This window comes from Rhodococcus sp. Leaf233 (assembly GCF_001426165.1).
GTDB classification, from domain to species: Bacteria; Actinomycetota; Actinomycetes; order Mycobacteriales; family Mycobacteriaceae; genus Rhodococcoides; species Rhodococcoides fascians.
Genome location: NZ_LMRO01000009.1, coordinates 1 through 57,671 on the forward strand (window position 1 = coordinate 1; position 57,671 = coordinate 57,671).

General features: G+C 64.0%; 44 protein-coding genes and 1 pseudogene (1 of these 45 running past the window's edge). 18 read left to right on the top strand and 27 right to left on the bottom strand.

The window, feature by feature from the left end; all coding sequences use genetic code 11:
• Nucleotides 1-19: 19 nt before the first annotated feature.
• From rfbA to ASH04_RS10775, 4 genes and pseudogenes are all read left to right on the top strand, one after another.
• Nucleotides 20-892 (top strand): glucose-1-phosphate thymidylyltransferase RfbA, encoded by an 873-nt coding sequence (rfbA, locus tag ASH04_RS10765; protein WP_057473904.1) that lies wholly within the window; start codon nucleotides 20-22, stop codon nucleotides 890-892.
• Nucleotides 889-1,470 (top strand): dTDP-4-dehydrorhamnose 3,5-epimerase family protein, encoded by a 582-nt coding sequence (locus ASH04_RS10770; protein WP_057473494.1) that lies wholly within the window; start codon nucleotides 889-891, stop codon nucleotides 1,468-1,470. Before rfbA ends, ASH04_RS10770 begins: the two co-directional genes overlap by 4 nt.
• A gap of 38 nt (nucleotides 1,471-1,508) precedes the next feature.
• Nucleotides 1,509-1,634 (top strand): annotated as a pseudogene (locus ASH04_RS27160) (dTDP-4-dehydrorhamnose 3,5-epimerase); the annotation flags it as partial.
• 1,081 nt (nucleotides 1,635-2,715) lie between these two features.
• A complete protein-coding gene (locus tag ASH04_RS10775) occupies nucleotides 2,716-4,332 on the top strand; it encodes a polysaccharide biosynthesis tyrosine autokinase (protein ID WP_057473495.1) in 1,617 nt (538 codons plus the stop codon).
• Nucleotides 4,333-4,679: 347 nt separating this feature from the next.
• Here the strand turns inward: ASH04_RS10775 and ASH04_RS10780 are convergent, their stop codons facing one another.
• From ASH04_RS10780 to ASH04_RS10795, 3 genes are all read right to left on the bottom strand, one after another.
• The gene (locus ASH04_RS10780) at nucleotides 4,680-5,957 is read right to left on the bottom strand and encodes a hypothetical protein (protein ID WP_057473496.1); all 1,278 of its coding nucleotides are present in this window, start codon (nucleotides 5,955-5,957) and stop codon (nucleotides 4,680-4,682) included.
• 331 nt (nucleotides 5,958-6,288) lie between these two features.
• Entirely contained in the window at nucleotides 6,289-6,783 is a 495-nt protein-coding gene (locus tag ASH04_RS26510; protein WP_057473497.1) for a DapH/DapD/GlmU-related protein, read from the bottom strand.
• Between the two features lie 967 nt (nucleotides 6,784-7,750).
• On the bottom strand, nucleotides 7,751-9,547 hold the full coding sequence (locus ASH04_RS10795; protein WP_235579990.1) for a DUF4012 domain-containing protein: 1,797 nt from the start codon (nucleotides 9,545-9,547) through the stop codon (nucleotides 7,751-7,753).
• A 186-nt stretch (nucleotides 9,548-9,733) separates the two neighbouring features.
• Between ASH04_RS10795 and ASH04_RS10800 the strand changes: the two genes are divergently transcribed.
• The gene (locus tag ASH04_RS10800; RefSeq protein WP_082519224.1) at nucleotides 9,734-19,594 is read left to right on the top strand and encodes a non-ribosomal peptide synthetase; all 9,861 of its coding nucleotides are present in this window, start codon (nucleotides 9,734-9,736) and stop codon (nucleotides 19,592-19,594) included.
• Nucleotides 19,594-20,469, top strand: a complete 876-nt coding sequence (locus ASH04_RS10805; RefSeq protein ID WP_057473501.1) for a cyclopropane mycolic acid synthase family methyltransferase — start codon at nucleotides 19,594-19,596, stop codon at nucleotides 20,467-20,469. Before ASH04_RS10800 ends, ASH04_RS10805 begins: the two co-directional genes overlap by 1 nt.
• 27 nt (nucleotides 20,470-20,496) lie before the next feature.
• On the opposite strand, the gene ASH04_RS10810 is transcribed toward ASH04_RS10805, so the two are convergent.
• Complete coding sequence (locus ASH04_RS10810; protein WP_057473502.1) at nucleotides 20,497-21,291, bottom strand: endonuclease/exonuclease/phosphatase family protein; 795 nt, start codon at nucleotides 21,289-21,291, stop codon at nucleotides 20,497-20,499.
• 162 nt (nucleotides 21,292-21,453) lie between these two features.
• Here ASH04_RS10810 and ASH04_RS10815 point away from each other — a divergent pair, with 162 nt between their 5' ends.
• Both ASH04_RS10815 and ASH04_RS10820 read left to right on the top strand, forming a co-directional pair.
• Complete coding sequence (locus tag ASH04_RS10815) at nucleotides 21,454-21,630, top strand: hypothetical protein (RefSeq protein WP_156394523.1); 177 nt, start codon at nucleotides 21,454-21,456, stop codon at nucleotides 21,628-21,630.
• 691 nt (nucleotides 21,631-22,321) lie between these two features.
• Complete coding sequence (locus ASH04_RS10820; RefSeq protein WP_057473905.1) at nucleotides 22,322-22,990, top strand: hypothetical protein; 669 nt, start codon at nucleotides 22,322-22,324, stop codon at nucleotides 22,988-22,990.
• Here the strand turns inward: ASH04_RS10820 and ASH04_RS10825 are convergent.
• The 4 genes from ASH04_RS10825 to ASH04_RS10840 are packed head-to-tail and all read right to left on the bottom strand — an operon-like array spanning nucleotide 22,987 to nucleotide 28,515.
• Entirely contained in the window at nucleotides 22,987-24,369 is a 1,383-nt protein-coding gene (locus ASH04_RS10825) for a glycosyltransferase (RefSeq protein ID WP_057473906.1), read from the bottom strand. The two genes, ASH04_RS10820 and ASH04_RS10825, sit on opposite strands and share 4 nt — an antisense overlap.
• Before the next feature lie 20 nt (nucleotides 24,370-24,389).
• Nucleotides 24,390-25,817 (bottom strand): hypothetical protein, encoded by a 1,428-nt coding sequence (locus tag ASH04_RS10830; protein WP_235579992.1) that lies wholly within the window; start codon nucleotides 25,815-25,817, stop codon nucleotides 24,390-24,392.
• An 8-nt stretch (nucleotides 25,818-25,825) separates the two neighbouring features.
• Nucleotides 25,826-27,214, bottom strand: coding sequence for a hypothetical protein (locus ASH04_RS10835; RefSeq protein WP_235579993.1), 1,389 nt, complete (start codon nucleotides 27,212-27,214; stop codon nucleotides 25,826-25,828).
• Nucleotides 27,211-28,515: a glycosyltransferase gene (locus ASH04_RS10840; RefSeq protein ID WP_057473505.1), complete on the bottom strand. Its 1,305-nt coding sequence runs from the start codon at nucleotides 28,513-28,515 to the stop codon at nucleotides 27,211-27,213. Before ASH04_RS10840 ends, ASH04_RS10835 begins: the two co-directional genes overlap by 4 nt.
• A gap of 135 nt (nucleotides 28,516-28,650) precedes the next feature.
• Between ASH04_RS10840 and ASH04_RS10845 the strand changes: the two genes are divergently transcribed.
• Complete coding sequence (locus ASH04_RS10845) at nucleotides 28,651-29,931, top strand: glycosyltransferase (protein ID WP_057473908.1); 1,281 nt, start codon at nucleotides 28,651-28,653, stop codon at nucleotides 29,929-29,931.
• Here ASH04_RS10845 and ASH04_RS10850 read toward each other — a convergent pair.
• From ASH04_RS10850 to ASH04_RS10860, 3 genes are all read right to left on the bottom strand, one after another.
• The gene (locus ASH04_RS10850) at nucleotides 29,923-30,864 is read right to left on the bottom strand and encodes a glycosyltransferase family 2 protein (protein ID WP_057473909.1); all 942 of its coding nucleotides are present in this window, start codon (nucleotides 30,862-30,864) and stop codon (nucleotides 29,923-29,925) included. The two genes, ASH04_RS10845 and ASH04_RS10850, sit on opposite strands and share 9 nt — an antisense overlap.
• A 76-nt stretch (nucleotides 30,865-30,940) precedes the next feature.
• Nucleotides 30,941-31,747, bottom strand: a complete 807-nt coding sequence (locus ASH04_RS10855; RefSeq protein ID WP_235580017.1) for an ABC transporter permease — start codon at nucleotides 31,745-31,747, stop codon at nucleotides 30,941-30,943.
• A 44-nt stretch (nucleotides 31,748-31,791) separates the two neighbouring features.
• Nucleotides 31,792-32,799: an ATP-binding cassette domain-containing protein gene (locus tag ASH04_RS10860; RefSeq protein WP_082519226.1), complete on the bottom strand. Its 1,008-nt coding sequence runs from the start codon at nucleotides 32,797-32,799 to the stop codon at nucleotides 31,792-31,794.
• A gap of 680 nt (nucleotides 32,800-33,479) precedes the next feature.
• Between ASH04_RS10860 and ASH04_RS10865 the strand changes: the two genes are divergently transcribed.
• The 4 genes from ASH04_RS10865 to ASH04_RS10880 all read left to right on the top strand — a co-directional run bounded on the left by ASH04_RS10865 (nucleotide 33,480) and on the right by ASH04_RS10880 (nucleotide 38,785).
• A complete protein-coding gene (locus ASH04_RS10865; protein WP_082519227.1) occupies nucleotides 33,480-34,949 on the top strand; it encodes a condensation domain-containing protein in 1,470 nt (489 codons plus the stop codon).
• 13 nt (nucleotides 34,950-34,962) lie between these two features.
• Nucleotides 34,963-36,450, top strand: coding sequence for a condensation domain-containing protein (locus ASH04_RS10870; RefSeq protein WP_156394524.1), 1,488 nt, complete (start codon nucleotides 34,963-34,965; stop codon nucleotides 36,448-36,450).
• Between the two features lie 18 nt (nucleotides 36,451-36,468).
• Complete coding sequence (locus ASH04_RS10875; RefSeq protein WP_032383068.1) at nucleotides 36,469-37,176, top strand: GAF domain-containing protein; 708 nt, start codon at nucleotides 36,469-36,471, stop codon at nucleotides 37,174-37,176.
• Nucleotides 37,177-37,342: 166 nt separating this feature from the next.
• Complete coding sequence (locus ASH04_RS10880) at nucleotides 37,343-38,785, top strand: sugar transferase (protein ID WP_057473910.1); 1,443 nt, start codon at nucleotides 37,343-37,345, stop codon at nucleotides 38,783-38,785.
• A gap of 12 nt (nucleotides 38,786-38,797) precedes the next feature.
• Here the strand turns inward: ASH04_RS10880 and ASH04_RS10885 are convergent, their stop codons facing one another.
• From ASH04_RS10885 to ASH04_RS10905, 5 genes are read right to left on the bottom strand one after another with little or no spacing between them, the layout of a single operon-like run.
• Nucleotides 38,798-39,862, bottom strand: coding sequence for an isopenicillin N synthase family dioxygenase (locus tag ASH04_RS10885; RefSeq protein ID WP_057473508.1), 1,065 nt, complete (start codon nucleotides 39,860-39,862; stop codon nucleotides 38,798-38,800).
• Between the two features lie 50 nt (nucleotides 39,863-39,912).
• Entirely contained in the window at nucleotides 39,913-40,362 is a 450-nt protein-coding gene (locus tag ASH04_RS10890) for a Sec-independent protein translocase subunit TatA/TatB (RefSeq protein ID WP_057473509.1), read from the bottom strand.
• On the bottom strand, nucleotides 40,350-41,129 hold the full coding sequence (tatC, locus tag ASH04_RS10895) for a twin-arginine translocase subunit TatC (RefSeq protein ID WP_057473510.1): 780 nt from the start codon (nucleotides 41,127-41,129) through the stop codon (nucleotides 40,350-40,352). The genes ASH04_RS10890 and tatC overlap by 13 nt, the downstream gene beginning before the upstream one ends.
• Complete coding sequence (tatA, locus tag ASH04_RS10900; RefSeq protein WP_032366957.1) at nucleotides 41,126-41,332, bottom strand: twin-arginine translocase TatA/TatE family subunit; 207 nt, start codon at nucleotides 41,330-41,332, stop codon at nucleotides 41,126-41,128. The genes tatC and tatA overlap by 4 nt, the downstream gene beginning before the upstream one ends.
• Before the next feature lie 33 nt (nucleotides 41,333-41,365).
• The gene (locus ASH04_RS10905; RefSeq protein WP_057473511.1) at nucleotides 41,366-42,370 is read right to left on the bottom strand and encodes a dioxygenase family protein; all 1,005 of its coding nucleotides are present in this window, start codon (nucleotides 42,368-42,370) and stop codon (nucleotides 41,366-41,368) included.
• A gap of 170 nt (nucleotides 42,371-42,540) precedes the next feature.
• Between ASH04_RS10905 and ASH04_RS10910 the strand changes: the two genes are divergently transcribed.
• Nucleotides 42,541-43,563, top strand: a complete 1,023-nt coding sequence (locus ASH04_RS10910) for an ABC transporter substrate-binding protein (protein WP_057473512.1) — start codon at nucleotides 42,541-42,543, stop codon at nucleotides 43,561-43,563.
• Nucleotides 43,564-43,628: 65 nt separating this feature from the next.
• On the opposite strand, the gene ASH04_RS10915 is transcribed toward ASH04_RS10910, so the two are convergent.
• Nucleotides 43,629-44,603 (bottom strand): GGDEF domain-containing protein, encoded by a 975-nt coding sequence (locus ASH04_RS10915; RefSeq protein ID WP_057473513.1) that lies wholly within the window; start codon nucleotides 44,601-44,603, stop codon nucleotides 43,629-43,631.
• Between the two features lie 252 nt (nucleotides 44,604-44,855).
• On the opposite strand from ASH04_RS10915, the gene ASH04_RS10920 reads away from it, so the two are divergent.
• Nucleotides 44,856-45,779, top strand: a complete 924-nt coding sequence (locus ASH04_RS10920; protein ID WP_057473514.1) for a GGDEF domain-containing protein — start codon at nucleotides 44,856-44,858, stop codon at nucleotides 45,777-45,779.
• 10 nt (nucleotides 45,780-45,789) lie between these two features.
• Here ASH04_RS10920 and ASH04_RS10925 read toward each other — a convergent pair whose 3' ends face one another.
• Nucleotides 45,790-46,584: an SDR family NAD(P)-dependent oxidoreductase gene (locus ASH04_RS10925; RefSeq protein ID WP_032366954.1), complete on the bottom strand. Its 795-nt coding sequence runs from the start codon at nucleotides 46,582-46,584 to the stop codon at nucleotides 45,790-45,792.
• 155 nt (nucleotides 46,585-46,739) lie between these two features.
• Between ASH04_RS10925 and ASH04_RS10930 the strand changes: the two genes are divergently transcribed.
• Complete coding sequence (locus ASH04_RS10930; protein WP_141215110.1) at nucleotides 46,740-47,063, top strand: hypothetical protein; 324 nt, start codon at nucleotides 46,740-46,742, stop codon at nucleotides 47,061-47,063.
• A 163-nt stretch (nucleotides 47,064-47,226) separates the two neighbouring features.
• Entirely contained in the window at nucleotides 47,227-48,195 is a 969-nt protein-coding gene (locus ASH04_RS10935) for an AurF N-oxygenase family protein (protein WP_032366953.1), read from the top strand.
• Here ASH04_RS10935 and ASH04_RS10940 read toward each other — a convergent pair.
• From ASH04_RS10940 to ASH04_RS10950, 3 genes are read right to left on the bottom strand one after another with little or no spacing between them, the layout of a single operon-like run.
• The gene (locus tag ASH04_RS10940) at nucleotides 48,168-48,905 is read right to left on the bottom strand and encodes a TetR/AcrR family transcriptional regulator (protein WP_052057102.1); all 738 of its coding nucleotides are present in this window, start codon (nucleotides 48,903-48,905) and stop codon (nucleotides 48,168-48,170) included. The genes ASH04_RS10935 and ASH04_RS10940 overlap by 28 nt on opposite strands.
• A 53-nt stretch (nucleotides 48,906-48,958) precedes the next feature.
• Nucleotides 48,959-49,315, bottom strand: a complete 357-nt coding sequence (locus ASH04_RS26515; RefSeq protein ID WP_032366952.1) for an ArsR/SmtB family transcription factor — start codon at nucleotides 49,313-49,315, stop codon at nucleotides 48,959-48,961.
• A gap of 30 nt (nucleotides 49,316-49,345) precedes the next feature.
• Complete coding sequence (locus ASH04_RS10950) at nucleotides 49,346-50,551, bottom strand: MFS transporter (RefSeq protein ID WP_057473911.1); 1,206 nt, start codon at nucleotides 50,549-50,551, stop codon at nucleotides 49,346-49,348.
• A gap of 135 nt (nucleotides 50,552-50,686) precedes the next feature.
• Here ASH04_RS10950 and ASH04_RS10955 point away from each other — a divergent pair, with 135 nt between their 5' ends.
• Nucleotides 50,687-51,913 (top strand): sensor domain-containing protein, encoded by a 1,227-nt coding sequence (locus ASH04_RS10955; RefSeq protein ID WP_057473515.1) that lies wholly within the window; start codon nucleotides 50,687-50,689, stop codon nucleotides 51,911-51,913.
• A gap of 6 nt (nucleotides 51,914-51,919) precedes the next feature.
• Here the strand turns inward: ASH04_RS10955 and ASH04_RS10960 are convergent, their stop codons facing one another.
• The 6 genes from ASH04_RS10960 to pdxA form a co-directional block, all read right to left on the bottom strand.
• On the bottom strand, nucleotides 51,920-52,903 hold the full coding sequence (locus tag ASH04_RS10960; protein ID WP_057473516.1) for an ornithine cyclodeaminase family protein: 984 nt from the start codon (nucleotides 52,901-52,903) through the stop codon (nucleotides 51,920-51,922).
• A gap of 2 nt (nucleotides 52,904-52,905) precedes the next feature.
• Nucleotides 52,906-53,826, bottom strand: a complete 921-nt coding sequence (locus ASH04_RS10965; protein ID WP_057473517.1) for an ABC transporter substrate-binding protein — start codon at nucleotides 53,824-53,826, stop codon at nucleotides 52,906-52,908.
• 33 nt (nucleotides 53,827-53,859) lie between these two features.
• Nucleotides 53,860-55,335: an MFS transporter gene (locus ASH04_RS10970; protein ID WP_200937312.1), complete on the bottom strand. Its 1,476-nt coding sequence runs from the start codon at nucleotides 55,333-55,335 to the stop codon at nucleotides 53,860-53,862.
• A 178-nt stretch (nucleotides 55,336-55,513) separates the two neighbouring features.
• Complete coding sequence (locus ASH04_RS10975; RefSeq protein ID WP_057473518.1) at nucleotides 55,514-56,140, bottom strand: GntR family transcriptional regulator; 627 nt, start codon at nucleotides 56,138-56,140, stop codon at nucleotides 55,514-55,516.
• A 74-nt stretch (nucleotides 56,141-56,214) separates the two neighbouring features.
• A complete protein-coding gene (locus ASH04_RS10980; RefSeq protein WP_057473519.1) occupies nucleotides 56,215-56,976 on the bottom strand; it encodes a DeoR/GlpR family DNA-binding transcription regulator in 762 nt (253 codons plus the stop codon).
• 14 nt (nucleotides 56,977-56,990) lie between these two features.
• Nucleotides 56,991-57,671, bottom strand: partial view of a 4-hydroxythreonine-4-phosphate dehydrogenase PdxA gene (pdxA, locus tag ASH04_RS27165; protein ID WP_032371816.1) — the 3' portion only. Its footprint extends 333 nt past the window's final position; the window shows 681 of its 1,014 coding nt (coding positions 334-1,014); its start codon lies off the right edge, out of view; it ends in the stop codon at nucleotides 56,991-56,993.

Below are 57,671 nucleotides of genomic sequence, written 5' to 3' on the forward strand. Positions count from 1 at the left end.
TCTGGAAGACTTCGGGCTCATGCGGGGAATCATTCTGGCGGGCGGCACGGGCTCACGGCTTCATCCGATCACGATGGGAGTGAGCAAACAGCTGGTCCCGGTCTACGACAAACCGATGATCTACTACCCCCTCTCGACCCTGATCCTCGCCGGCATCCGCGAGATCCTCATCATCACCACACCCCAGGACGCCGACCAGTTCGCACGCCTGCTCGGCGACGGCTCCCAATTCGGCATCTCCTTGACCTACAAGGTCCAACACGAGCCCAACGGCCTCGCCCAAGCCTTCGTCCTCGGAGCCGATCACATCGGCACCGACTCCGCCGCCCTGGTGCTCGGCGACAACATCTTCTACGGCCCCGGCCTGGGCACCCAACTCTCACGCTTCGACACCATCGACGGCGGAGCCGTCTTCGCCTACGARGTCTCCGACCCCACCGCCTACGGCGTCATCGAATTCGATGCGAACCGCAAAGCCATCTCCCTCGAGGAGAAACCGGCCGCCCCGAAATCGAACTACGCCGTCCCCGGCCTGTACTTCTACGACAACGACGTCATCGCCATCGCCCGCGACCTCGCCCCCTCCGCCCGCGGGGAATACGAGATCACCGACGTCAACCGCCACTACCTCGACGCCGGCCGACTGCAGGTCGAAGTCCTGCCCCGCGGCACCGCCTGGCTCGACACCGGCACCTTCGACTCCCTGCTCGACGCCTCCAACTACGTGCGCACCATCGAGCAACGCCAAGGACTCAAGATCGGGTCCCCCGAAGAAGTCGCCTGGCGACGCGGATTCATCACCGACGACGAACTGCGCGCCCGCGCCGAGAGACTCGTCAAATCCGGCTACGGCCGCTACCTGCTCGACCTGATCGACCGAGGAAACAGATGACCTTTCGTGAACTGAMAATATCCGGCGCCTACGAATACACCCCACGCCAGTTCGGTGACGACCGCGGCGTGTTCTTCGAATGGTTCAAAGCGAGCCTGTTCGAGGAAACGACCGGGCGAGCCCTGGATCTGAAGCAGGCGAACTGCTCGGTCTCCGCCGCCGGAGTGCTGCGCGGAATCCACTTCACCACCAACCCACCCGGGCAAGCGAAATACGTCACCTGCGCCCGCGGAGCGTTCCTCGACGTCATCGTCGACCTGCGCGTCGGCTCCCCGACGTTCGGGCAATGGGACAGCGTGCTGATCGACGACATCGACCGCAAAGCAGTGTTCCTCTCCGAAGGCCTCGGGCACGCCATCTTGTCGTTGGAAGACAACTCCACCGTSATGTAYCTGTGCGGCCTCGAATACACCCCGGCACTGGACCGCGACATCAACCCCCTCGACCCCGCCCTGGGCATCGACTGGCCCACCACCGGCCGCGACGGATCGCCTCTGACCTACGAGCTCTCCGCCAAAGACAAAGCCGCCCCCACCCTCACCGAAGCCCTCGAAGCAGGAAACCTGCCCACCTTCTGAGTTCACCGTCGGGCTCTACGACCCGCCGGTCCGCCGCCCTGGGCATCGACTGGCCCACCACCGGCCGCGACGGATCGCCTCTGACCTACGAGCTCTCCGCCAAAGACAAAGCCGCCCCCACCCTCACCGAAGCCCTCGAAGCAGGAAACCTGCCCACCTTCTGAGTTGGGGTCCATGGTCATTGATTCCCACGGGTTATTGACGAGGCACCGAAATCGGTGAATGGGCATTTTCAAAACAATGCGTGTGAGTCATTTTCGCCGATCTACTACTGAATCTAGGTAATCATCTGTCGAGGCAGGTTCCTTTTGGAACTTTCTCGCAAGAACTCGATTTGTCGGATGTCCTAGGTGATGGGTAATAGCTCAGTGATCGGGGAGATCTAGAGAATGCGGCTGCGGCGGTTGGAGACGGCGATCATCGCGGCGTCAGTGTCATTCGGGACGTTTGCTTGTCAATCATATGCATATTTTCGTGTGGAATCGGTCTCTTTTCAGTCTGAGGGGCTTCCCTTCATTGATGCGTCTTGAGTCGACGTTCTCGCACCACAGGGTTGAGGTATAGCAGGTCGGGCAATAAACGACGTCGTCCCGGCTCGGGCTCTCGCACGAAGCTCGTTGGGGCCCTCCGGGCCACGAACTGATAGACAGGGGCACGGCTACCTAGGAACCTAATTTGGTTCTTTCAGCGCTTCGCCAACGCTGGCTCAGAAACATCGGCTCGACCGTGCCGAGAGGGTCACTGCAGAAACCGCAGAGTTGGATGGTTCGGGAAAGTGGGGAAGCACCGGACATGGGGGAGGGGCCTTGCTCGGCCCGAGGTTCCCGCGACTAATGCCAAATTGACGCTTGCGATGCACCTTCTAGTCGGTGCGGAGTGAGGCAGGGTTCGGGTGTGCGTCGATTGTGGTGCTGTCGCAGTCCGAACCAGTTAAGGGAACGAGCGGGGTGTCGGAGATCACCGGTGCTGAGGCGAGGTGGGAGGGTCTTAGTGGCTCCCAGTCTAGCTGGGCGGAACACTTGAGAATTTTACGGGCGATCGCGATTCAAGCTGAAATTGGGGATGCGGATTGTAGTGACACACCACAACAAGGAATTAGCCGAGTAAGTCTGGTGAATCGAACGAATAAGTGACCGGCTCTCGGTTCGGTACGCATCCGGTGCACGGGGATCGAATACTTATGTAACGATTGAGCCACACGGTAGCCCGTTGCGGGGTTGTACGAACGGACGAGGAGCTCGAAGCATGGAGATACAGGATTATCTGAAAATCCTGAAGGCGAGATGGATCATCATCGCCGTAACCGTGGTCGTAGTGATCCTTGGTGCCCTGGGTGCGTCCCTGCTGACTACGCCGCTGTACGAGTCGAGCGCCAGGATGTTCGTCTCCACCTCTGGTGGCGCGTCGGTGAGTGAGACCTATCAGGGGAACTTGACCTCGCAGCAGCTCGTGGCTTCGTACTCGGAGTTGGCCACCAGCGATGCGCTGGCGGCCAGGGTCCTGAATGTGCTTCCGCTAGAGGGTATGAGCGCGTCACAGCTGGCGGCGAAGGTGAAGGCGTCGTCGACTCCCGACACGGTCCTGTTCAATCTGACAGTGACCGACCCGTCGCCCGAGCAGGCTCGCGACATCGCCAATGCGATGGCAACCGAACTAAGTGAGCAGGTCCGCGAACTAGAGACACCGGCGAACGGCGGGGACCCTGCGGCCGGGGTCAAGACGTTCCAACAGGCCGAGGCGTCGTCTACGCCCGTCAGCCCTAACACCAAACGCAATCTCGCCCTCGGTGCTGCCGTCGGCCTGCTGCTCGGAATTGCCCTCGCGGTTCTGCGTGACCGCCTCGACAACACCATCAAGGGTCGTCGCGAGATCGAAGCAATATCCGGCAAGGCGCTTGTCGGCACGATCCCCTTCGACAAAGAACGTAAGGCGCATCCCGCCGTCGACTTTCAGGACCTCACTCAGTCGGCTAGTGCCGAGGCGTTCCGTGAGCTTCGCACCAACTTGCAGTTCCTCGAGGTCGACCACCCACCAAGAGTCATCGTCGTCACGAGTGCGATTCCCAGTGAAGGCAAGACGACTACCGCAGTGAATCTCGCTGTGGCGCTGGCCGAAGCTGGTCACCACGTGGCTCTCGTGGAGGGCGATCTGCGTCGGCCGCGCGTCTCGAAGTACATGGGTCTCATTGGCTCGGTCGGAATGAGCACCGTTCTCGCCGGCCAAGCAACGGTAGAAGAGGTTCTGCAGCCCACCAAGTACGAGGGACTGCAGGCCATGGCATCTGGACCCATCCCACCGAACCCGTCCGAGCTGTTGGGCTCGGAAGCCTCCCGTGCTCTGTTGGTCGAACTGCGTTCGAGGTTCGACTACGTGATCGTCGACGGTGCCCCGTTGCTGCCCGTCACCGACTCGGCCGTCCTCACCACCCATGCCGATGGTGCTCTGCTCGTCACCCGCTATGGACACACGAAGTCCAACGAACTTGCGCGAGCGATCGGCAATCTTGAAACCATCGGTGCCCGCGTCCTCGGCGTGGTGCTGGCGTTGACCCCGTCAAAGAAGGGGGACATGTACAGCTACTCGTACAACTACGCCGCTGATTCCAACCTGCCGCGTCAGGTTGTGCCCCCTGTACCTGCACCGGCACCCCAAGGCCCGGTCGAGCATCCGATGCCGGCTGCTGCACCCACCCCGCCGCCGCGCGCGTCGACATACCCCGGATCGGCACAGTCTGCGCCTTCGACTCCGGCCAAGACCGCACGAACGGCCGCTAGCGCGGCTCCGTACTCGCGGGCGCGCCGTCCCGAGGTATCAACCGATCCGTCGACGAATGGGGCCGAGGACTCACGTTTCCGAAAGTAGCCATACAGCTGCAACGTTTTCATGGCGTCCGCTATTTACGGCGTGGGGTTTGCACCTGAACTCCAACCGGCGCGTCAGTTTGGTTGGGACAGATCCGATCCAGCGGTAGTACGAAATAGCTTTCGTGCGACCTGACTTAGATCACTGCTTAGTAAGTACTTGATCCCTCGTTGTCCGTTAACCGCAACTGGGTGGCTCTAAAGAGTCGCGACAAATATAGATCAACCACAATGACGACCTGGGTGTCGCGAGAGCTACCGTCGTGAGCAGCAATATCCACCAAGTATTAAACCGCGGGGAGAGCCAGGCGAGAGAATTACCTGGCGCGAACGTGCAAGACCGGGATGTCAGTACCGCCCACTGGGCGTGGCGACGATTGAGATGTCCACGTCTGACTCGTCATCGCCATGTTGCGCCTGGCGGCGGTAGGCGACAGCAAGACCCGCGAAGAACCATACGGCAGCGCCGTACTGCGTGATCAGGGCAACTGTTGCGAGCGTTGGGATCTGGGCGACAAGAGCGATTTCCGCGACCGAACCCTTTCGGCTCATGACACGCCAACTCGCGATTACGATGCAAGCAGTAAACAGGCCAACGATGATCCAGCCAAAGTCGAGTCCGATCAGCAGTGGTGTGGAATCGACCGAGCCGAGGTTCCTCCACAGCGACCTGCCCGCTGGGTCGATACCGACGTTTCTAGCTTGCCCAATCCAGTTCAGGTCACCAGGAATATCTGTCCACAGGTTCTCCCGGTAGGCCGTGCTCGGGTCGAGTTCGTTGCTGATCTCGCCGAACTTTTGCAGGAGTGGCGGCACCGCAAAAAGTGCGATCAGCGTTCCTGCAACGACGGTCCAAAAGCGCACTGCCGTTCTGATGCCTTTAGATAGGAACACCACCGCCAGGACCACGGCCACGATTGCAGAAAGCATCGGACCGCGGCTTAATGTCGTCACTGTTCCGATGACAACAATCGCTGTCATCGGCAGTCGTAGCTGGAAGCTGCTAGACATCACAAATGGCACTGTGGCCGCCAGAAATCCACCGAGTGCGATCGCATGACCGAACCCCGCCTCGCTCCGGGCCAGCCCGCCTCGGATTTGAATCTCGGCCCAGAAGCCGAGTTCTAGTTGCGTGCCCACACTTTCGTACACGTGCAGTTTTAGAGCGAACTCGATAATTGCCCACGCGGCCACGAGGACGCCGGCCATCGCGACGACGTCAGTCACGTACTTGCGACCTAGCGAATACCCGAGCCGACGCGCAACCAAGAACGCAGATGCCCACTGGATAACCAGCGCAGATGCGGCGTATCGGGGACTCAGTCCGAGACCGGCGGCTAGTAGAGCCAGAACCGATGTCACAACAAGCATCCAGTCGACCCCGGACATCGTGTCCTGCGGCCTGGCCCTGACCACCGCGGGAAGCACAATCAGTGTTGCAATGGTGCTCGGGGGGATAGCAATTAAGCCCGGAATCTGCAGCCAGAATGGTGCGACACATAGTGCGCAGAGCCAGAAGGCCAGAGCGGCTTTCGGCCTACTGGCGAAGTAGAATGCCCCACCTCCCGCGACGATTAGCCCGGCGATTCCCAGCAGAACCCCGCTGACGGTGTCAAATGCACTCATCGGGCTAGTCCTCCTCGTAGCCAAAGTTTGGAACACAAGCCCCGCGCGAATAAGTCCGCGAACGGAATCGCTGTGGACACGACGAAGATTGCGACACCCACGTGAGAGACCCTCCTTCGAAAATCTGTTCCTGGTGTCGACCAACCGAGCGTATGTTCAACGCTCACGTGTCCGACCCCGACCCTGAGCAAGCGTGTCCCCCATAGGTGAACCTTGTTCATATCGGGCATCATGCCGTACCGCATCGTGTCATGGCCCGTCGAGCGCTCCAGGTGTCTTCTCCTACTAGCCACTTTTCGGGGCCGGCGCGGAAAATCTGTGGTATCGCAGTTCACAGTCTGCGGACGAATTGGGCCGGGCTTCCGACGTACAAGCTGTCCGGTTCGCAGTCTTTCAGCACCAGCGAGCCAGCGCCGATTACGACCCCGTCGCCGATGGTGACACCAGGACAGATGGTGCTGCCCGCACCGATCCAGACGCCTCTGCCGACACACACGGCACTGGACAGTCCCTTGCCTGCGCGTCTCGCTGATGGACCGATCTCATGTGACGTTGTGATGATGGAGACGTTCATTCCAAAAGCAGTTTGTGTGCCGATGCTGACAGGTGCGATAGCGTCTATGAACGCTCCATGGTTGATGAAAACCGCTCGTTCCACGCGCAACTTGGTGCCGCCAATGAAGCAATGTGACTGTATTCCGCACCGTTGGATCTTGAGTCCAGCGAGACGGTAGAAGAACCAGCGAATCTCAGACGGAATCAAGGTCGACGAGATTATGCCGTTAAATACGATGTTGCGGAGGGTGGTTCGCAGGCGGGTAATCACGAAGTGATTCTCCCATCAAAGTAGGGCAGATGCGCTATGCGACGCAGTCCCCGGGCCGCGTAGGGGACCTCAAACGGTGGAGTCGACTGATCGCAGCTTAAGTGTCGTTTCACGGATATTTCCCCAGCGAGCAATATCTTGTGGAGTTTGGACCAGCGTACTATGGCTCGCGACGCCAAATCGAAGTCTGGACGATCCCGCCTCCGCCGGGCTTCGCGCCGCGATAGTCCGAGCGGGGCCAGCCCGCGAGTAGTTCGGCTGCTCGGGCGTATTGCGCCCTGTCGGAATCGTCTAGAAGTAGCATTCCGCCTGGTGCGACCTTGCTGAAAGCTGCTGAGATGCATTCAACTCGCGCGCGGCCATCGACGATTACAAGGTCCAAACTTTGGTCCTGAGTCGCGTCGATCGTGTGGACGTAGCTGTCGTAATACAGGCCTGGGGTGGACTCCGAGTTGATCGTTCCGATCACAGTCGCGGGTTGGTAAGTAACGGTACAGGAAGGCGGCAAGGTCTCCCGCAGGACTGCATACCAGTCATAGTCGTGCTCAACCGATGCTAGCTTCGCGCCGCGGTCGTGCAGCCATAGGGTGGAACCGCCACCGCCGTACTCGAAAACTCTGGCGCTTGTTGAGAGCCCCGCCCTTACAGCCTCGATAGCGGCATAGTTCCACCACGGCAGTCGCAGCTCAATCGTGCTCTTGTGCCGGTGCTGCGCCCACTGCGCGACTTCGCGAAGCCGATTTGGGTGACGTAGGTAGAAGGTCCCAAGACTCTTCAAGCTTCGTATCTGGTTTGCCGGCAGTCCCATCGGATGAATCATGCCGCACCGCCCTGTATGCCGTCGGATTTTCGTTATTGCTGCGGTTGCAGCAATAACGCTTGCTCGGCCCCTTGGCACCTACTGTGACGATGAAGTGCGGGCTGGGATTGTCCGGGGTGTCTGCGCTGGGCAATCAACGCTGGACAATCAGCACTGCGGAACGTCGATGCTCACGGTTGGCTGATCGACCAAAGGCTGCACGGGCACCGTCGCCTCACCCGGAGCCGAGGGCTCCTCGAGCTCCCAGGTCACCGTCTGCGACTTTCCCGGCGGGATGGTCAGATACGCGGCCTGCACAGGACGACCCAATTCGGTGCCGGCCTGGATGGAGAATCCTGTGATGCCGTTGACCTTCATGGACGTGATTTTCGCGCCCTGAGTGCCGTACAGATAGACGATCGACTCGTTGGTGCCGTACGGGACGTTGGGCTGGAACGTGCTCGCCACGTACGACGTCAGGCCGTTCGGGTCCACATTGTTGGTCAGCGTCGCCGTCACTGTCGACTTGCGCGTCCCGGCGGTGCAGGATTCGGCCGAATATTTGATATCGCGCGCTAGGTAGTAATCCAGCTTGTTGCCACCGGCATTGTTGACCACCACATTGGCGTAGGGAGCCGGGCTGTCCGGCAACACGTGACCCACCTTGGTGCCGGCCAGAATTGCCTGCTCGGCCGGATCTGCGCTCCACACCGAAATGCGGCCCTCACTGCCGGCGCGGCCCACCGCGTCGAGCAAAGATCTGGTGGGGGCAGCGCCCGTCGTCATCTTCTGCACCACTGCGGACGCAATCTGCTGTAGATACGCCTTGCGTGCCAACTGGTCGTCGCCGAACCTCGAATAGGCTGTGCTGAGGGTGATTTCGACGACGTTGTCTGCGGTGATCTGCTCACCGTCGGCCAACGTGACCGGGCCGGTGGCTCCGAGGATGTAGCTCAACGCAATCGGATCGGTGGCGATGGCACCGTTGAGCACCTCACCGGTCTGCTCGGTCCACATGGACGACCAGATCTGGCCCGCATACGGAAAGTGTGGGCTCGCATTCGAGTTACGGAAGTCGGTCGTGGTGTTACGCGGCGCCCACAGTGCGTTGTACTCGGGGCCCAGGTCGATGGGCTGCTCCGCGAATTCGAGTTCGTTGTTGCTGCCGAGGGTGTCGACACGGGCGGTGCCGTTCTCGGCGCGAATGATGCCGTAGCCGCCGAGCAGACCGCCGGTACCGCGGGCCTCGGCGTTGGTCTGGAACGCGAGAAAGTAACTGCGCGGGCCGTTGTCGCCGAGCATCGACGGCAACAGCTGACTGGCGATGCGCGTGTTGGTGAGCAGGCCTGCGAGGTCGTGTGTTTGGTCGATCAACGACGTACGTGCGTCGCTCACGACGCCGAGGAATGCGGGCTTGTCCACCTGCTGGGCTTGGAGGCTCAATTCCTCGGCTGCGGCGGCGGTCTGCTCCAGCACGGGTTGTGCGCCCCGAAGAGCGGCGGTATCGACCTTGCCGCCACCTTCGACGAGGCTGCTCGGGTTCAGGCTTTCGCCCGCCGTCGATGCGGGAGTGAGGACGTCCACGGCCAAACCGTGCACCACGTCGGTGATCTGAGCTACCGATTTCAGCGGACTACCAAGGTAAGGAACGGCTTTCGCTATCGAAAACGGGATGGACGTCGTTGCCGACACCGCGTCGTCCGCCGATTCCGAGGCCCGAGCGGCCGCAGCCTCGGCACCGGCCGCATCACCGTCGAGCAGAGCATTTTTCGCCTGCGTGGCGGAGTCGCGCGTCGCGTTCAGGCTGGACTGAGCGGTGTAGGCCTCGTACCCCAGCCACACCAGAAATGCGACGAGGACGACCAGCAACACCCCTACCGTCAGGAGAATCGGCCGCTTCTTGCCGGATCGAGAACCACGAACATCGGTGGAACTGGTCGCCATTGTCGGTGGCCTCTCGGTCATAGGAAGTCGGTCGAGTGCATAGCCTAAAGGGGAGTGGCGGTTCCGGCGTACCTGTCGTCCGATCCGGGTAGAGCATTCACAATGGGTCGACTAGGTTTGTCACGGGCGATGTAGATCGACGTTGCTGGGCGGCACGTCAGCCGAAAATTCACGCCGTCGAAGCATATGCGTTGAGGAGGTCATCGAGTGTCGCCAGAGGTTGGTGAGCTGTTCGAGGATGGCCGCTTCCCTTTGTCCGCTGCGCAGATGAATATCTATCTCGCCCAGCAGCTCGCACCGGACGTACCGTTCACCATCGCCCAATACGTCGAAATTCGCGGCGATATCGACCCGGCCGTACTGATCCGAGCCACGGACATCGCGTGCAGGCAACTCGAATCGCCCGCAGTGCGAATCGGGCTGCACGACGGGCATCCGTATCAGTGGCGAGACCTCCGGGTGCCGTACGCGATGATCTATCGCGATTTCCGAGACCGCGAGAATCCCGTCGAGGATGCTCAGCGCTACATGAACGAGCAGTACCGCCGCCCCGTCGATCTGGTTCGCGATCAGTTGATCGCCTCCGAGATCATTCAGGTGAACGATGCGCACTACTACTGGTACAGCCGCGCCCACCACATCGTCATGGACGGTCTCGGCGCGATCTCCGTTCAGGAACGCACCGCGGCGGTGTACACCGCGTTGACCGAGGGCACCGAGATTCCCAAGACGCGCGCCATCGGCGTCCGCGAGATCTACGACTACGAGGCCGGGTACCCCAACTCCTCCCGCTACGACACCGACCGCCAGTACTGGCTCGGCCGACTCGACGGCCACCTCGACGCACCCCGACTGGCCGGCAACACGTACACGCGCGCGGCACCGAGTGGCGTGACGGTGAGTGTGGGTGCCGTGCTGGACGCAGACCTCACCGAAGCCGTGGCAGCCGTGGCACATCGGTACAACAGCTCCGATGTTCCCGTCGTGCTCGCCACGTTCGCGCTGTATCTCGCGCGCATGACCGACACCGACGACGTCATGCTCAGCCTCCCGGTATCGGGCCGAGCGACCACCAAACTGCGGGAATCGTCCGGCATGATGTCCAACGTCGTGCCCCTGCGTATCGGCGTCGAACAGGGTGTGACCGTCGAAGAGCTCCTCCGACGCATTCAGGTGGAACTCACCGGCGCGCTGCGCCACCAGCGATTCCGCGTCGAGGACATGCAGCGCGAGACCGGCGACGGCACCGGCAGCGCCGCCGCGGGACGCGGAGTGTTCGGCCCCACGGTCAACATCATGATGTACAACAGCACAATTCGGCTCGGTGACGTCATCGGCGAATACCGTGTGCTTTCCAGTGGACCCATCGACGACATGATGGTCAACGTCTACCCCGGAGTCGCAGGCACCAGCACCCGCGTCGACTTCCTCGGCAATCCGGCTCTCTACTCCACCGATGAGCTCGCAGCCCATCACCGCCGGTTCCTGGCTCTGCTGCGTGCGGTGGTGAATGCCCCTGAGGGCCTTGCGGTATCGGAACTGGACGTGCTCGACGCCGACGACGAATCAGCGTTGCTGACTGCACGTCCAGCGGACACGGTGACGCCGGCGCCGCTGCCGTCGCTGCTGCGACGCGGGACGGTGGTGCGTGCCGCGGGTGTCGATCAGTCCAGTGAGGATTTCACCCGGGTCGCAGATCACATTGCAGCGCAACTGGTTTCGCTGGGAGCAGGCGTCGAGAAGCGCATTACCGTGGCGATGGAACGCTCCTACGAATCCCTGCTTGCCTCGTGGTCGATCTCCACGGCCGGGGCCTCGTTCGTGCCGGTCGACCCCACCGAGCCCGCCGAGCGACTGGCTACGGTGCTGGCCGGCGCAGACATCGAATTCGGTATCACCACCAAGGATGTGCTGGAACAACTTCCGAACACTATCGAATGGTTCGACATCGAGGATCTGCTCGACGCGAACGAGCGCGACCTCGTGCCGCCGGCGCTGCACGTCGACAACGAGGCCTACGTCATCCACACCTCGGGATCGACCGGAAAACCCAAGGCCGTCAGTGTCACTCATCGCGGCCTGGCGCAACTGGCCGACAACGTCGTCGAGCGGTATGCCGTCACCGCCGACTCGCGAGTGCTGCACCTGGCCTCGCCGGTGTTCGACGCGTCCATCCAGGAAATCCTCGCGGCCTTCGCGGCGGGTGCCACCCTGGTGATCGCCCCGGCCGATGTCTACGCCGGGCCTGCCCTCGCCGAGTTCTTGGCCGGCGAGAAGATCACCCACCTGATCACCTCACCGACGGTGCTGGCGACACTCGACCCGGAGGATCTGCACTCCATCGAAGTCTTCGACGTCGGCGGCGAAGAGTGCCCACCCATGTTGCGCGACCGGTTCGCCTCTCCCGAACGAACGATGCTCGACGCTTACGGCCCCACCGAGACAACGGTATTGGCGACACTGTCTGCCCCAATGGTCGCCGGTGAGCGCGTCACCATCGGCTCACCGCTGCCGGGTGTTCGTGCGCTGGTACTGGATTCGCACCTGCGGCCCACGCCCCACGGCGGCGTCGGCGAGCTGTATCTCGGCGGCGACGGACTCGCCCGCGGATACGACGGCCAACCCGGTTCGACGGCGACGCGGTTCGTTGCCGACCCGGGCGTGGCCGGAGCGCGGCTGTACCGCACGGGCGACATCGTCCGGTGGTCGTTCGACGGGTCCTCGCTCGAATACCTGGGCCGCTCCGACCAGCAGGTCCAACTGCACGGGCGTCGGCTCGAACTCGGCGAGATCGAAGCCGCAGCAACCTCATTCGCTGGAGTGATCGCGGCCGCGGCCGTCGTTCGCGACGATCGACTGGCCCTGTACGTCACCGGTGCCGCCGACGGGCTCGACAGCCACCTGCGGAACCGGTTGCCGGCATGGATGATTCCCCGTCACATCGTGGTTCTGGACGCACTGCCGATGACGGCAGGCGGCAAGGTCGACCGCCGCGCACTACCGGCCCCCACCGCGCCGACGGACACCGAGTACGTCGCGCCGCAGACCGCCACCGAACGCGCTGTCGCGGCAGCCTTCGCCGACGTTCTCGGCGTCGAGGAGGTGGGTCGCGAGCACTCCTTCTTCGAGCTCGGTGGTGACTCGCTCAGCGCCACCCGAGTGCTCGCTCGCCTCGGCTCTGGAGTCTCGCTCACCGCGTTGTTCGCCGACCCCACCGTCCGCGCCGTCGCGGCCGCCATCGATTCCTCCGCCGAACGTGAAGCGTCGCTCGACCTGCTCGATACCGTTCTGCCGGAACATGTCCCGCTGTCGTACGCGCAGCAGCGCCTGTGGTTCCTCAACCAGTTCGACCCCGCATCACCTGCCTACAACATGCCCATCGCCATCCGGGTCGCAGCGGGTAGCGATGCGTCGTTGGTCCTGACGGCACTGCGCGACGTCGCCGAACGACACGAAGCGCTGCGCACCTACTACCCGGGCGACGGCGACGGCCCACGGCAGGTGGTGCGGCCCACCGACACCGTCCTGGTCGACGTACCGGCGCGCACTGTGCCCGAGCATCACCTCGACGACGCCGTCACGGCTATTGCCGGGCAGGGATTCGACGTCGCGGCCGACGTGCCCATCCGGGCAGCGCTGCTGAGCGTGGAGGAGTCCGGCGACACCGTGGTCGTCGTGGTGGTGCACCACATCTCGATGGACGGATGGTCCCTCGACCCACTCGTGCGCGACTTCGCGTTTGCCCACGCATCACGCGCGGCCGGTCATGCACCGACGTGGCCGCGCCTACGTGCGCAGTACGGCCAGTACTCGGTGTGGAACCGCGCGACGGTGGATGCGGTTGCCGACGAACAACTCTCGTTCTGGACCTCGGTTCTGGGGGAGCGCGACACCGCGCTGGCGGAATTGCCGTCCGACTTCCCCCGGCCTGCCGTGCAATCGATGACCACCGACGCGGTTCCGTTCGAGATAGGGCCGGACCTACATGCGGGTATCCGTGAGCTGGCGCGGTCGAACAACGCGACCACGTTCATGGTGGTCCACGCCGCCGTGGCTGCGGCCCTGAGTCGATTCGGCACATCGAACCGCGTGGTGGTCGGATCGCCGACGGCCGGGCGAGGCCACGAGGCGCTCGACGAAATGGTCGGAATGTTCGTCGGAACCCTCCCTCTCGCAGTCACAGTGGACCCGGCCGGCAGTTTCGCCGGCCTGCTGGGTGCCGTCCGTTCCGCAGACCTCGACGCCTTCTCGCACTCGGAGGTGCCGTTCGAGCGCATCGTCGATGCGGTGACGACCGATCGATCGCTGGATCGGCACCCGTTGTTCCAGGTGATGCTGGCATTCGACAATGCACCGCACCGGTCGGTCGACGACCTGCCGTTCTCGGTGTTGGAGATACCCACTCGCACCTCGGAGTTCGACCTCAATCTCGTGCTGGAGGAATTCTCCGCCGGACATGCCGAGTCTGCCGGTCTCGTCGGACAGATCGAATATGCGCTGGACCTGTATCAGCGGGCCACCGTCGAACAGTTCGCATCCACGGTGACGGCAATCCTGCACGCGGCGGTGTCGGACTCCGCTTTCGTCGTCGGCAGCCTCGCTCTCGCCGATGCCCCGGCACTACCGGCCGAATCCGAGAGCGGCACGCTCCTCGACGTGTTGGTCCGTGGCACAGCGGATTCGGTGGCGATCGATGGCCTGGAATCGCTGACGTACTTCGAACTCGATCACCGGTCCAACCGGATCGCGCGACTGTTGATCGCCCACGGCGTTGGACCGGAGACCCTCGTCGCGTTGTCGCTCGAGCGCTCGGCCGAGTACATCGTGGCGCTGTGGTCCGTGGTGAAGGCCGGTGGAGCGTTCGTACCGGTGGATCCCCGCTACCCGGCGGCTCGCCGTGAGCAGATGCTGGGGCCCATCGAGATCGGCTTCGGCGGAACAGAACCGGGAGTGCGGTGGGTCGAGGAGAGCCACGCGCAGACGTTCAGCGACGCGCCACTGACCGACGACGACCGCCTGGCCACGCTCGAACCCGCGCACCCGGCGTACGTGATCCATACGTCGGGTTCCACCGGCACACCCAAGCCGGTCGTCGTGACGCATCAGGGTGTGTATTCGCTCGCGCAGCAAGTTGTTTCGCGCTATGGCGTCGAAGCGACATCCAGGGTGCTGCACGGATACTCGGTGAACTTCGATGCCGCCGTGCTCGAGCTCGTGCTCGCGTTCGGAGCCGGAGCGACCATGGTGATCGCGCCACGTGACCTCCTCGGCGGCGAGGAGATGGCCGCCTTCCTCGTCGAGCAGCAGGTAACTCACTACCTGTCCACACCCGCGGTGCTCGCGACGGTACCGCCGGTGGACGGCATCGAGACCGTCGCCGTCGGTGGAGACGTGCTGGGTGCCGGTGTCGTCGACGGGTGGTCGCCCGGACGCTCGATGCTCAACGCCTACGGACCCAGCGAAGCCACGGTGGTGGCCACACTGGCCGAATCACTGCGCCCCGGGGAGCCTGTGACGATCGGTCGGCCGTTGGATCACGTCGGAGCCTTCGTGCTCGACGACCGGTTGCAGCCGGTGCCACTCGGAGGTGTCGGAGAGCTGTATCTCGCGGGGTCCGGAGTAGCTCGCGGCTACCGAGCCGATCCGGCGTCCACCGCCGCGCGCTTCGTCGCAACCGACGGCGGTGCCCGGATGTACCGGACCGGTGATCTTGTCCGACGTGAGCTGTCGGGGTTGCTCGATTACCGCGGTCGGCGTGACGACCAGGTGCAGATCAACGGTGTGCGCATCGAATTGGGCGACATCGAGAGTGCACTGACGGCACATCCCGACGTCAGCGCAGCGACAGCACTGGTGGTCGACAGCAGAATTCACGCCTGGGTGGTGGGAACCAGCGAGTTCGATGCGGCCCAGTGGCTCCTGGACCGGCTGCCGTTGGCGATGCAGCCGGCCGTCATCACGTCGATCGATCGTATTCCGTTGACCGGCAACGGAAAGGTGGACAAGGCGGCCTTGATTCCAGCGATATCGTCGGACTCCGAGTCGGGGGCCGGACGCACGTTGACGCAGGACGTCATCCTCGGAATCTTCGCCGACACGTTGGGAATCGACGTGCCGGCCGTCGACAGCAATTTCTTCGTCCTCGGGGGAGACTCCCTCGCGGCCACCCGCGTCGCCACCCGCATCAGTGCGGTGCTCGGCGTTCGGGTTCCGGTGCGGACGGTATTCGAGGCCCCCACCGCGACGCAGCTCGCGTCGGCGATCGAGTTGCTGTCCGACAACTACACCGCGCTCCCTGCGTTGGTGCACCGCGCGGATGCGCGCTCCTACTCCGGTCTTGCGCCGGCCGAGCGACGCATTTGGCTGCAGAATCGATACGACCCGACATCGGCGGCCTACAACATCGCCTTCGAGGTGACGCTTCCGGAAGGCCTCGACCTCGAGGTGCTGCGCGCTGCGATTGCCGATGTGCTGGAACGGCATACGCCGCTCCGCACGGTGTACCCGTCGACGGGGGATGGGCCCGTCACCGTCGTCCTCGATCCGCAGATCGTGCTGTCGACACTGGACGACGCCCACGCGGGCATCGGCGGGGTGGCGCAGCAGGGCTTCGACCTGACCGTCGAGGCACCGCTGCGACTGATGCTTGCGGAACGTCGCGGTGAGCGCGTGCTGACCGTCGTCGCCCACCACATCGCGGTCGACGGCCTGTCGCTACGTCCATTGAGCCGCGACATCGAGACGGCTCTGCTGGCTCGAACGGCCGGAGCTACACCGCCGTTCACTCCACTCGCCGTCGACTATGCGGACTACCGGGTGTGGCAACGCGACGTCCTCGACGCGGTGGCGTCCGAGCAGCTCGACTTCTGGCGTCGCACGCTGGCCGGCCTGCCGGAATTCCTCGACCTGCCCACCGGCACTCCTGACGCCGAGCAGGAGGCGTCGGGAGTCCAGTTTGCCGTCGATGCAGACACTCTCGCGAGTCTGCGGTCGCTCGCGCATCGACTGGGCGCGACGGTCTTCGTAGTCGTCCATGCGGCGCTGGCGGCCGTACTTGCCGAGGCCAGCGGAACTCGGGACATCGCCATCGGAACCCCGGTGTCGGGTCGAGCAGACCCGGCGCTCGACCACCTCGTCGGCATGTTCGTCGGCACCGTCGTCCTGCGGACCGACGTCGATCCGGCGACGACGTTCGAGGACTTCGTGACCGAGGTACGCAACCGGGATCTCGATGCCTTCGCGAACTCGGACGTGCCGTTCGAGTGGGTAGTGGACGCGGTACAACCCACCCGCGCCGTCGACACGCACCCACTGTTCCAGGTTCTTCTGGCATTCGGTGACATCATTACGCCCACCATCGAATTGGGTCCGAGCGCCGTCAATCCGCGTCGAGTGGACATCACGGCGACGCAATTCGATCTGGAGTTCGTCGTCGAAGAATCCGATGCCGGGCTGCTGGGCACTCTGTCGTATTCCGCCGACCGGTTCTCTCAGGCGGTCGTCACAGGACTGGCAGAACGTCTGATCACGGTGTTGAACACGGTCGCCGCGGCACCGGACCTTCGGCTCGGCAGTGCAGAATTCGGTCAGGGCGGATCGGCGGTCGTGTCCCGCCGAGACGGCACGGCCGATCAGTCCACACTGGCTCAAGTATTCGTGCGGGCGGCGAGTAGCTGGCCCGACAACATCGCGGTGATCGACGACTCGCGTTCGATGACCTACCGCGAGCTGGACAGGCAATCGAATGCACTGGCCGACAAGCTCATCCGGGCCGGCGTCGAGCCGGGATCGTTGGTGGCGATCGCTGTGCCGCGGTCTGTCGAGTACCTCACCGCGATCTGGGCCGTGGCCAAGACCGGTGCCGGCTTCCTGCCGATCGACCCGTCTCAGCCCGCCGCGCGAGTACGGGAGATTCTCGACCGCGCTGCCCCCGTCACGGGAATCACGTCCGTGGACTTCCACTCGGCCGGAAACGACTGGCTGACGGCCGATGGTGACGAGCTCGACCACTTCCAGGTACGCGAAGCACCCGTCGACAGCACGGCGTACGTCGTCTACACCTCGGGATCCACCGGGGTGCCGAAGGGCGTTCGGGTGACGCACCGCGGTATCGCGAATCTCGTTCAGAGCCAACGAGACCTGTTCGACGTCGAGCCGACCTCCCGCGTGTTGCAGTTCGCGTCACCGAGTTTCGATGCGTCGATCTTCGAGACGCTGATGGCCGTCGGTGCCGGAGCGAGCGTGGTGATCGTGCCGCCCGAGGTGCATGGAGGGCGTGAGCTCGAAGCGCTCATCGACCGGTACCAGGTGACCCATGCTTGCCTCACGCCGACCGTGCTGCAGGTGACCGACTCTGCGGCTCTGCCTTCTCTTCGTGTGGTCGTCATGGCCGGCGAGGCCGCCAATTCTGCACTGCTGCAGCGGTGGTCGCAGGATCGTTCGGTGTTCAACGCGTACGGGCCCACCGAGGGGACCGTCATGAGCACCTGCACCACGCATCAGCGGGACTGGGCAGCGGCTGCGGTGACCATCGGCGAGCCGACCCTCGGATTCGACACGGTGGTTCTCGATGCCCGTCTGCGACCGGTGGGCACCGACGTCGTGGGGGAGCTGTACCTGGGCGGGGCCGGTCTGGCCGAAGGGTACGTGGGCGACGCTGCGTTGACATCGAGCAGCTTCGTCGCCAATCCCTTCGGCGACGGCCGGCTCTATCGCACCGGCGATCTGGTGCGGTGGGTGGCGCGCGAGACCGGACGCGAACTCGAATACCTGGGCCGAGTCGATTCACAGGTGAAGATCCGCGGCCATCGCGTCGAACTCGCCGAGGTCGAGGCGGCACTGCTGCGTCACCCCACCGTGCGTCAAGCCAGCGTGATCGGGCATGCGAACTCCTTGGCTGCCTATGTAGTGGGTGCGGTCGAACCGCGAGAGACTCGCGACTTTCTGGCGAGAACAGTGCCCGCGTACATGGTGCCCAGCACGGTGACCGTCGTGGATGCACTGCCGATGACGTTGTCGGGCAAGGTCGATACGAGCAGGCTGCCCGAACCCACAGTGACGTCGACCGAACGACGCGCGCCGGTCTCGTCCACCGAAGTACTCGTACACACCGTGTTCTCCGACGTACTGCACATCGCTGGCGAGGGCATCGGTATCGACGATAACTTCTTCGACCTCGGCGGGCATTCCCTGTCGGCGGTACAGGTGATGGACGCCCTCGGCGACAAACTGAGCCGTCGAATCCCGATCAGTGCATTGCTCGAGCACCCGACGATCACGGCATTGGCCGGGCGCCTCGACATGGACGACGGGGATGCGGAATCGAGTGGCGCGTTCGATGTCCTGCTGCCGCTGCGGACCGACGGCGTGGGCGCACCCCTGTTCTGTGTGCACCCGGCCATCGGAATTGCCTGGAGCTACCTGTCTTTGCTCGGGGAGACGGACCGCCCGGTGTACGGCCTGCAGGATCCGGGCATCTCGAATCGTGACGCTGCGCCGTCGTCGATCGAGGAGTTCGCTTTCGCGTACGTGCGGATGATTCGAGATGTTCAGCCTCAGGGGCCTTACCACCTGCTGGGGTGGTCGCTCGGCGGTGTGATAGCCCACGCGGTGGCCGTGCAGTTGCAGTCGGAAGGCGAGGACGTCGCGCTGCTGGCCCTCGTCGATGCTCAACTCGCTGCACCCGACGACGCCGAGGAATTCGGCGTCGACGATCTGGCTCGTCAGCTCGGGGTCGAGGCGACGTCCTTCGCGGACATTGTTGCCGAATTGCGGAGTACGCGAACCGAACTGACATTCCTCACCGAGGACGATTTACGTGCCATGTATAGACCGGTCGTCGCCGCTGCCAGCTGGGTCGCGTCGTACCGGCCGGCGGTGTACGCGGGCGATGTCCACTACTTCGCTGCTCGTGGCTCGGACGGCGCGAAGCACTGGACGGGCCTCGTCGACGGGCGGATCTCGGTGACAGAGGTCGATGTGGAACACGAAGACATGCTGGGCGAGCAGGGTGCCCGTGCACTAGGCCGAGTGATCGGCGCCGATGCTGTGGGGAAGGGTGTGGCGTGATGAACCAACAACTGGAGCCGTTCGTCGATGATGTGCGGGCGCATTACGACCTGTCGGACGATTTCTTCGCGCTGTTCCTCGATCCGAGCATGACGTACAGCTGCGCCTACTTCGAGCGTGACGACATGACGTTGGAGGAAGCGCAGACGGCCAAGATCGACCTGGCCCTGGGCAAGCTCGATCTGAAGCCGGGCATGACACTGCTCGATATCGGTTGCGGCTGGGGTGCTCTCGTCAAACGGGCGGTGGAGAAATACGACGTCAATGTCATCGGTCTGACGTTGAGTCGAAACCAGTACGACCGTGGCCGCGCGCTCGTCGCCGACCTCCCGACCGAACGCAACGTCGACATCCGGTTGCAGGGTTGGGAAGAATTCGACGAGCCCGTCGATCGGATCGTCAGCATCGGCGCGTTCGAGCACTTCCGACGTCAGCGGTACTCGGCGTTCTTCGCCAAGTGCCGCTCGGTGTTGCAGCCCGGCGGCCGAATGTTGTTGCACACCATCGTCATCACGCCGCCCGATCCTGCCTCCGGGGGTGGACTCACGCGTGAGGATGCGCATTTCTCCCGCTTCATCCTGCGCGACATCTTCCCCGGTGGGCAGTTGACGTTGGTCAAGGTGGTGAAGGCGAAAGCGGCCGAGGCGGGATTCGAGTTGCTCCGCGAGCACGCGCTGGGACCACACTATGCGCGGACACTCGACACGTGGGCAGAGAAGCTGATCGCGTCCAAGGACGAGGCCATCGCACTGTCGTCGGAAGCGACCTACGACAAATACGTGCAGTACCTGACCGGGTCGTCGGAGCGATTCAAGAACTCACGCATCAACGTTGTGCAGTTCACCCTCGAAGCGGGAGACACGCCTGCCGAGTGATGTTGAGACCGCGCTCGTACTCCCAGGTCAGATTTCCAGCATCAGTGCGCGGTGATCGGAAACCTCGGGCTCGGCCACGATCTCGAAATTACGCACAGCCGCGGTGGACGAGACCAGAACATAGCTGGCATGACGTATCGGTTTGGTGTAGCTCGATGCCCGGGTATCGGCGTTGCCGACGAGGTCGACCATCCCGTGTTCCCTCAGCACGTGGAACGTCGTGCTCGACGGAAGGAGATTAAGATCGCCGCAGAGAACTGCGACATCACTTGTGCCACAGGCTTCTTCAACGATCACCGCTAGTCTGCGGGCCTGCTCGGCGCGGGCGGGGGTGTCCTGTTTACCCGCCGGATCTCGAAGGCCGTGCAGCTGGATTACGGAGACTGTCTTCCCACCGAGACGGTCTCGGACTGTCACCGTGAGTGCTGAGCGAGGTCGGTCCTCGACATCCCAGTCCGTGTAGTCGACGAACTGCGAGTGCACGAATCGGGCGTCGAGCCCGATAACGGGAATGTCGTCTCGAACCCATGTTGCGATGCCGAAGTCCTGTCGCAGCCGAACGCCTTCGTCGTCGGTCACCGGACCTGCGTCGTTCGCAACGAAATATGGGGTGTATCCGGGCAGTGCGGAGGACACGTCATCGAAGAGGTTCAACCGTTGCGGGAGCGTCCTCTCACCGTCGGCGAAGGTAGCCCATCCCGACCTCTGTGGAGTGCGCGTAACTTCTTGCAAGCAGACGATGTCTGCATCGACGGCGCGCAGCCAGGGTAAGAGCTCGTCGTACATCGCTCCACCCCAAGCGTTGACCGACACCACTCTCACAGACCAAAAGTACCCCAGCGGGTGGTCGAAGCGAATCGAAAATTTGCGCAGCAACTCTTGACTGCACTTTTCAACTATGTACTCTGGCTAACGACAATGGTCGTGTGCATCTCGTTTTCGTCGTCCCGTCCGAATGAATCTGCTTCTGATGTCGGAGGATCCATGCAGACAGTTTTCTGGGCACCGCGTTTTGCGGCTGTGTATTTCCTCGCGGCTCTCGCGTCGCTGGTCCTGTTCACTACCATCGGCGCGAACATGGCGATAGCGGCACCGCTGATCCTGGCCCTCGTAGGGATGGGAGTAGTGGTGTTGATTCGTGCTCGCACAGTTCGCTCGTGACGCGTTCCTGAAGCCGGCTCACGGCACGGGGCCGACACCACACGATTACGCGGCGTCCTTTTTCGGTGGCGGTTCGTGAGTCGTTCGGCGCGGTAACTCAGCAGCGGACTCCTCGACGTCGGCTCGGCGAATCCCACGGCCGACCCACACGGCGACAACTGCGCCGATCAGTAACCACACGGCAACGATGCCGACAACCCACCACATGAGCCGCATTCGTAGCCGAGCGCTGGTTGGATAGGTGTGAGTTTCGGCCGAAGTCGTAGCGCTCGCGGCGACGTTCACCCGAACCGCAGCTGCGCCATTCCGGCGGTCATCGGCTCCGTTGTTGGATTCATGGCGACCGAGGTCGCGACGACTCCATACGGCCAGACAGTGGGCTGAGGGTTTACGCTCGCTGACCCGAAAGAGGAACTAGACAAACGTTATGCGCCCGCAGTGGCACCAGTAAGTTCGAGGATCAATGCGCTGATCCGGGTGGTCATCGGGCCGCCCCAGCTAGTGGAATGGCCATGACATTCCGGTTGACGGTTGGTGCATAACGCGAGAAATGCTCCTCCTCGTGTGGCCCGCAGAGATGGGTTGGTCGTGTGCAAGGCTTTCGCAGCGCGCGTGCACGTGTCATCTGTGCCACGATCGAGCCGCGAAGAGGTGCCCCGCCCCAAACGTTCGTCGACGAGGAATGCCCACCATGAAGACTGCTCGACTCGGTGTTGTCAGTGGACTGCTCACCACCCTGGCTCTCGCGTTCACAGCGGCCACCACCGGCACCGCGGCCGCAGCGCCACTTCCCATGGTTGGCCCCGGTAGTGGGTTCGTCACCACCGGTGGGCTCGACGATCTCACTGTCTGTTCCATCGCGGCCGTCGGGCACGACGACGCGGGCCGGCTGGTCGCCCTCACTGCCGGACACTGCATCCTTCGGCCGGGACTTCCCGTCACGCTCGTCGGCTCGCCCACGGCCCCGGTCGGCACCACCGCCGTCGGGCATTGGGGCCCGGATTACGGCGTCATCGTTCTCGACCCCACCAAAGTCGTACCCGTCAACAGTCTGGGCGGAATCACCGTCACCGACATCGGTACCGCATCGGTGGGGCAGCCCGTCTGCAAGACCGGGCTCGGCAGCGGAGTGACCTGCGGCAGCATCGTCGACGCCCGCGGCAGCGACTTGATGTCCGACGCGCTCACTGTCTGGTCCGACTCCGGTGGGCCGCTGGTCGTCGGCACCACCCTCGTCGGCATCACGAGCCACGCCTCCGGGGTGCCCCTGCTCAGTCCCACGGCATACGCGTCGGCGGCGGAATCTGTTCGGCTGCTGAACGCGTCGGGAGCGCCGGGGGCCGGCTTCCGTCCGGTCTAGCTTGTCGCGTCGACAGCCAACCTCGGCTCTGTTGCTTCTGAGTCCGCACTCGGCACGGTACGCAGAATCAAGTCGGCTGCGTCGGCCCCGGCCTTGCCGGGTGGCACCATCGATGAACTCAATGCTGCAGCTGTGGCGACAGTGTCGGGTGTCAGTACAGCACCGAGCGCGTCTGCCAACTTCTCTGCCGTGATTGCGGACAGCTTCATCGCTCGACCGATTCCGAGCTCGGTGATCCGCGCGCCCCAGAACGGTTGATCGGCCGTCACGGTGCAGATGACCATCGGCAGTCCGGCTCGCATCGCCGCCGCGGTGGTACCGGCACCGCCGTGATGAACGACTGCCGAGCAGTGGGGGAGTACAACCGAATGGTCGACGTTGCCGACGAAGAACACGTCGGGGTCAGCACGGTCGGGGCCCCGTCGGTCGCCGATGGCAATCAAGCAGCGGGCACCGATCAGCTGCCCGGCCCGGCGCACGGTTTCGATCAGTTGGTCGGGGTCGGTCAACGGCATGCTGCCGAATCCGACGAACACAGGCGGGGTGCCGGCCGCCATCCACTCTGCCAAAGAGTGTGTGCCGATGCCGGAATGGCCGTCGGGCGTCGGTGTCAACACCGCTTCGTCGAGGCCCGCGCGCTCTCGTCGCGGGAGGTCGAAGAACCCGACGATGGGCTTGTGCGAACCCCATTCCTCGGCGAGACCGGGCACGATCACCGGATCGTATGCCTGGATCTGCACAACTCCGAACTCGGACAGCCGGGTCGGCAACGGTGATCGCGCCCGCGGCAGACCGAGTCGACGACGAAAGGCGTTCTCGTTCCAGCCGGTTGCCCACCAGGTGATGCGGTCGGCGATTCTCCACGACCGTCTCTTCCACGTGGCAGACCAGTTCGAGGTGAGGCCGGGTATCGCGCCCAGGACGCCGTTCTCGGACATCGGTCCGTATCGCAGCACCGTCAACGGAATCCCGAGTTTCTGGGACAGCGCGAGCGCACGATCCTGGCCGAGGGGTGAGACCACCAACGCGTCGACGCCGGACATCGAGGCATCCTCGTCGAGGAACAACTCCGCGAGAGCGTCGTCGAAGGCGCGAAAGCCCGCACGGACCGTCGCGAGGGCGAACCGCACCTTCGCAATGGGATTCCTGCTTCGGGCGGTGTTCGCCTCGTCCGACGACCATGCCGTATGGGTGTCCAATCCGAGGGGCAATACCGACTGCACGCCGACCGATATCGCGAAGTCGACGAGGTTGGGCGGCACCGCGACGACGGGACGAGCCCCGCGCGCCTGCAACTCCAACGCCAGACAGACTCCTGGCTGGATGTCACCTCGACTGCCGTACAACATGATTCCGATCCGGCGGTCCACCTCGATCATCGCGTTCTCCTTCGGGTCGGTCACCAGAATGTGTGGGGGAGGTCCCACGCGGACAGCTGATCGGTGATCAGGGCTCGCAGCACGGCCTCGTCGCTGAAGTGCTCGGGATGTATTCCGAAGAAGGCCAGAGTGATTCGATCTCCGTATTCGACGAGCCACGCGGCCACACCGGGCCCCTGTATGCGGCGCTGTGCCGCAGGCGTACCGAGCGTGACGGCCCGAACGGTGAACCACGACGCTTCCCGGCCACCGAGCGTCAGTACTTCGTCGGGGACGATGCCGAGATTGGAGACCGTGGTGTCGGGACCAGGGATGGCGCGCATCAGTCGTCCGACGAGCCATCCCGGCAGCAACCGGACCAGTGGTTGAAGGTTGTCGGCAGCTCGATCTGCACCCGATTCTGCGTAGCTGGCGAACGCGCTCTTGCTCAGTGTGCGGATAGGGGAGAGGTCGCCCCCGGCGATGACCGGGTTGTCGAGCCGAATCCACACTCCGCCTGACGCATTCGCCCGCTCGTCGGTGGCACCCTCGCGTCGGTTCACTGCGATACAGACCCGAAGTCGATCACCGACGGGATAGGCCGATGCCTGCACAATGCCCGCCAGTATCGCGGTGAACAGACCGTTCGAGGTGCCGCCGTGGTCGGCGGCACGCTGTAGCCAGGTATTCCGATCGATGTTGACATTGACGAGTGTTGTTTCGGTACCGGCATTTTTGGGTGCAGCTCCCGAGTCGGGCAGACGTGGTGGCTTCTGGAACGCAGGAGCTTCGCCGACGCCGGTCGTCGGTGCCACCGCAGTCGACTTCTGCGTACGTGCGCGCACGAGTTCGGCGAGCAGGGCGCGAACCGACGTGGCCGCGGCGCGAACCTGATCGACGCCGTCGAGTAGATCGTCTCGGATCTCCTGCACACCGCCGAGGGCATCGGGCAGCGGCCGTGTGGTTGAGGGCGCCGCGGCCGCCGCGAGCGCGAGGTAGACGCCCTGCCCGTCGGCAATCATGTGCGAGACCGCCAGCGATACCACCCGACGACCACCGGTCGTGGTCGTCGTCTCGAGCCGCCAGCCTCTGCCCTCCGTGGGTGCCAGGTTGGACCGCCGGACGGCCGCCTCCGTCCACTCGCCGATCGCATCGTCGTCGATCTCGTTGTCCACGAACACCTGCGGCGGCTGTGTGGAGCGGACCCACGCGTGTCGAGCAGCCGGAACCTTGGTTCGTCGAACCGCGCGGTGCAGCGCACCCTGGGCGAGGCGAGCGCCGAGCATCTCGATCGCGTCCTGCCCGGGGTCGTCGTCGAAAACCCACGCGAATTGCATCGGCGCCGCCATGCCGAAGAGATCCTCCGCCAGCAGATAGGACTCGTCGGAGCCGGTCACTCGCGGGCTCGGACCGAACACCGTTTCCTGTTCCGTTGTTGCCGAATCGATTTCATCCGTGGTCGTACTCATCGTGCTCCTCACCAGATCTCGTTCGGCAGCTGCCACGCTGCCAGTTCTGCGGCCAGCAGATCGCGTAACCGCGACGCTCCACCGAAACTGTTCTCGTCGAACCCCAACACCGAGAACGTGAACGTGGTGTCGGTGCGTAGTGCCCAGGCCTGAGCTCCGTCACCGAATCGGTACGGCTGGGCCGCATCGACGCCCTGTGCGTTGCCTCGGAACGCGAGGCGTGTCGCGTCGACGTCCCCCCACCGCATCGCCGCCGAGGGGACGTGGCCCAGATTGGACACCATCGCGTCGGGCATACCTGTTCCCGACGTCGCCACGCCGACGAGCCACGACGGCGGGAGCAGCCACGTCAGCGGGTACAGGTGTGCCACGGCGCTCCGGTGCCCGGACTCCAGCCGTTGGTACGCGGCCTTACACGCGGAACGAATGCTGCGTAGGTCGCCTCCCGGTACCGGCTGATCGGTCAACATCACCGACACGCCCGCGGTCGCATTGGCGCGGTCGTCATCGCTGTCACCGCGCCGGTCGACGGGAATTCCCACCTTCACCGTGTCTCCGAGCGGGGCGTATCCACTGGACCTCAGCAACCCGGCGACGACGGCCACGAACAAGACGTTGGCAGTACCTCCGTGTCGTGCGGCTACTGCATCCCAGGCGTCACTGGGAACGGTCACTGTGGCCCACGAGCCCACTGCCTTCGGTGATCTGTCGGCCATCGGTGCCCGGACGGGACGCGTCGGGACGGGGCCGGTGTCGGTGTCGGCACCACCGAATCCTGCGTGTTGGGCCACCACGTCTCCGATGGCCCGCAGTGCGCCTCGGCCGGCGGCGAGAACTCTGCCGGTCGCGTCGATCGTGTCGGCGATGATCGCGCTCGCGGTGCCCGGTTCCGAGGTGAGTGCAGGCTCGGTAATTGCGTTCGGCGACAGCGTTTCCTGTGACACGGCCGCTAGCGCTGCCGCTGCAGCTGTCACCATTGTCTTGCCGTCCGCGACGAGATGCAGTGCGCACAGCGAGACGACGGTGCCTCCCCCTGCGCGGGTGGTCGCGCGCAGCCGCCAGCAGTCGCCCTCGACCGCGTCCAACTCGACCGACGCCAACTCCTCTTCCGCCCAGCGATCGATATCGGAGTTCTCCAGTGCGTCGTCGAACCGGCAGGCGGGCTCACCGGTTGCGCGTACCCAGCGTGGGCGCGCTCCCGGCACTGTGGGTGGGACGAGCCGCCGGTGCAGACGTCCGTTCGCCAACGCGGAATTCACCTCGGTGAGAACTTCTTTGGACACCGGGGCGTCGGTGGTCCACACCAGCTGCAGGACTACCGACCACCCGAATGCCCGCCTCAGGAACCAGTAGGTGGCGTCCTCATCGGCGAGTCTGCCCTGTACGGAGTGCATCATCGAGTCTGTCCCACTCGTCGCGATGACACGGCCGTCTCGATGTGCTCGACGGCCTGCGCCAGCGCTACGTCGCCCGTGATCAATTGTGTTGCTGCGCTGACGGTTGCGTGTCTCCCGCGGAGGTCGAGCACGTGGGTGAGCGCGTCGGTCAGGCGATCGGCGTCCAGCCGTCGCGCGGGTAGCGTCGCACCTACCCCGAGCCGCTCCAGTTCACGACCCCAGAACGGCTGGTCGGAGCCGTACCAGCAGATCACCGACGGCGTCCCAGACCGCACTGCGGCAGCCGTGGTGCCCGCCCCGCCGTGGTGGACGATTGCCGCACACCGACCGAACACCGCGTCGTGGTCGACGGCCCTCACGACGCGGATGTCCTCTCCTGCCAGGGAATCCGTCGGCAGGTCGTTCCAACCGGTACACAACAGAAGTCGACGACCCAGCCGACGTGTGGCGGTGACAGCAGCGTCGATCATCTTTGCCGGGTCGCGGACCGGCATGCTGCCGAATCCGACGTAGACGGGGGGATCCCCGGCATCGAACCAGTCCGACAGTTCCTCGGTGGAGTGCATCTCGTCGAGGCCGAGTCGACGCGTGCTCGGCAGTTCGAGAAATCCGACCACCGGACGGAGTCGGCGGGCTGCGTCAGCGTCCCACACCGGATCGTTCCGTACCGCGAACAACGGATCGTATGCCTGGATCTCGATTCCGGGTGCCGCGGCGAGCTGAGCGGCCGGTGACCTGCGCGCTGGGGCGCACCCGAGACGCTTGCGCAGAACCGCATCGCGGCGTCGGGTCATGAGACCGAAAAGCCGGTCCAACAGCCACCATTGGGTGCGCACTGTGTGTGCGCCCCCCAGTTGCAGACTCGGGAGCGGACCATGGACCGTGTTGCGGCGTACGGGTGCGTGGTGCAACGAGATCAAGGGGATACCGGCACGTTCGGCGTACGCGAGCGTCATCTGTTCGGTGGTGAAACCGGTGACGATGGCATCGGCACCGGCCACGATGTCGTCCAGGTCGGTGATCAACTCCGAGTACCCGAGATCACGCATCTGTGCGATGGCTCGCATCTGGCGCAACGGGTTTCGGCCCGCCTCGGCCCGCGCCTCGGTGACCATCTTCATGTGTGTTCGCGTGTCGGGACCGAGAGCAGTGGCCTCCAGTCCGCAGCCGCGGGCGAACTCGACGAGGTTCGGCGGCACTCCCACCGAAACCTCGTGTCCCTGTTCGGTCAGGGCTGCGGCAAGTACGACGGCAGGTTGCACGTCGCCGCGAGTACCGTTGATGGCGAACGCGATCTTCACTCGTTCGCCCCCAAGAATTGCGTCGTACCGAGGGATTGCACTACACAGCACCATCTTTCGTCTCACAAGGGCAGATCGGGTGTTGTCGCTTAGACTGATCGGGCTCACCGAGCACCGGGGAACGAAGGGATGCGCATGAAGTTCGTTCTGGCAGCCAATGGAAGCCGCGGCGATGTTCAACCGGCAGTGGCTGTAGGTCTCGAGCTGCGTTCGCGTGGGCACGACGTCGTCTTGCTCGCTCCGCCGAACATGCAGGATTTTGGTACCGGTGCAGGGTTGTCCACGTCCGTGTACGGAGACAGCACCCGCGCGGTGCTCGAGTCCGATGCGGTCCGCACCCGGCTGAAGTCTGCCGATCCGCGCGCCAGGCTGGCTGCCGCCACCGAGATCACCGTTCGCGGTGGCCGACAGATGCAGCAGGCGTTGCTCGACGCCAGCGAAGGTGCCGACGCGATCGTCTCGACCAGTGCGGGACAGGAACGAGCGCACAATGTTTCGCAGGTGAGAGGAATTCCTCACGTGCCCCTGCACCTGTGCCCGATCCGGCGAAACTCCACTACGTCCCTGCTGTCGCAGGCGGGTGTCGATGTGTCCGGTCCGATCGCGTCGGCAAGTTGGACGTTGGTGGAGTGGCTGTTGTGGAAGGCGTCGAAGCGAGCGGAGAACGACCTGCGTTCCGAATTGGGACTGGGGCCCATGCGAACTCCGTTCGCCACCGCGATCGCCGCGACCGGGATCCCCGAGATACAGGCGTACGACCCCGCTCTGTTTCCGGGTCTGGTCTCCGAATGGGGTGACCGACGACCGTTGGTGGGCTTTCTCGGTTTGCCTGCGTCGGCTCGGGAGGGGGTGGGCGACGTCAGCGCAGACGACGACCTCTCGGAGTGGATCGCCGCCGCGGACGCGCCGGTCTACGTCGGCTTCGGGAGCATGCTTCCGAAAAATCCCGACCGACTCGGCGAGGCGATCGTGGCCGCTGCGGACCAGTTGGGAGTGCGGTTGCTGGTAGCCGGTGGGTGGAGCGACTTCCTCGGCAATGCAGGCGAACTCGGAAGTCGAGTGCGAGTGGTGAAGCACATCGACCACGATGTCGTTCTGCCTCGATGCCGTGCTGCGATCCACCACGGTGGTGCCGGCTCGGTCGCGGCCTCGCTGCGCGCGGGGTTGCCCACTGTCGTCACCTGGATCGGTGCGGATCAGCCCATCTGGGGGCGAGCTGTTGCCTCCGCACATGTCGGTTCCTCACTTCCTCTATCCCGGGTGACTCCGTCGCGCCTCACTGATGTCCTGCGAGATGCCCTGTCTCCGCAAAGGCGAGTTACTGCAACACAATTGCGTGACAGATTGATTGCCCCGTCGATCGCTGTATCCCACGCCGTCGATCTGGTCGAGCGGGTCGTGAGCGGCTCACGGTAGCGCGCGCGTCGGTGTCGAGGTGCGCTGCAGCAGTCGTCTCGGGTCGAGCTGCCCCGTCTCGGAATCGTAGAGCCGGAGCATCAACAATCGGCCGGTGTGCAACACCGTCAGTGCCGGCACGTAGATCAATGCGGTACCCGCTGTATAAGAAAACCTCCGATGCAGGGCAAAGGTTCTGGGCAGAAAGCTCATGTACTGCACGAACTCCGGCAGGCTGCTCTGCATACGCCGGGGGGATACCCCCACGGTCAACGACGCGAGGAAGGCGTTGCGACCACCGTCGTCCAGGATGCACAACCCCATGTCGACGTCCTCGAATATGTCCCGCCGCATGCTCACTCGGGTACGTATCCGATTCCACACCTCTCGCCGCACGACCATGTTGGAGCCGTACAGGACGGGGATCTCCTTGACCTCGTCGGAGGGGCCGCGGTCTCCGAGCGGATGCAACTTGATCTTCCACTTGTCGAATCGCCCCGACATCGGCACGTCGTGAGCCTCACCGCGACCGCACAGAGCGGACCAATTGTGGTCGAGATCGGCGGTGAAAAAGTCGACGATGGTCCGCGACCAGTCGTCGCCGACCATCGTGTCGGAGTCGATACGAGCAATGAGATCGCCGGTAGCCGCATCCATTCCGGCGTTGCGTGCGTACACCAGGCCCTGCTCGGCCTCGTGTATCAATCGAATCGTGGGGTGACGCCGGGCAAGGTCCCGCACTATCTCGGCGGTCCGGTCGGTCGAGTTGTTGTCCACGACGACGATCTCGTCGATGTAGTCGGATTGCGCCGTCAGGCGTTCGAGGCAGGCCGCGATCGTGTCCTCCTCGTCGAATGCCGGTACCACCACCGACAGCGTCGGAGCTGTGCTCTCGGCGAGGAGATCCATGGTCGGTTCGGTTCCCTCTTCCATCGTGCTCGACTCGCTCACCATCACTCCTGTCGCTTCGGTCGGTCTGTTCAACCCCATCGTGAAACCCCCATCGTGAAACCCCCTGTGTGGACCGACTTCAGGTCTTGGCCATGTAGACGCGCAGAGTGACCGGGACGAACACGGCCAGGACCACGGCCGCGCCGATGAGTGTGTACGCCACCTGAAGCCCCGCGTCAGTGCCGTCGGCGAGTCCGCGCACCGCCGACACCAGGTGGGAGACCGGGTTGGCACCTGCGATCGTGCGCATCCACGCGGGCATGGTGTCGATGGGGACCAGAGCGTTGGAGACGAAGGTGATGGGCATCAGAACGAGCATCGATACTCCCTGCACCGTGGACGCCTTGTCCAGCAACACTCCCACCAGAGCGAAGATCCAGCTCAACGTGAACGCGACGGTAACGACCAGCAGACATGCCAGTGCGAGGCCGGCGGAGTCGTTCGGACGGTAGCCCATCGCGACTCCAACTCCGACAGTGATGACGGTTGCCACGACGTATCGAAAGGCGTTGGCCGACAACGCGCCTGCGAGAGGCGCGATGCGGGCGATGGGCAGCGATTTGAACCTGTCGAAGACCCCCTTGTCGAGATCTTCTCGAAGCTGCACGCCGGTGACCACCGATGCAGCCACGGCGACCTGCACGAGCACCCCGGGAATCAGCAGCGGCAAGTAGTTGTCGACATCGCCGACGATGGCCCCGCCGAAGATGGTCGAGAACATCACCGTGAAGACGATCGGTAGGACGATGACGTCGAACATCTGCTGGGGATTGTGCTTGATCTTCAGCAGTCCTCGAAACGTCATGGTCATCGACTGTGCGAGTGCGGCAGAAAATGGTTGCGCGTTGCGAGGAGTATCGCTGACAGGGGTCGCGGTGTGGGTGATACCACGCTCTCGACGGGCGAGCCCGTCCGTCGACGTCGTCGTGTTCACGCGGCGGGCTCCTTGCTCGTCGTTCTCGCGCCGGTGATGCTCGGGACACTGTCCAGAACGCGGGGCGATGCGTCGGTCAACTCGAAGAACACGTCGTCGAGCGTCGGCCGAGCCACATTGACCGCGCTCGCCGAGATCTGCATGGACCGCAGCGCCAGGAGCATCTCCGGGAGACGCTCGATGTCCGGCATGGGCACCGACACGATGTTCCCGTCGTCTTCGACGGTGACCTCGAGCGGCGAGAAGGCCGCGCACGTTCGTGCCGCGGCAATCGCCTGCGTCGAATCGACCAGCGTGAGTTTCACAGAGCTGCCGCCCACCTTGGCCTTGAGTTCGTCAACAGTCCCGTTCGCAACCACCTTGCCGCGATCCATGACCGCGACACGGTCTGCCAACGCGTCGGCCTCGTCCAGATATTGAGTGGTCAGCAGCACTGTCGACCCGGCTGCCACCATGGCTCGCACGGTGTCCCACATCTGTGCGCGGGTGCGGGGGTCGAGCCCGGTGGTCGGCTCGTCGAGAAAGAGCAGGCGTGGGCGCGTGATCATCGAGGCGGCGAGGTCGAGGCGTCTGCGCATACCACCGGAGAACCCACGAACCTGTCTACGTGCGGCATAGCCCAGTCCGAACTCGTCCAACAATTCGGCCGCGCGGGCACGGGCGCGACGCCGTGATGCGCCGACGAGTCGGGCGAAGATGAGGAGGTTCTCCTCGGCAGTGAGATCTTCGTCGACCGATGCGTACTGCCCTGTCACACCGATCATCGACCGCACGATTCCAGCCGAGGTGCGCACGTCGTGGCCGAATACTGTGGCCGAGCCGAAGTCGGGTCGCTCCAGTGTTGCGAGCATCCGCACTGTGGTCGTCTTACCCGCACCATTGGTACCGAGCACGGCGAACACTCCGCCGACAGGAACCTCGAGGTCGACGCGGTCCACGGCGACGGTCGACCCGTAACGACGAGTCAAACCTGATGCAGCGATGGCTAATTCGGAATCCGTCATTCGCCTACTCCCGTGCTGTGACCGACGGTCGACGAGTGGTGGTACCTCGTCTTCCGGCGGGCAGTGATGTGGTTGTGGTCGTCGCACCTCGGTTCGGTGTTGGCACCTGTGGCGTTGTCGGTCGAACGTTATAGGCGCGAACGAGGCGGTGCAAGAGATCGGCATCGGCGCTGCACGGGGAGAAGTGTTGCATCCGTGCATCGTTCGTAACGGTTGATTGCTCGACTACCGGCGGTGAGGTGGGGTCGTCCGGCAGAGGAACCGCTGTTCGGACGTGGCCCTATCGGGGGCTTTACATCTCCGAAACATGCTGGTTACGTTGAGAAATCGCGATATCCGCGGGGAATCGCGTCGCTCGCCGGACAGCGGTGATCGCCCGATTGTGACATGATCGGACCGTATCTCCGGCAGTGACGAAGTCCACTCGTACTCCACTGGACGTGGCAGCTCCTGGGGTCGATGCTCGATGTGTGCACCGCCTCTGCTGATGTCGTCGATGCTGTTGACAATAAGCAGGATTCGGACCATAGGGTCCGAATGCGCGGTGCAGAACCATCGTGTGAGGCCTGTAGTGTCCACAACGAAGTCATCGGATCCCCACGCGCGCAACGCTATTGACGAAGTGATACTCCGACGCTTTCCCAACGGACAGCGCGTCGCCGGAAAGCAGGTGTCGAGCAGTGAAATTCACCGAAATCGCTGATTATCAACTCCCTGGTGGGAGAGTTACCAAGTTCTCCCCGCAGGCCGACTCCGGCACGTTCCGCTGGGATCCCGACGATCGTCCTCTCGCGTACGACCACGAAACGTATGTACGTCGAGCTGCCTCTGGAAGAGCGGAAAGCTCATGGCTCGGAGCTGTTTTCGAAGTAACCGGTCATCTCGACACGGCGGCGATGAACCGAGCTCTGTTGGCGTGGCACCGCCGCCACGAAGTGTTCCGAACGACTGCAACGATCGCGGAAGACGGCGCAGGAAATCAACATCTCGTCCGAAGGACGTGCGCACCCGACCGCCTCCGTTTCGGTTCGACCGACCTCGGCTGGATCGAAGCGGACGCCGTCGGGACCACACTGACCGACATGTTCGACGGCGAACTTTCGCCACTGCGATGGCCACATTGCATGGTCGTCACCATCTCGGACACGCCCGATGTCGATGAGGACCGTTTCCTGCTTCTGTTCGCCGCCGATCACTCGGTCATGGACGCGTACTCGATGCTGCTGTCGATCGGTGAGCTGTCCAGACTGTACGACGCCGAGTTGCGCAGCCAGTCCGTCGAGATGTCCGATATCGGCAGCCACGTCGACTTCAGCGTGCGAAGCCGCACCATGGGCAACGAAGTGACGGTAGTGCACGACACGGTCGAGCGATGGCGGCAATTCCTCGCCGCGACCGGAGGGTTCCCCGCACTGTCGTCGGTCGCCGCGACGCGCTCGCGGACCAGTTTCTCGCCCCCTGCGGACGCAGTCCAGCGGGGGTGGGCGTTGCAAGTGGCCGGCGGGGAACAAGTCGCAGCGGTGAACTCGGTATGCCGCGCTGCCGGCCACACGACGCAGACCGCGGTGATGGCGGCGATGGCACTGGCCCATCGCCGACTGACCGGGGAGCCGACTCTCAGACTGGTGATGCCTCTTCACACCCGTGACGAGGCCAGATTCCTGGAGTCGGTGGGCTGGTATGTGGGCATCGGGCCGCTCGAAATCGACGTCAGACACGCGCGTACCTTCGCCGACGCATTGAGCGCCGCTGCCACCGGTATCTCCGCGGCCAAGAAGCTCTCTCGGGTTCCTTTTCCCCGCGTAGCGGAACTGCTGGGCACGGTGGCCGAACCGCAATTCGTCGTCTCCTACCTCGATCTTCGTTTCGTCGCCGGAGCCGCGGACTGGACCGCGAGGCGGGCACAGACGTTGCGCAGTGCCGCCAGCTCGGAATCCGAGGTCTACATCTGGGTGGCCAGGACCGCCGAGGGCATCACGGTCTCGGCACGGCATCCGGCGGACGACGCCGCGACAGCGGCCGTGACGGACCTCGTCGTCTCCACGTTCGAGACCATGTTCGAGGTGATCGACGCCGGAATCGGTGCCCCTGTCGGTGTCGACTCCGTCGGTCTCGATTCCGTAGGTGCGGCCGACGTGCACATCGCCTGACGAGAGGGAAACAGTGAAGATCACCGCGCTCGATTCGTGGCACTCGGCTCCCGGCACCACGATCGAATGGCATCCGACCGTCGACTCGGTCGCCGGAACCGCCCATGCCTCGCCGACATCCGGAGGCCTGACGTTTCTGGCCGAGAACCACGTTCGTGGTGCCCACGTCTCGGCACGGAACGGTCGACCTCACCTGTCGTATATCGGGTCGGGAACCACTCTCGACGGGGTGCTGAACGAAGCGGCGATGACCAGCGCCCTCACGCAGTTCGTCGCGCGTCATTCGATCCTTCGCATGTGGTTCGACGTCGAAGGCGGCACGGTGGTGAGCCGCTCGCTGCCGGCGGACGCGGTGGAATTCGAGGCCACCGTCGGATCGCGGCTGACGAATGCAGCGGACGTTCACGACCACATCCGGGCCCGGTTGGGTGCGGAGACCCGTAGCGACTCGTACCCCGGCTTCGCGTTCGGCGCGATCGTCCGCGAGGACGACTTCTCGATCTTCTTCGGTGCCGACCACGCCCTGAGCGACGGCTCCTCCCAGGCCTTGGCACTGACCGAGATCGTCGGCTTGTATCGCCGAGCTATTGCCGACCCCGAGGACACGTCGACGCCGGTGGCCGAGTCCGCTTCGGGTGGGTTCGCCGAGTACGCGCAGATCGAAGCGACACTCGCCGCGGCGCATGTCGCGGGCACTTCGGAGTTCACGGCGTGGAAAGACACGTTCACTCGAAACGATCTGCAGATGCCCAGGTTCGCCCTCGACCTCGGACTGGCACCGGGCGAGACGGCACCGGTGAAACCGATCGAGCTGCCACTGCTCGACAGGGCAGGGATCGCTGGTTTCGATCGCGCCTGCAAAGCTGCGGGCGGCCGGTTTCTCGCCGGACTCTACGCGGCCCTGGCGATCACCGACCACGAACTCGGCGGAGTCGACAACTACTACGGCATGACCGTGTTCGATTGCCGTGCAATGCTTCCCACCTATGCGGCCGACCAAGGGTGGATCTGCTCGTTCGCGCCGGTGGAATTCGCCGTGTCCGGGGCATCGACCTTCAGCGAACTCGTCCCGTGTGCCAACGTCGGCTACGAACGCGCCAAGAAGCTCGCGACGGTGCCGGTAGGAGCTGCAATGGCAGCCATGATGGCTGCAGGCGCGTCACCCGAGGCAGTGGTCACCGCTCCGAACATGCTGTCCTACATCGATTTCCGATGGTTCCCCGGCTGCGGTGACGACGCCTACGATCGTGGCGTCATCTTCACCGGTGAGGGACGCACGGGCAATGCGTCGCTCTGGATCAACCGTGATCACGACAGCGTGTATCTCGGTAGCCAAACCCCGGATACCCCGTTTGCGCAGTATCAGGTGCGACGGTATTTCGAGCATCTCGCCGCGGTGATCGACCGGGTGGGTCGAACCGGAGATAGAGTGATTTCTCCGACAACGGACCGATCGTGCCGTTATTCCGATCGGCCGGTAGGTACGCGCAACAGCGCGTAGTGAACTACCGTCCGATAGGTGGACTTGGGAAAAACCGGATTCGGAGATCGAATCAACAGGCTGTTGACGCACCATGCCGACAAGGCCGGCGAGTCCCTCAACACCTACGCACGTCGGGCAATCATCACTCGGCTCGTCACCGAACTCGAACGAGAGTCTTCACCGGAAGTGGCCGCGGTGCTCGCGGACGCCCGCAGTTTCGAGTACGAGAACATCGAGTTGTCCGATCCCGATTCGACGTCACTTCCGCAGACGTACCTGCAGATCGGCGACGTGGACCGTCTCGCCGCCGTACGAGCTACCGGCATGATCGGCAGTTCTCGTGACGAGCAGTTCGACAAACTGGCCCGGATGACCTTGCGAGCCATGGGAGCACAGGGTGCGTCGATCTCGTTCGTCGACGATCACACACAATTCATCAAAGCCAGCGTCGGAACATCGGGAACGGCAGCGCAGCCACAGACCGTAGCGGTGGAACGGTCGGCGTGTCGTGTCGTGGTGGAAACCGGTGAAACGCTGGTGGCACAGGACATTCGAGAGCACGCGCTATTGAGGGATCACGCGACTGCGGATCTGATCGCCTATATGGCAGCGCCGATCAAGTCCGACGCGGGTTTCACCGTCGGAATGCTGGATGTGTGGGACTACCGACCACGTAAATGGACGTCCGGCCACGTGAAGACCCTCGAAGACATTGCTTGGCTCATTCAACAGCGAATTCGTTGACAGCAGCGCTGTTTCGGCAGTGACAATGCTTGCGTTGCACGCCGGAAGAGCGTGAAGGGTGATATGTCTTCGGTGTACGAAATGTCGACTGCCGAACGGCGTCACCGCTCTGAGGACATGAAACGTGGAAGGACCGGATATCGAGTCGAACTCGCGCGGATCGACGATGACGATATCGACACCGCAGTCAGTGAAAGCCCGCTTCGGGAGGAACGTATCGGATCGAATACGGAGCAACTCTGTTCGTACGATCCTCACCGTTCTTTTCGACGCGCTCGCCGCCGCCATCGGCGTAGCCGAAGGCGTCCAGTGGCGCTCCGGTAGCGTCTCTGCGTTGGGGTGGTACCCATGGTTGTTCGTGCCCACGGTCCTGGTGCTGCTCGCGTCGAGAAAGCTCTACCGACGTGGGCTTCGACGAAACTTCATCGATGAAATCGGCCCGGTTCAATCCGCCGTCGCTTTCGCGACCCTGATCACGCTCGCTTTCATACTGGCCATCGAGACTCCCTATCGCCCAGGTGCGGTCATGGTCCGTGTGTGGCTGTGCGCAGCTGTTGCGCTCGCGACCGCGTGCCTGGCACGGGCATGGGGGCAGCGCTGGCTTCGCGCGAAACACCATGCGAGTGCACCGACTGTCATCGTCGGAAGTGGTCCCGTCACAGAGCAACTGGCGCGCAGAATGAAGCAGTCCTCCGAGTACGGGATGGATCTCGTCGGGACAGTCGACTCTGTGTCCGTCGTCGATCCATTAGTGCAACAGGAGCTCTCGTATCTGGGACCGCTCACCGACCTGACTCGAATAGTCCGAGCGCATCGGGTGGAAGAGGTGGTGATCGCGTTCGCGTCGGCTCCGCACGAACAAATAGTCGACGCGATCCGTGCGGCACAGCATGCCGGTGCCCGCGTCTGGCTCGTACCTCGCATGTTCGACACCGTCGGAATGCACGCGCGCATAGAGCATCTGGGCGGGCTGCCCCTGATGGTGTTGCGGCACGTCGATCCGAGGGGGTGGCAGTTCGTCCTCAAGGGCGCACTGGACCGGGTCGCTGCCGGACTGGCTCTGCTGCTGCTGTCGCCGGTGTTCCTCGTGCTCACCGTGCTGGTACGGGCGAGTTCCCCCGGGCCCATCTTTTTCGCGCAAGAACGAATCGGCCGAGACGGAGTTCCGTTCGACTGCTTGAAGTTCCGGTCCATGCGGCCACCACGTGACTCCGATGCGGACTTCGTCCGGACCGAGGGAGCGGCACCCGGCGGTGTGGAAGGCGTGGATCGACGCACCAGGATCGGCAAGATCATGCGGCAGACCTCGCTCGACGAGCTGCCTCAGCTCATCAACGTGCTCCGCGGCGACATGAGCCTGGTAGGCCCCCGTCCCGAGCGGCCGGAGTACGTCGATCTGTTCGCAGCGCAGATCAGACGCTACGGAGAGCGACATCGCGTCAAAGCAGGTCTCACCGGATGGGCTCAGGTGAACGGATTGCGCGGTCAGACCCCCATCGCGGATCGTGCGGAATGGGACAACTACTACATCGAGAACTGGTCCCTCCGGCTCGATATCAAGATCGTCTTTCTGACGTGCATCGCCGTGCTCAAGAGGTCGGAAGACTGACCGACGCGTCCGTCATCGGCCTTCCGCCGCGCGTACGCGTGCGGCCTCGCGGACCGCGCCGACATTCGCCTTGCCCTGCCGCGATCCGGCGAGCTTGGCGGCGATGTGATCGCGTACCGACACCGGCTCGTAGGCCAGGCCGGAATCCGCGTCGAGGTGCGACGGCAACGTGGAGATCACCGCGTCGACATTGCCGTCGTGGAAGAACGCCGCCGACCGCCGACGCACGATGGTGCCGTCGACGACGGGTGGCTTGACGCGATGCAGAGTGGACAGCCACCGGTCGTTGGTCAATCGCGCAGTGAGGTCTCCCAGGTTCACCAACAGCGCTCCGTCACGAGGAGCGACGTCGTGCCACACGCGGTCGGTACCCAGCACCTGAAGACCGGCCACCTGGTCGGCCCACAACACCGTCACGATACCGAAATCGGTGTGCTCGCCCATGCCGGTGAGGTCACCGTCGAGGGTGACCATGCCCTCGGGCAGGGCGTAGTTGTTCATCCGCAGCACGTCGATCGAGTGGTCGGTGAGCGTGTCGAAAAAGTCGACCGGTAGCTCGAGTGCCGCAGCGAAGATTCCGGTGAGAGTGCGGGCAACCCGAGACGCCTCGGCGAAATACCTGTCGACGTCGCTGCGGAAATCCGGCAGCTCGTCGGGCCACACGTTGATCCCGTAATCCGACTCGTCCAGATCGAGGGAGTCGAAGGACCGCGCTTCGACCCCCACATTGAACGCCTCGAAGAAGTCGTTCATCCGCGATGCCGACTCGACTCCCACACTGAGGCTCAATGATTCGCTCTTGGGCGGGCTGTATCCACGATTCGCGTCGGGTATCCGGTACTCGTTCTTGGTCGCAAGCGGCAGCGCGAAGAACGAGTCGATGGACCGCGCCAGACCGTCGAGCACATCGTCTCCGATGCCGTGCCCGATGATCTGCATGAATCCGGAACGGGTGCAGGCATCGTCGATCTCGGCCACCACACGAGCTCGGGCACCCGCATCGGCCGTACTGCCCGAGACGAAGGGGCCGATGTCTATCGTGGGGATCTCGAACTCGTCTGCACGGTGATCGGACATCGGCGTTCACACTCCTGTAGTCCTGGCTGCTGAGCCGACAATTTACCGCCTCAGCACGCATTCTCGCGCGTCGATGCCTCGGCGGCGATCCGGCGTGGATCGTTCTCGGGCAGTGACTCGATGAGCACGCGACGCGGATGCGACGACGGTCCCGTGATCAGATACTTCTGACCGGGTCGTACTCGGGCGGCCTCTGCGACCATATCCGGATCGGTCGGCAGCGCCGTATCGTTCTCTCGCAGAACGTCGTTCTCGCGCAGTGCGTCGGCGACGATGCGGCGTGGGTCGTACTGCTTGAGGTCCAACGACTCCCACTCGCTGCGGCGCAGCGGGACGCCCATCTCGGCCTCCGCTGTGCTGCGGGTGCTGTCGACGAAGTGCCGCAGCGTGCGCACCGCCCGTCCGAGTCGGTGGGCGTAGCCGGGCAGTCTCTGCGGGCCGAGGACGAACCCCGCAATGATCGCGACGAGGAACAATTTCTCTAATGTCAGGCCGAACATGATGAATTCTCCTGTGCAGTAGCACGTCTGGACGATCGTCTGTCGTGTATCTCGGTGATCGCGAGAGCCGCGCCGAACAGGGTGACCATCGGCAGCGCGACGAGGAACATGGACAGCACGTCTGCCGCGGGGGTGACCAGCGCGCTGAACAGGGCGATCGCCACCACGCTGACACGCCAACTGCTGCGCAGCCTGTGCGCGGAGACGACGCCGAGGCAGTTCAGCATCACCAACACTGCCGGCAGGACGAAGGCGATACCGGTTGCCAACACGATCTTCATGACGAAATCCACGTAGTACGACGCGTTGAGGATGGTGCTGTCCTCGTCGGAGGAGAAGCCCGCGAGCACGCTCACCATACGAGGGAAGATGGTGAACCCGAACGCGCAGCCGGCGACGAACAGTGGGGTAGCGGCCGCAGAGAAACCGAGAACGTACTTCTTCTCGCGACGGGTCAATCCTGGAGTGAGATAAGCGAAGATCTCCCGCAACCACACCGGACTCGACACGATGACGCCGGTGAACAGTGCGATCCGCAGCTGGAGATCGAATGCGCCCGTAACGGTCTCGAAGTTGAGGCTGGCCTGGCGGGACAGCGCCAGTTCCTCGACGGGGCCGCGGAGTATGTCGAGAATCCGATCGGAGCTCGCGAAGCCGATCACGACGCCGACGAGCAGCGACACCGCCGCACGGATCGCACGGTGACGTGCCTCGCGCATGTGCCCGGCAAGGGGCATCGCACCCCGCACGGCGGTGGCTGCGGTCATGAGGCGTGTCGGTACGGAACCGGGACCGAGACGTCGTCGGGCGTCGCCGATGTCTTCGCTTTGTCCTCACGCACTTCGTCTTTGAGAATGCGCATCGACTGGCCCACACCCTTGGCGAGCGAGGGGAGTTTGGTCGAACCGAACACGAGCAGAACGATGGCGAGAACGACGAGGGCGTGCCATCCAGTGAGGTTGTGCAACATGATGTTTCCTTCGGTGGGTAGTGTCGGGGAGAGTCAGTTGGTGGGAGCGGTGCCGGCAGGTCCGCCGGCCGGGGGTGTGCCGCCCATCGGCGGTTGTCCGCCGCCGCCGCCCGCACCGCCGCCGGAAGGCGCTGCGCTCATGGCGGGTTCGGTGGTGGTGTCGATCGCGACTGCCAGCGAGCCGACGTAGCCGCTCGTGGGGTCGCCGGTGAAGGTGCCCATCTCCAGGTCGTAGCCGTCGCCGAACACGTTGTCGTTGGCGAGACTGCCGAGCTGGGCCAGGTTGCTCGCGGAGCCCGGATAGGTGTCGAGCTGGTAGATGTCGTTCAGGATCTCCTGCGGAAAGGCGACCTGCGACGTGGCAATTGCGTTCTCGGCGTTGGTTGCCGACGCTGCGTCGGGGTAGACCTCGAAGTGCATGTGCGTCCAGCGGCCGGAGTAGCAGCCGGGCACGATGGTGTCGAAGGTGACGCTCCCGCTCGCATCGGCCGCCTGCACACCGCGTAGGTACGTCTCGTCCTCGGCACCCTCGGAGTACATCGAGTACTTGCCGTTCGCGTCGCACTGCCACAGGTAGACCGCTGCCCCCTCGAAGGGGCGGTTGTCGTTCGCCATGTCGGTGAGGGTGAACGTGAACGACATTGGCACACCGCTGACCGTGGTGCCGCCGTCGAGGCTCGACGTCACGTCGCGGCGAACGATTCCCGATTCTTCGAGAACGTTGACGCCGTTGGTGCCGTCGGCGGGATACGGGCCGTTGGTCTCCTGTGGAATCTCGCTCGTGGCCGAGGCGGTGGTCGCCGTCGTCGATGCAGCTGTGGTGGTGGTACTTCCGGCGTTCGACGTACTCGAGCACGCCGCGAGGGCGAGCGCGCCGGCACCGGCTCCGACGATGCTCAGAACGCGGCGGCGGGTCAGAAGGGTGGTGATGTCGAAAGCGGCACCCTGATCGACCACCTCCTCGTCGGGACGGTCGAGCAGTCGACCTTCGTACGCGGGTCCGTCGGGGGTGTTCGTGGGTTCGGGAATGCGAGGCATCGCGCTCTGTCTCCTTCGATGTGGCACTGGATGTTTCGGTAGTGCCCATACTCTGCGGAGATCCGGGGAGAACCCTGGGCTCCGGCTGGGAGGTTCCTGGGAGGGCGATTTCGCGGTTCAGGGAAGCTAAGGCTAACCTCTAGTCACCACCCCGACATACAGGACTTTTCATGACTCATCGTGTACTGACCAGCCTCGCTGCCGCTGTGCTCACCTCGCTCGCTCTGGCGAGCTGCAGCTTGTCCGATGCCGACGACGCTTCCGCCCCCGCCGCGTCGTCCACCGACTCGTTTCCGTTGACCGTGCAGCACATGTACGGCGAGACCACACTCGACGCCGTGCCTGAGCGAATTGCCACGTGGGGCTTCGGCACCACCGACGCCGTGCTCGCACTGGGTGTGGTGCCGGTGGCCATGCCGTCGGCCGAATACGGCGGCGGAGAGGACCTGATCTATCCGTGGATCTCCGACGCCATCGACGCCAGCGGTGGCCCCGCTCCGACGTTGCTGGACAACGTGACCAACGCATTGACGGTCGAGAAGGTGCTCGCCGCCGACCCCGACGTTCTGCTCGCCCCGCATTCGGGTCTGACCCAGGCAGAGTACGACGCGGTGACCGACGCCGGAATCCCCGTCATCGCACCGCCGGAAGAGCTGTGGTCTACGCCGTGGCGCGACGTCATCACCACCACGGGCGACGTGCTGGGCGTGCCGGATCGGGCTCGTGAACTCGTCGCCGATCTGGACAAGCAGGTCACCGACGCAGGCTCGCAACACCCCGAGTTCGAGGGTCGCACAATCGCTTACGTGTCCGAGGCCGCAGATGTCTACTACCTGCTGCTGCCGTCCGACCCGCGAGTGGAGTTGCTCGAGAATCTCGGCTTCACCTCGGACCCGTCGGTGACGGACCTGGCGAGCGGCGACTCGACGTTCTCGACCACCGTCTCAGCGGAGAACATCTCGAAAATCGACGCCGACGTGGTGTTCACTCAGGTCGACACCGACGCTGCACTGGCCGAATTCACGGGTTCACCGGTGACGCGGCAGATCCCGGCCGTCGCCGGGGGAGCAGTGGCAGGATTCGTCGGCCAGGAAGCCGGGGCCGCAGTAGGCCCGACGGCACTGTCGATTCCGTACTTCCTGCCGACCCTCGTCGACGGACTCGCTCGGGCTACCGAGGTAGCCGGGAACTGACGCGGCAGCGATGCGGGTAGGGATTTGCTTTGGCGACGTGGGGATTCCCCCATGACACCGACTCCTCAAGGGCGTTCTCGGCGAACATGTTTGACGCCGTACAGATTTTCGTCCGCGCGGGCGAGAATGTCCGAGACAGACTCCTGCGGATCCGTGGACTGAGCTGTTCCGACGCTGGCGTAGGGCAACGACTCGGCGGTGATCCGGGCGAACTCGTCGACCACGTCACGGCTGTGCCCTGTCAGGAGCGCCGCGAACTCGTCACCGCCCAGACGTGCGATCACGGCGTCGGAGGGAGCTGCGCGGGTCCAGGACTGCGCCAGATCGATCAGCAGTTCGTCACCCGCACGATGTCCGCCCGAATCGTTGACGGCCTTGAAATTGTCCACGTCGACGATCACCACCGCGACCGGGAGCTCCGCAGTCCTGTTGCCTGCCACCTCCGCCGCGGCCATCTCCCATCCCGCCCGGTTGAACACTCCGGTCAGAGGATCGGTGCACGACGCCACGATGAGAGACTTGGTCACCACACCGAACGCCTCGCCTGCGGCAATCACCGCGACGCCGAAGATCAGGTACGAAATCGGATACATCGGAGCAGGAGAAACCCACACCGCCGACAGCACACTCGCCACCAGCACGCCGACCAGCACTCTGCCGGGTCCGTCCCGATGGAACGCACGGATGTACATCGCCAGAAACATCGCCGCGATCAGACACTGGCTCTGCGCCGCCGCGAGCCGATGGAACGCCATCACCGCGGGTGTCGCCACCATCGCCGCGGCCAGGGCAAGCCGAAGCGCCACCGCGGTACCGGGTCGAACCCACAGCATCACCACGCCGGCCGCTCCCAGACCGACAGCCACGACACCACCGGTGACATCGGACGTCACCCGGTCGCCGTGAGGCAGCAACGTCAAGATCACCCCCACTGCGTAGAGACCGGTTGTGGCCAGCAGAAAGTACATCAACAGCCGCGTCCGGAGACCCGCCGTACCGTGCACCGAACTCGGATGCGGAACGTGCGGGAACGAGGGCATGGCCAATACCCTGCCAGGGCGCACGGCACCTGTCTCGACCACGACCCCGCCGTTCCGTTGCCTGCGACGACTTTCGCATCGGACGAGCTCATCGGCGGCGGTGAATGCCGCCACAGCGTGCCCGCTTTTCCGGCTGATCGTGTTGCTGATGCAGGAAAAGTACGGGGCGGTCCGGTAACGCCAGCGGGTAGGCGGCGATGATGAGCTGTGTCCCCACGGCGAAACAGGCAGCCGGCGAGCGCGGGGTCGGTGGTGATCGACTCGCGTCGCCGCGTTCTGTCGTCCCTTCTCGCTGTACAGCTGGTGCTCTATTCGGCCGCGTTCGTCGCATCCTGGGCCGACACGAACGGCGCCGGGGCCATGGGTGAGATGTGGGCCGCAGTGGTCGCTGCGGTGGGATTCGTCGCGATCCTGTCTCGTCGACCCGGCCCGGTGCGGCAGGGGATCGCCATTGTGTGTGCGGCACTGGCTCCAGCGCTGACGATGCTGACCCATGAGAATCTCGCTGCCCAGGTGTGGGCGTTGATTCCCGCGATGTTTCTGGCGCTCTACCTGCGCGCGACGTATCCCGTCGTCGTGGCACGGGTCCTGTGCGTCGCGCTGGCTCTGCTGTCGGCCACGGCGCTGCTGCTCGCGCCCGCCCCGGCACCGATGCTGTGGGGCGCGCTCTATGTCGTGTGCATTCTCGCTGCCGCCGAGGTGTTCGGCGCTCTCGGCGCCGCCCTGATCGCAGGCGCTCTCCGTGACCCGCTCACCGGGGTGTTCAACCGCGCCGGTGCCGTCGACGCGGCGACGAATCTCGCTGCCCGAGCGGCTCGTCGATCGGAGAACATCGCCGCGATCGTGTTCGATGTCGACCACTTCAAAGCCGTCAACGACAGGGACGGCCACGCTGCGGGCGACCGCATTCTCATCGGGCTCGCCGACACGCTGACCGAGAAAGCACCGGCCGGAAGTGTGATCGCCCGGCTCGGCGGCGACGAGTTCATCGTCCTCGTCGCCGGCCTCGACGCGGTGCAGATCGACGCTCTCGCGCAGGAACTCGTCGACGGGCATGTCGTCTCGGTCACGTACGGCATCGCCGTCGGTTCCCCCGGACCCGACGTACTCGAGGCGCTGACCCAGGTTGCCGACGCCGACATGTACCGCCGAAAGATGCTGCGCCGCAGGCGCTGACAGTGCTCGGTCAGGGCAGGATGGAATCGACGTAACCGCCGTCGACCCGCAGAGCGCCGCCGGTGGTGGCCGACGCCTGATCCGAGCTCAAGTAGACGATCATGTTGCCGACTTCCTCGGGCTCGATCAGTCTGCCTATCAACGAGTTCGGGCGATGGTTCTTCATGAATGTCGCCTGAGCCTCATCCCACGGGAGGTCGTCGCCGACGAGCTCGGCCACGAAATCCTCCACCCCGCCGGTATGGGTGGGGCCGACGATGACGGAATTGACCGTAACTCCGGTCCCGGCAGCAGCTTTGGCGAATCCGCGACTTACGGCCAGCAACGCGGTCTTCGTCATGCCGTAGTGGATCATCTCCTCGGGAATGACCACGGCGGAGTCGCTACAGATGTTCTGCACTCGACCCCAGCCGAATTCCATCATCCCGGGCAGGTAGGTGCGGATCAGGCGGACGGCCGAGAGCACGTTGACCTCGAAGTAGCGACGCCATTCGTCGTCGTCGATCTCGAGGGCGGGCTTGGATCCGAAGATGCCGAGGTTGTTGACGAGGATGTCGACCGCGGGGACGCGCGCGGTGAGTTGCTCGACGCCCTCGGCGGTGGCGAGGTCGGCGGCGACGCCGATGACACGCGCGCCCGGAACGGTGTCGAGTATCTGCTGCTCGGCTGTGTCCACGGTGGCCTGTGAACGCCCGTTGATCACCACGCGGGCACCCGACCGTGCGAGCGCTGTAGCGATCGCCAAGCCGATTCCCTGCGTGGAGCCGGACACCAGGGCAGTACGTCCGTCGAGTTCGATGTGCATGGATCCTCCTCGTCGTGTTCGTTGTGAGCCTACGCCGTTATAGCGCGTATGCAACTAATTTGGGATTAGCACTCTCGGGCGTCGGGTGCCAAAATGGAGAGGCATACTTTCGTGCACCAAACCCCAGCTCAGCGAGCCTGAGGAAGGAGAGAACAGTGACAGTGACATCCCCTGATTTCGACGCTCACGACATGGATGACGTGCCGCCGCGGTGGTGGAATCGACATATTCGCACCCGGACGCAGGTGACCGAGATTGCCGTGATGTTCGGCGCTCTGTCGATTGTGTCGTTCTGGGCCGCCGGCCTCGGCATCGCAGCCGGCCTGATCGCCATCGCGTCTGCGCTGTGGGCGGATCGAAGCCCGGATCTCTCCGGGGCTCGCGCCGAACGCAGCGATACCGCGCTCGCCATCGGCACCGGAGCGGTCGGCGTTCTCATCGGTCTCGGCTTCCTGTTGATGGTGCTGCCGCACTGGTGAGGTAAGGATTCGTGGCGAGAGCCGGTCGACGACGCGTCGGCCGGCTCTCGTCGTCTTCGGCAACATTTCGGTAAGTATCTGCGACGGTCCGTTGCACTAACGGGATTTATATGTGACGCTCTGTAGCGTAAAGATTGTTCGGGACGCAGGCGGAAGGACCACCATGACTGCAGTCGACGACGCACGAACGCACTACCGAGACACCTTGCACTCCTTGTCGACGGCATCGGTGCATCAGCACTTCGACGCTTTCCTCGACATTCCCTGGGACGAGCCCGAATACGCGATCGTTCCCAACGATCCCCGGTGGGTACTCCCGGACGAGGATCCTCTCGGTCACACCGATTGGTACAAGTCGCTTCCCCTGGATCGGCAGATCCACATCGGCATGTATCGCCAGGCCAGCATGGTCAAGGTAGGCCTGCAGTTCGAGCAGATCCTCATCAGCGGCCTCATGCAGTACGCCCTGACGCTGCCCAACGACTCACCGGAATTCCGGTACTCGACGCACGAGGCCACCGAAGAGTGCCACCATACCCAGATGTTCCAGGAGCTGGTGAACCGCATCGGCATCGACGTGCCGGGTGGACCCGGATGGTTCCGCAAGATCGTGCCGATGCTCACGGTGTTCGCCAGCCGCTCGGCACCGTTCGGATTCTTCGTCGGCGTCCTCGCGGGCGAAGAGCCGATCGACCACATGCAGAAGGGCGTTCTGCGCGGAGGCTCAGTCGGCCACCCGTTGGTCCAGCGCGTCATGCAGATCCACATCGCCGAGGAAGCGCGCCACATCGGCTTCGCGCATCAGTACCTGCGTTACAAGGCACCTCGTCTCGGTCCCTTCGAGAAGGCGTCGATCTCGATCCTGACGCCCGTCATCATGCGGCTGCTGTGCGACGTCATCATGAAGCCGAGCAAGCAGATGCGACGCGAACTCGACATCCCCGACGAGGTAGTGGATGCCGTGTGGTGGAACAGCGAATCGTCACGAAAGGCATTGCGCGACACCTTCGGTGACGTCCGCATGCTCGCCGGTGAACTGGGACTGATGAACCGCGTCTCCAAGCGCGTGTGGCGCGCCCTCGGTATCGACGGACGACCGTCGCGCTACCGCAGTGAGCCCTCGTTCGGCTGAGCTGTCTGGGGGCCGGTGACAGATTCGAGAGGGACTTGGGGTATCGCGATTCCGCGGGATGCCCCAAGTCCTTTGACCTGCAGCCAGATGGTGTCGGCCAGGAACGTCGCGAAATGATCCAGGCCGGTGCGTGATTCGGTTTGCGCGCTCCAGCTGCGCACCGCGCCCATGCATCCGGAGACCAGGCCCGCGACCCACGGGCGCACCAGCGACCAATCCTCCGGCGACAGATCGGCATTCACCAACGCGAGGAACGCCGCGACGCTGACCTCCAGCTGCTCGGCGAGCAGGGCATTGGTCTCCTCGAGCGGACTGGGCGACTCGGCACTGACATCCTGCTCGACGAAGCGCGTCCACGCGGGATGCTCGGCGACCCAGCGGACGTAGGTACTCACGACACGATGCACCACATCGCGTGGAGTGCCGGTCAACGCGAACGAGGCGACCAGCGCAGCGCTCAGCTGCTTGCAGATGGCACGCTGAATCGCGGTGTCGAGATCGGTGCGATCGTTGAAATACCGGTAGAGGCCGGTGCGATGAACGCCCGCCTCGGCCGAGATCTGTGCAGTGGTCAGACGCTCCCCGGGAGCGATGTCACGGGCCAGTACCGTCATCGCGGCCTCGATGATGTGGCGTCGACGATCGGTGTTGTGCTGTTCCCACCGCCGCTTGCGGCCATCGGCCTTCGGGCGTGCGCCACCGTCACTCATGCTGCATGGTCTCATGTTCCACGGGCTGCTGTGGGCGCGTTGGGGTTCGGAGGTCACTCGTGCGGGGGTTCACCGGTGACCTTGTGGTCGGCAAAATTGAGGCCCTCACGCACCAGCCGAGCGAGGTGCCCGTCGGCGAGGTTGTAGATGACGTTGCGTCCGTCGCGGCGAGTCTCGACCAGACCGGTGAACCGGAGCTTGGCCAGATGTTGGCTGACGGCAGTGCGGGACGTGCCGGTGGCCGCGGTGAGCTCGCTGACGTCGGCGGGGCCGCGATCGAGTAGCCAGAGTATGTGCAGCCGAGTGGGATCGGACAGCATCCGGAACGTGTCGGTTGCCGTCGCCAGTCGCGCGGAGTCGGGTTGTGCCTCGTGATGGAGACTGATGCGCTGTTCCTTCTTCGGTGGCATCGAGGTGTCTCCTTTGTGGACGGCGTCTCCTCATGCGGAGGCGGCGACCGGGATTCGGGAGCGACTCCACAGGCGTGCTGCGGACAGTGCCGCAAGTGTAGCCAAGGCCGTGAGCACCGTCGCCGCGGCGAGCAGTCCGAATTGCGCCCCGACCCAACCGGCCAACGGATACGTGAGCAGAAACGCCGCGTGGGACAGGGAGAACTGAGCGGCGAAGATCGAGGTTCGGCTGTGTTCGTCCGACTCTCGTCGCAAGATCCTCGCCGACGGCGTGTTGATCAGCGAGGTGCCGATACCCAGGATCGACCACGTGATCGCCAGAGCGGTCCATGCGGTCGGCCCGCCGCCGAGGGTGGCGACGAGTGCTGCGGCTGCGGTGCCGACGACAGCGACGGCGGCACCGGCGAGCATGACGCGGTGGTCGGAGATCCGCTCGAGGGCTCTCGGAACGAGCAGCGCCGCCGCCATCGACCCCGCACCGAAACAGCCGAGGGCGACGGCCAATTGGGTGCTCGAACCGCCGAACAGATCACGCACGTAGACAACGGTATTGACGAGTACGAGAGCCGTGGCTGCGGCGACTACGATGTTCAGCGCAAGCAGACCCTGGAGTTCCCGCTGCCGGACGAACGTCGCTATGCCGTCGAGCGGTTTCTTGTGTTGTGGTGCAACGTATCTGGGAAGGGCTGTGCCGACCACCATTGCTGCGGAGGCGACGAACCCCACCGCCGTGCCGACGAACAGGGTGTGGAAGGTGACGACCGTCAGCAGTGCGGCGGCGATCAGCGGGCTCACCAGGGACTCGAGGTCGTAAGCCAGGCGGGAGAGCGTGAGCGCGCGGGTGTACTGCTGTGCGTCCGGCACGACGGACGGGATGACGGCCTGAAAGGTGGGTGTGAACGTGGCCGACGCCGCCTGCAGCACGAATATCAGGACGTAGACCTGCCACACCTGATCGACGAAGGGCAGCGCCAGCGCGGTGAGCGCTCGGATGGCGTCCGCGATGACGAGGACGAGCTTGCGAGGCAACCTACTGGTCAGTGACGAAACAACCGGCGCAACAACCACATACGAGATCATCTTGATCGCCAATGCGGTGCCGAGGACGGCTCCGGCGGCGCTGCCGGCGATGTCGTAGGCCAGGAGCCCGAGCGCCACCGTCAGCAACCCGGTGCCCACGAGCGCGACCACCTGTGCGGTGAACAGGCGTCGGAAAGTGTGATTGTGCCGAAGCATGCGTTCACTGTACATATGCGTGCGCACTTGCGCACTCATATGTTTTATTGAAGATGCACCGACGAACGCCCCACGAAGGGGCTATTTTCTGTAGCGTTGTCGGTTGTCGGCTCAACGAATATCCAGGGGTGGTCAATGGCCGATCAGCGCACGTATCCAGTGGGGCAACTGGCACGCGCCATCGACCAGCTGCCGTCGATGATCGGCTACTGGGACAGCTCGGAGCGCAACGTCTTCGCCAACAAGGTCTATGCCGACTACTTCGGCATCGAGCCGGCGCGCCTGGTCGGTATGCACATCAGCGAGCTCCTCGGTGAGGGACTGTACGAACTGAACAAGCCCTACATCTCGGGAGCGCTCGCCGGCGAGCAGCAACAGTTCGACCGCACACTCATCGACGTCAACGGCGTCGTACGCGTCACCCAGGCCACCTACGTCCCCGATATCGTCGACGGCGGCGTCGTCGGATTCACGGCAATGGTCGTCGACGTCAGCGCCCGTGCCGAGGCAGAACGCGAACGCGACCGCGCCGTCCGCCTCTTCCAGATCGCCATGGAGTACGCGCCCATCGGTAAAGCGCTACTGACGATCGACGGCCGCTGGCTGCAAGTGAACAAAGCACTGTGCGATCTCCTCGGGTACACCTCGGAAGAACTGCTGCAGAAGACCTTTCGAGACCTGACACATCCCGACGACATCGCGATGGCAGACGAACACCTCGCCGGATTAGCCGACGGGACCCTCGCCAGCGTGGCATCGGAAAAGCGATACATCCGCAAGGACGGAGCCACGATCTGGGTCCAGCGGAACGCCACCGTGGTACGAGACAACGACGGGGACGACATCATCATCGCTCAGATCCAGGACATCACCGCCCGGAAGGGAGCCGAGGCGGCACTCGAGCGCCAACTGTTGATCGACGACCTGACCGGTCTGGCCAATCGCCGACGGTTGATGGCAGAACTTCAGGCCCTCAAAGAAGCCGGCGACGAAACCCCCGTCGGAATCCTGTTCGTCGACGTCGACTCCTTCAAATCCGTCAACGATCGATACGGCCACGCAGTAGGCGACCGACTGCTCGCCGCCATCGGAGCCCGCATCCGCGCCGACCTCCGCGCCGGAGACATCGCCTGCCGCACCGGAGGCGACGAATTCGTGGCCCTGCTGCGTAGCTCCCGATCGGCCGACGGAGTCGAACGCCTCGCCGCACGAGTGCGGGTGCTACTGGCCGGCCCGTACCTCATCGACGGTGTTCCGGTACCCGCATCGGTCAGCGTCGGATGGAGCTGGGACAAACCCGTCAGCCCCGAAAAATTACTGCACATCGCGGACGAACGCATGTACTCGTCGAAACGACGCTGACCCCTGTCAGGACGACAGATCGACGCGAGTCCCGATTCCGGTCGAGAGAGCGCGTTCGATGATCAGTTCTGCGACCGCGAGATCCTCGAGCCCGATACCCGTGGAGTCGAACAGCGTGATGTCGGAGTCGGCCGTGCGCCCGACCTTGCGTCCGGTGATCACGTCCCCCAACTCGGTGTGGAAGTCGGATTCCTGCGCGGCTCCGTCGGCGATCGCCAGTAGGGCGTCACCCGACTTGGACAGCGCCGTTGCGGTGCTGTCGACCACCACCCGTGAACGCGCGATCGCCGTTCCGTCGACCTCACGCTCGTCGGGGCGCGGCGCTGCACCGACGACGTTCAGATGGGTGCCGTCCACCAGCCAGTCTCCGAACAGCACGGGATCGACCGACGGGGTGAGCGTGCACACGATGTTCGATTGGTGCGCAAGCTGTTCTACGGACACCGCGTGCTCGATCTTCAGGTCCAGGTCGCTCAGAGCGTCTCGAAAACGTTCGACGGTATCGGCTGATCGCGACCAGACGAAGACACCATCGATGCCTCGGACGCTGTGGATGGCGCGGACATGTTCGACGGCGAGGTTTCCCGCGCCGACGATTCCCAGTATCGAACTGTCCATCCGAGCGAGGTGCTGGGTGGCCACCGCACTGGCAGCGGCCGTGCGAATCGCAGTGATTGCACGGCCGTCCAGTACCGCGACACATTCTCCGGTCCGGGTGGACGTCACCAGCATGGTCGAACGCTGCCGAGGCAGAGCGCGGGAACGGTTCCCCGGTAGGTCCGACAACACCTTCACCACCGCGAGTTCGGAGGTGCCGGACTGCGCCACCATCGGAATGACTCGACCGTCCTCGGCAGCCTCCATCGACGACGGTGCCGGATTCTGAGCGATGCCCGCCGACAGGTCGGCCAACGCGCGCTCGACCGCCGCGAACATCGTCGTTCGGTCGAGCAGGGCGGTGATCTCCGAGTGACGCAGTACCAGGGCCATGGTCAGCCGACCGTCGTCAGTTCTGCTGCATCGACGACGCGGGAGGTGACCAGATCTACGAACGGAGGTGCGGTGTGAACCATGCCCTCCTCCTGGAGGATTCGCATCCAACGATCGCTGGCGTCGGCATCGATACGCACGGTGTCCCACGTCCTGGACTGTTGTATCTTGGTGCACGCAGCAGACAGGGTCGGCAGTGCGATGTTCGGCCAATGCTCGACCAGGAGGGGCTGCAGTTCACTGACGGGTGTCGCCTTGACGGTCGCCATGGCTGCGTCCAGGCCGGATGCGAACTTCACCAGACGCTCTTCGAGTTCCTCGAAACGGTCTGTGCGGCAGTAATACACACTGTTCGGGCCTAGCCCACCCACCTCGGCGTATTCGACGACGATGTGGCCGGTCCCTCGATCCGACATGATCTGCGCAGTGGTGATGTCCAGAATGATCGCGTCGCCGAGCCCGTCCTCGAACAACTCCACGAACATCGGAGTCGACAGATCGCGGAGGAATGTGGTTCGTGAGGAGTCCACGCCGCTCTCCCGCATCATGCCTGCGGTGATTGCGTACGGAGCGCTTCCGCCGATACCGGGGGCGAGCACGGTCTTTCCGGTGAGCGCCGACCAGTCGAACGGGCCCTGAAGCTTCTCGCGCATGACCAGAGCTTTGGGGAACTGGTGGTTCAACTGTGCGAACACGGTGAGCTGACGCGATGTGCCCCAGTACATTCCGGGAACCCACAACCCGCCGAGAGCGATATCGGCTGCGCCGCTGGCAAGGTCGTCGAGCACGCCGGTCCAGGGGTCGCAGGCTTTGGCGTGGACCTCGAGGCCGTTGTCGGCGAAGAGTCCGGCGTGGTCGGCGTAGTACTCGGGAAGGTAGTTCAGGCCGTGTGCGGTGGCGGAGATGGACAGTGAATCGGTCATGATGTGTCTCTTTCTTTCGTATGAGGCTCTGGATTACGCTGCGACGAGTTCTTTTTCGGTCACCGCCTCGAGCGAGCGTCCGAAGGTCTCGGGGCCGAACTTCGCCGCGACGACGAGCAGGGCGTACATGCCGGCGATCATCAGGAACACTCCGGCCACACCGGCGATGTCGAAGAAGAACAGTGCAGCGAACGGCATCACCGCGCCGGCGACATTGCCGATTCCGTTGACGACCGAGGTGCCCATGCCGCGGATCGACGTGGGGAACAGCTCCGGCGTCCACACCGAGAGCATGGTGTTGAGCATCATCGTGAAGAACTGGAAGACAGCGCCGAGGACGAGGATGGTCGCAACGTTGTGGGCCAGCGTGGCGAAAGCGATGGCAGAGATGCATCCGAGCACGGCGGCGGTCATCACGGTCGGTCGGCGACGGACCCGGCCGGCCAAATAGCATGCAGCACAGGCACCGAAGAGACTGCCGATGTTCATGATCATCGTGAACAGGAGTGAATCGGTGAGGGAGTAGCCACGGGAGACCAACAGAATGGGCATGAGGAACAGCAACGTCACCTGAGCGCCGAACGACATCCACGAGGCAGCGCCGATGGCGGCAGTGCGGCGAAGATTCTGGCCTTTGAACACCTCTGCGTACGACGTCTTGCCGGTGGCGGGAAGGACATCCGCTGCGGTGACGAATTGCTTTGTCGGGCCCGGGTTTCGGAGGCCGGAGATCGATCCGCTGGCGAGTCGGGTGAGGCTGCGGTTCGCGTCGTCGATTCGGCCCTTGGACATGAGGAATCGGGGCGACTCCGGGAGATACCGCCGGAAGAACACCACGAGTACCGCAGGCACCGCCAGGATGACGTAGGTCCAGCGCCACGACGTGTCGTCGCCGCCGAGAACTCCACCGAGAGGGCCGAGTACGAGCATGAAGAAGCCGAACGACGCGATATTGCCGATGCCGCCGGACGAGATGTTGAGTGTGGCCAGCAGTGAACCGCGGTGCCTGGTTGCGACGAGTTCGGCGAGAATGGCCAAGCCGACGGTGAATTCGCCACCGAGGCCGATACCGACGATGAAGCGGCTCGCGAGCAACATCTCGTAGCTCACCGCGGCAGCGCTGATGAGACCGCCGAGCGTGTACACGAGTAGGTTGAGGCTCAACGCCATTCGGCGACCCCAGCGGTCTGCGATGTATCCACCGATGAGGCGACCGACCAGTCCGCCGATTACGGTGGCGGTGTTGATGAGGGTCAATTGTGCATTGCCGATTCCGAGTGATTCCTTGATGAGCGGGCCCATCGCTCCGGTCGAGTTCTGCTCGAGGCTGTCGAAGAACAGTCCGGCCATCAGCAGCAGGATCACCGCACCTTGGACTCGAGTGAAACCGATGCGATCGAGCGCATTGGTCAGTCCTGACGCAGGGGCAGGCGGCTGTGTGTCGGTCGGCTGGGAAGTGGTCGGATGAGGGTCGGTCGGATGGACGGATTCCGAGGTAGAGGCAGACATGGTGTGCTCCAGCGGGCTGGCAGGCACCGGCAACGGGTGTTTTCCGGTGAGTCGCCTCCGGTGACACTCTGAAACGACTGCCTAATTTGTATACAAACCATGTGTCGTCACCGTTATCTTCCGCTACGAACGTGTTAAGGACTCGATATATCGCTCGTAATTGTATACAAAGACGGCGCTATGACGGCCCCGGGGTTGCAGCGGACGCATCCTCGTCGCGCCGCAGGTGCTCATCCATCAGAAACCCGGCCTGCACAGGGGAGCCGTTCAGAATGGCTGCCGCCAGAGCAGCATGATCGTGAACGGATGCGCCCGGGTCGTCGCCGAGGCCCCACGCGACCCGGCGATTGACACCCGCCAGCATCTCGCGCAGCTGGTCGTTACCTGCCGCGGTCGCAACGAGATCGTGGAACGACGGCCCGTCGGTGGAGCCGGGAGTGTCCGATCGTGCTCCGTGGCGCGCCCGCTCCACCACCGACGCCAGTTCGGCGGCCACGGAACCGCCCCTGTTCCTGGCTGCCAACTGAGCAGCCAAGACCTCGAGACCATGACGAACCTCGAGAAGTTCCTTGTTCTCCTTGTGCAGGGTGGTGGACACCGTCGCACCCCGATAGCGAACGATGGTGACGAAACCCTCGGCCTGCAGCTGAGCCAGCGCCTCGCGGACCGGCACGCGAGACACGCCGAACGCCTTGGCAATCGACTCCTCGATCAGCCGCTCACCGCCGACGCGTCGACCCGACAGAATGTCGTCACGCAACGTCTGAGCAATCGTGTCGCCGGGTGATTCGTCGTCTGAATTCACGAAGTGGAGTCTAGTGCGGGCAGAGAGCGCGTCTGCGTCGTCTGCACGGCGTCGACCCGCCCGAAGGGTGCGGACTACGCGAGCACCACTTCCACGCCACTGTCACGGAAGGCCTCGATCTGCTCCGGCGCGGCATCGGAATCGGTGATGAGCGTGGTGCCCGGCGGAATCGGGGCCCAGGCGTGAAAGGGCTTCTGGCCGAGCTTGGTCGAATGCGCCAGGACGTACGTCGTCGTGGCACGTTCCATCATCAACTCCTTGAGTTGAGTCTGCTCGTAACCCGCTTCGCAGATCCCGAAATCGGCGGCGACGGCGTCGGCACCGAGGAACGCCCGATCGAAGGACACTCGTCGCAGCGACGCCTCGGCGAGAGGACCGACAAAACCCTGGCTCAGGTGCCGTAATGTGCCGCCGATGCACTCGACGTGCACCTCGTCGGCGTCGGCCAACGCCTCAAGCGCCGTCAATCCAGCCGCGATGACGGTGAGGTCGACGGCATGACGCAAATACTCCGCCATGGCACCGACCGTCGTTCCCGCGTCGAGCAGGACGGTTTCCCCGGGCTGCACGTACTCCGCGGCCTTGGCCGCGATGAGCCGCTTGGCCTCGTATCCCTCGAGGGAGCGTTGCTTCACCGACGCCTCGTGACGGCTGCCGATGGCAATGGCCCCGCCGTAGGTGCGGGCCAGAAGCCCCTGCTTGGTGAGGTGATCGAGATCGCGCCTGATGGTCGAGGCCGTCACCTGGAACAGTGACGACAGCTCGTCGACGCTGGTGAGGCCACCGGACTTGGCCAGCCGGACGATCTCGCCGCGCCGCGCTTCCGATGCTCGCACCTACTACCCCCTCGTCAGCCCAGTAATGCTGGGCTCGTTGCCAATTCGGCGGCCTGCCGCAGGGCTTCGACCATGCTACCGGCTTCGGCGATGCCCTTACCTGCAATATCGAACGCAGTGCCGTGATCGACGGAGGTGCGGATGACAGGCAGGCCGACGGTGATGTTGACGCCTGCCTCGATTCCGAGCACCTTGACCGGGCCGTGACCCTGGTCGTGGTACATCGCGACGATCAAGTCGTAATCGCCTCGGCCGGCCAGGAAGAACGCGGTGTCGGCGGGCAGCGGGCCCACCGCATCGATGCCGTCGGCCTTCAACTTCTCGACGGCAGGCACGATCTTGAGGTCCTCCTCGCCGTAGCCGAACAAGCCGTTCTCGCCGGCATGCGGATTGATGCCACACACACCGATTTTCGGGTTCGGAGTGCCCGAGCGGACGAGGGCCTCGTGTCCGCGTCGGATCGTTCGCTCGACGAGTCCCGGCTCGATCTTCGCGACGGCGTCGAGCAGACCGATGTGCGTGGTGACGTGAATGACCTTGAGCTTGGGGGTGGACAGCATCATCGACACCTCCTCGGTGCCGGTCAGGTGTGCCAGCAGCTCGGTGTGGCCCGGGAAGATGTGCCCGGCGGCGTGCAGGGCCTCCTTGTTGAGCGGGGCGGTGCAGATGGCCTGGACTTCACCTCTCACGGCGAG

Coding starts and splice junctions, on each gene's coding strand:
- ASH04_RS10775 (WP_057473495.1), top strand. CDS start 2,716: ATGGAGATACAGGATTATCTGAAAATCCTGAAGGCGAGATGGATCATC.
- ASH04_RS10780 (WP_057473496.1), bottom strand. CDS start 5,957: ATGAGTGCATTTGACACCGTCAGCGGGGTTCTGCTGGGAATCGCCGGG.
- ASH04_RS10795 (WP_235579990.1), bottom strand. CDS start 9,547: ATGACCGAGAGGCCACCGACAATGGCGACCAGTTCCACCGATGTTCGT.
- ASH04_RS10805 (WP_057473501.1), top strand. CDS start 19,594: ATGAACCAACAACTGGAGCCGTTCGTCGATGATGTGCGGGCGCATTAC.
- ASH04_RS10815 (WP_156394523.1), top strand. CDS start 21,454: ATGCAGACAGTTTTCTGGGCACCGCGTTTTGCGGCTGTGTATTTCCTC.
- ASH04_RS10820 (WP_057473905.1), top strand. CDS start 22,322: ATGAAGACTGCTCGACTCGGTGTTGTCAGTGGACTGCTCACCACCCTG.
- ASH04_RS10825 (WP_057473906.1), bottom strand. CDS start 24,369: ATGATCGAGGTGGACCGCCGGATCGGAATCATGTTGTACGGCAGTCGA.
- ASH04_RS10830 (WP_235579992.1), bottom strand. CDS start 25,817: ATGAGTACGACCACGGATGAAATCGATTCGGCAACAACGGAACAGGAA.
- ASH04_RS10835 (WP_235579993.1), bottom strand. CDS start 27,214: ATGATGCACTCCGTACAGGGCAGACTCGCCGATGAGGACGCCACCTAC.
- ASH04_RS10845 (WP_057473908.1), top strand. CDS start 28,651: ATGAAGTTCGTTCTGGCAGCCAATGGAAGCCGCGGCGATGTTCAACCG.
- ASH04_RS10850 (WP_057473909.1), bottom strand. CDS start 30,864: ATGGTGAGCGAGTCGAGCACGATGGAAGAGGGAACCGAACCGACCATG.
- ASH04_RS10860 (WP_082519226.1), bottom strand. CDS start 32,799: ATGACGGATTCCGAATTAGCCATCGCTGCATCAGGTTTGACTCGTCGT.
- ASH04_RS10880 (WP_057473910.1), top strand. CDS start 37,343: ATGACGATATCGACACCGCAGTCAGTGAAAGCCCGCTTCGGGAGGAAC.
- ASH04_RS10885 (WP_057473508.1), bottom strand. CDS start 39,862: ATGTCCGATCACCGTGCAGACGAGTTCGAGATCCCCACGATAGACATC.
- ASH04_RS10890 (WP_057473509.1), bottom strand. CDS start 40,362: ATGTTCGGCCTGACATTAGAGAAATTGTTCCTCGTCGCGATCATTGCG.
- tatC (WP_057473510.1), bottom strand. CDS start 41,129: ATGACCGCAGCCACCGCCGTGCGGGGTGCGATGCCCCTTGCCGGGCAC.
- tatA (WP_032366957.1), bottom strand. CDS start 41,332: ATGTTGCACAACCTCACTGGATGGCACGCCCTCGTCGTTCTCGCCATC.
- ASH04_RS10905 (WP_057473511.1), bottom strand. CDS start 42,370: ATGCCTCGCATTCCCGAACCCACGAACACCCCCGACGGACCCGCGTAC.
- ASH04_RS10910 (WP_057473512.1), top strand. CDS start 42,541: ATGACTCATCGTGTACTGACCAGCCTCGCTGCCGCTGTGCTCACCTCG.
- ASH04_RS10915 (WP_057473513.1), bottom strand. CDS start 44,603: ATGCCCTCGTTCCCGCACGTTCCGCATCCGAGTTCGGTGCACGGTACG.
- ASH04_RS10925 (WP_032366954.1), bottom strand. CDS start 46,584: ATGCACATCGAACTCGACGGACGTACTGCCCTGGTGTCCGGCTCCACG.
- ASH04_RS10935 (WP_032366953.1), top strand. CDS start 47,227: ATGACTGCAGTCGACGACGCACGAACGCACTACCGAGACACCTTGCAC.
- ASH04_RS10940 (WP_052057102.1), bottom strand. CDS start 48,905: ATGAGTGACGGTGGCGCACGCCCGAAGGCCGATGGCCGCAAGCGGCGG.
- ASH04_RS26515 (WP_032366952.1), bottom strand. CDS start 49,315: ATGCCACCGAAGAAGGAACAGCGCATCAGTCTCCATCACGAGGCACAA.
- ASH04_RS10950 (WP_057473911.1), bottom strand. CDS start 50,551: ATGCTTCGGCACAATCACACTTTCCGACGCCTGTTCACCGCACAGGTG.
- ASH04_RS10955 (WP_057473515.1), top strand. CDS start 50,687: ATGGCCGATCAGCGCACGTATCCAGTGGGGCAACTGGCACGCGCCATC.
- ASH04_RS10960 (WP_057473516.1), bottom strand. CDS start 52,903: ATGGCCCTGGTACTGCGTCACTCGGAGATCACCGCCCTGCTCGACCGA.
- ASH04_RS10965 (WP_057473517.1), bottom strand. CDS start 53,826: ATGACCGATTCACTGTCCATCTCCGCCACCGCACACGGCCTGAACTAC.
- ASH04_RS10970 (WP_200937312.1), bottom strand. CDS start 55,335: ATGTCTGCCTCTACCTCGGAATCCGTCCATCCGACCGACCCTCATCCG.